At 64.1% G+C, this 57,510-nt stretch carries 53 protein-coding genes and 1 tRNA gene (2 of these 54 cut by a window edge); 38 read left to right on the forward strand and 16 right to left on the reverse strand.

Annotated elements, in window-relative coordinates:
* Together ACDC66_RS04225 and ACDC66_RS04230 are read left to right on the forward strand one after the other, a co-directional pair.
* Positions 1–1,151, forward strand: the 3' portion of a protein-coding gene (locus ACDC66_RS04225) for a sigma-54-dependent transcriptional regulator (RefSeq protein WP_376695423.1). It extends 223 nt beyond the left edge of the window; 1,151 of the gene's 1,374 nt are visible here — the last part of the coding sequence; its start codon lies off the left edge, out of view; it ends in the stop codon at positions 1,149–1,151.
* A 147-nt stretch (positions 1,152–1,298) separates the two neighbouring features.
* Positions 1,299–1,970: an OmpA family protein gene (locus ACDC66_RS04230; RefSeq protein WP_376695424.1), complete on the forward strand. Its 672-nt coding sequence runs from the start codon at positions 1,299–1,301 to the stop codon at positions 1,968–1,970.
* Positions 1,971–1,985: 15 nt separating this feature from the next.
* On the opposite strand, the gene rluB is transcribed toward ACDC66_RS04230, so the two are convergent.
* Genes rluB through ACDC66_RS04245 form a run of 3 tightly spaced genes read right to left on the reverse strand, consistent with a single transcriptional unit; the run spans position 1,986 to position 4,399 of the window.
* A complete protein-coding gene (gene rluB / locus ACDC66_RS04235) occupies positions 1,986–2,741 on the reverse strand; it encodes a 23S rRNA pseudouridine(2605) synthase RluB (RefSeq protein ID WP_376695509.1) in 756 nt (251 codons plus the stop codon).
* A 19-nt stretch (positions 2,742–2,760) separates the two neighbouring features.
* On the reverse strand, positions 2,761–3,570 hold the full coding sequence (gene scpB / locus ACDC66_RS04240) for an SMC-Scp complex subunit ScpB (protein WP_376695425.1): 810 nt from the start codon (positions 3,568–3,570) through the stop codon (positions 2,761–2,763).
* 16 nt (positions 3,571–3,586) lie between these two features.
* Positions 3,587–4,399 carry a segregation and condensation protein A gene (locus tag ACDC66_RS04245; protein WP_376695426.1) on the reverse strand — a complete coding sequence of 271 codons (813 nt, stop codon included), beginning with the start codon at positions 4,397–4,399 and terminating at the stop codon, positions 3,587–3,589.
* Between the two features lie 387 nt (positions 4,400–4,786).
* Here ACDC66_RS04245 and ACDC66_RS04250 point away from each other — a divergent pair, with 387 nt between their 5' ends.
* Genes ACDC66_RS04250 through ACDC66_RS04260 form a run of 3 tightly spaced genes read left to right on the forward strand, consistent with a single transcriptional unit; the run spans position 4,787 to position 6,178 of the window.
* Positions 4,787–5,086, forward strand: a complete 300-nt coding sequence (locus tag ACDC66_RS04250; protein ID WP_376695427.1) for a YciI family protein — start codon at positions 4,787–4,789, stop codon at positions 5,084–5,086.
* Positions 5,083–5,352 (forward strand): BolA family protein, encoded by a 270-nt coding sequence (locus ACDC66_RS04255; RefSeq protein WP_376695428.1) that lies wholly within the window; start codon positions 5,083–5,085, stop codon positions 5,350–5,352. Before ACDC66_RS04250 ends, ACDC66_RS04255 begins: the two co-directional genes overlap by 4 nt.
* Complete coding sequence (locus ACDC66_RS04260; RefSeq protein WP_376695429.1) at positions 5,342–6,178, forward strand: peptidylprolyl isomerase; 837 nt, start codon at positions 5,342–5,344, stop codon at positions 6,176–6,178. The genes ACDC66_RS04255 and ACDC66_RS04260 overlap by 11 nt, the downstream gene beginning before the upstream one ends.
* A gap of 48 nt (positions 6,179–6,226) precedes the next feature.
* Here the strand turns inward: ACDC66_RS04260 and queF are convergent, their stop codons facing one another.
* Complete coding sequence (queF, locus tag ACDC66_RS04265) at positions 6,227–6,616, reverse strand: preQ(1) synthase (RefSeq protein WP_376695430.1); 390 nt, start codon at positions 6,614–6,616, stop codon at positions 6,227–6,229.
* A 65-nt stretch (positions 6,617–6,681) separates the two neighbouring features.
* Here queF and smc point away from each other — a divergent pair, with 65 nt between their 5' ends.
* From smc to ACDC66_RS04285, 4 genes are all read left to right on the forward strand, one after another.
* Complete coding sequence (gene smc / locus ACDC66_RS04270; protein WP_376695431.1) at positions 6,682–10,167, forward strand: chromosome segregation protein SMC; 3,486 nt, start codon at positions 6,682–6,684, stop codon at positions 10,165–10,167.
* Positions 10,168–10,309: 142 nt separating this feature from the next.
* Positions 10,310–11,041, forward strand: coding sequence for a cell division protein ZipA (zipA, locus tag ACDC66_RS04275; protein WP_376695432.1), 732 nt, complete (start codon positions 10,310–10,312; stop codon positions 11,039–11,041).
* A gap of 11 nt (positions 11,042–11,052) precedes the next feature.
* Positions 11,053–13,077, forward strand: a complete 2,025-nt coding sequence (gene ligA, locus ACDC66_RS04280; protein ID WP_376695433.1) for an NAD-dependent DNA ligase LigA — start codon at positions 11,053–11,055, stop codon at positions 13,075–13,077.
* An 88-nt stretch (positions 13,078–13,165) separates the two neighbouring features.
* The gene (locus tag ACDC66_RS04285) at positions 13,166–13,606 is read left to right on the forward strand and encodes a universal stress protein (protein WP_376695434.1); all 441 of its coding nucleotides are present in this window, start codon (positions 13,166–13,168) and stop codon (positions 13,604–13,606) included.
* A 188-nt stretch (positions 13,607–13,794) separates the two neighbouring features.
* Here ACDC66_RS04285 and ACDC66_RS04290 read toward each other — a convergent pair whose 3' ends face one another.
* Complete coding sequence (locus tag ACDC66_RS04290) at positions 13,795–17,418, reverse strand: error-prone DNA polymerase (protein WP_376695435.1); 3,624 nt, start codon at positions 17,416–17,418, stop codon at positions 13,795–13,797.
* 86 nt (positions 17,419–17,504) lie between these two features.
* On the opposite strand from ACDC66_RS04290, the gene ACDC66_RS04295 reads away from it, so the two are divergent.
* Entirely contained in the window at positions 17,505–18,167 is a 663-nt protein-coding gene (locus ACDC66_RS04295) for an SOS cell division inhibitor SulA (protein ID WP_376695436.1), read from the forward strand.
* Positions 18,148–19,575, forward strand: a complete 1,428-nt coding sequence (locus ACDC66_RS04300) for a Y-family DNA polymerase (protein ID WP_376695437.1) — start codon at positions 18,148–18,150, stop codon at positions 19,573–19,575. Before ACDC66_RS04295 ends, ACDC66_RS04300 begins: the two co-directional genes overlap by 20 nt.
* Here ACDC66_RS04300 and ACDC66_RS04305 read toward each other — a convergent pair.
* From ACDC66_RS04305 to ACDC66_RS04320, 4 genes are all read right to left on the reverse strand, one after another.
* Complete coding sequence (locus ACDC66_RS04305) at positions 19,572–20,321, reverse strand: SOS response-associated peptidase (RefSeq protein ID WP_376695438.1); 750 nt, start codon at positions 20,319–20,321, stop codon at positions 19,572–19,574. The genes ACDC66_RS04300 and ACDC66_RS04305 overlap by 4 nt on opposite strands.
* Positions 20,322–20,385: 64 nt before the next feature.
* Positions 20,386–20,462 (reverse strand) — tRNA-Asn (locus tag ACDC66_RS04310).
* Positions 20,463–20,558: 96 nt separating this feature from the next.
* Complete coding sequence (locus ACDC66_RS04315) at positions 20,559–22,832, reverse strand: diguanylate cyclase (protein WP_376695439.1); 2,274 nt, start codon at positions 22,830–22,832, stop codon at positions 20,559–20,561.
* 182 nt (positions 22,833–23,014) lie between these two features.
* Complete coding sequence (locus ACDC66_RS04320; protein WP_376695440.1) at positions 23,015–25,891, reverse strand: ligand-binding sensor domain-containing protein; 2,877 nt, start codon at positions 25,889–25,891, stop codon at positions 23,015–23,017.
* Between the two features lie 340 nt (positions 25,892–26,231).
* Here ACDC66_RS04320 and ndk point away from each other — a divergent pair, with 340 nt between their 5' ends.
* The 8 genes from ndk to der all read left to right on the forward strand — a co-directional run bounded on the left by ndk (position 26,232) and on the right by der (position 34,158).
* Positions 26,232–26,651 (forward strand): nucleoside-diphosphate kinase, encoded by a 420-nt coding sequence (gene ndk, locus ACDC66_RS04325; protein WP_376695441.1) that lies wholly within the window; start codon positions 26,232–26,234, stop codon positions 26,649–26,651.
* Positions 26,652–26,671: 20 nt separating this feature from the next.
* On the forward strand, positions 26,672–27,790 hold the full coding sequence (gene rlmN, locus ACDC66_RS04330) for a dual-specificity RNA methyltransferase RlmN (protein ID WP_376695442.1): 1,119 nt from the start codon (positions 26,672–26,674) through the stop codon (positions 27,788–27,790).
* Positions 27,787–28,593, forward strand: coding sequence for a type IV pilus biogenesis/stability protein PilW (gene pilW, locus ACDC66_RS04335; protein WP_376695443.1), 807 nt, complete (start codon positions 27,787–27,789; stop codon positions 28,591–28,593). Before rlmN ends, pilW begins: the two co-directional genes overlap by 4 nt.
* On the forward strand, positions 28,568–29,530 hold the full coding sequence (locus tag ACDC66_RS04340) for a helix-turn-helix domain-containing protein (RefSeq protein ID WP_376695444.1): 963 nt from the start codon (positions 28,568–28,570) through the stop codon (positions 29,528–29,530). The genes pilW and ACDC66_RS04340 overlap by 26 nt, the downstream gene beginning before the upstream one ends.
* 68 nt (positions 29,531–29,598) lie before the next feature.
* On the forward strand, positions 29,599–30,876 hold the full coding sequence (hisS, locus tag ACDC66_RS04345; protein ID WP_376695445.1) for a histidine--tRNA ligase: 1,278 nt from the start codon (positions 29,599–29,601) through the stop codon (positions 30,874–30,876).
* Between the two features lie 53 nt (positions 30,877–30,929).
* Positions 30,930–31,577, forward strand: coding sequence for a YfgM family protein (locus ACDC66_RS04350; protein ID WP_376695446.1), 648 nt, complete (start codon positions 30,930–30,932; stop codon positions 31,575–31,577).
* On the forward strand, positions 31,574–32,743 hold the full coding sequence (gene bamB / locus ACDC66_RS04355; RefSeq protein WP_376695447.1) for an outer membrane protein assembly factor BamB: 1,170 nt from the start codon (positions 31,574–31,576) through the stop codon (positions 32,741–32,743). The genes ACDC66_RS04350 and bamB overlap by 4 nt, the downstream gene beginning before the upstream one ends.
* An 11-nt stretch (positions 32,744–32,754) precedes the next feature.
* Positions 32,755–34,158, forward strand: a complete 1,404-nt coding sequence (der, locus tag ACDC66_RS04360; protein WP_376695448.1) for a ribosome biogenesis GTPase Der — start codon at positions 32,755–32,757, stop codon at positions 34,156–34,158.
* A 19-nt stretch (positions 34,159–34,177) separates the two neighbouring features.
* On the opposite strand, the gene ACDC66_RS04365 is transcribed toward der, so the two are convergent.
* Complete coding sequence (locus ACDC66_RS04365) at positions 34,178–34,657, reverse strand: glutathione peroxidase (RefSeq protein ID WP_376695449.1); 480 nt, start codon at positions 34,655–34,657, stop codon at positions 34,178–34,180.
* Between the two features lie 55 nt (positions 34,658–34,712).
* On the opposite strand from ACDC66_RS04365, the gene folD reads away from it, so the two are divergent.
* From folD to ACDC66_RS04385, 4 genes are read left to right on the forward strand one after another with little or no spacing between them, the layout of a single operon-like run.
* Complete coding sequence (gene folD, locus ACDC66_RS04370; RefSeq protein WP_376695450.1) at positions 34,713–35,582, forward strand: bifunctional methylenetetrahydrofolate dehydrogenase/methenyltetrahydrofolate cyclohydrolase FolD; 870 nt, start codon at positions 34,713–34,715, stop codon at positions 35,580–35,582.
* 7 nt (positions 35,583–35,589) lie between these two features.
* On the forward strand, positions 35,590–36,117 hold the full coding sequence (locus ACDC66_RS04375; protein WP_376695451.1) for a TRAP transporter small permease: 528 nt from the start codon (positions 35,590–35,592) through the stop codon (positions 36,115–36,117).
* Positions 36,117–37,391 (forward strand): TRAP transporter large permease, encoded by a 1,275-nt coding sequence (locus ACDC66_RS04380; RefSeq protein ID WP_376695510.1) that lies wholly within the window; start codon positions 36,117–36,119, stop codon positions 37,389–37,391. Before ACDC66_RS04375 ends, ACDC66_RS04380 begins: the two co-directional genes overlap by 1 nt.
* Positions 37,392–37,448: 57 nt before the next feature.
* Positions 37,449–38,579: a LysM peptidoglycan-binding domain-containing protein gene (locus ACDC66_RS04385; RefSeq protein WP_376695452.1), complete on the forward strand. Its 1,131-nt coding sequence runs from the start codon at positions 37,449–37,451 to the stop codon at positions 38,577–38,579.
* A gap of 4 nt (positions 38,580–38,583) precedes the next feature.
* On the opposite strand, the gene ACDC66_RS04390 is transcribed toward ACDC66_RS04385, so the two are convergent.
* The 5 genes from ACDC66_RS04390 to ACDC66_RS04410 all read right to left on the reverse strand — a co-directional run bounded on the left by ACDC66_RS04390 (position 38,584) and on the right by ACDC66_RS04410 (position 44,999).
* A complete protein-coding gene (locus ACDC66_RS04390; RefSeq protein ID WP_376695453.1) occupies positions 38,584–40,281 on the reverse strand; it encodes a serine/threonine-protein kinase in 1,698 nt (565 codons plus the stop codon).
* A 59-nt stretch (positions 40,282–40,340) separates the two neighbouring features.
* Positions 40,341–40,877, reverse strand: a complete 537-nt coding sequence (locus tag ACDC66_RS04395; protein WP_376695454.1) for a CPBP family intramembrane glutamic endopeptidase — start codon at positions 40,875–40,877, stop codon at positions 40,341–40,343.
* A gap of 17 nt (positions 40,878–40,894) precedes the next feature.
* On the reverse strand, positions 40,895–42,337 hold the full coding sequence (locus ACDC66_RS04400; RefSeq protein ID WP_376695455.1) for an acetyl-CoA C-acetyltransferase: 1,443 nt from the start codon (positions 42,335–42,337) through the stop codon (positions 40,895–40,897).
* Positions 42,337–44,334: a 3-hydroxyacyl-CoA dehydrogenase NAD-binding domain-containing protein gene (locus ACDC66_RS04405; protein WP_376695456.1), complete on the reverse strand. Its 1,998-nt coding sequence runs from the start codon at positions 44,332–44,334 to the stop codon at positions 42,337–42,339. The genes ACDC66_RS04400 and ACDC66_RS04405 overlap by 1 nt, the downstream gene beginning before the upstream one ends.
* Positions 44,335–44,408: 74 nt before the next feature.
* Positions 44,409–44,999, reverse strand: coding sequence for a Maf family protein (locus ACDC66_RS04410; RefSeq protein ID WP_376695457.1), 591 nt, complete (start codon positions 44,997–44,999; stop codon positions 44,409–44,411).
* A gap of 47 nt (positions 45,000–45,046) precedes the next feature.
* On the opposite strand from ACDC66_RS04410, the gene ACDC66_RS04415 reads away from it, so the two are divergent.
* The 15 genes from ACDC66_RS04415 (at position 45,047) to ACDC66_RS04485 (ending at position 57,426) form a co-directional block, all read left to right on the forward strand.
* Entirely contained in the window at positions 45,047–45,559 is a 513-nt protein-coding gene (locus ACDC66_RS04415) for a YceD family protein (RefSeq protein ID WP_376695458.1), read from the forward strand.
* Between the two features lie 17 nt (positions 45,560–45,576).
* Entirely contained in the window at positions 45,577–45,789 is a 213-nt protein-coding gene (gene rpmF, locus ACDC66_RS04420; RefSeq protein WP_376695459.1) for a 50S ribosomal protein L32, read from the forward strand.
* A gap of 17 nt (positions 45,790–45,806) precedes the next feature.
* On the forward strand, positions 45,807–46,808 hold the full coding sequence (plsX, locus tag ACDC66_RS04425) for a phosphate acyltransferase PlsX (RefSeq protein ID WP_376695460.1): 1,002 nt from the start codon (positions 45,807–45,809) through the stop codon (positions 46,806–46,808).
* 26 nt (positions 46,809–46,834) lie between these two features.
* A complete protein-coding gene (locus ACDC66_RS04430; protein WP_376695461.1) occupies positions 46,835–47,800 on the forward strand; it encodes a beta-ketoacyl-ACP synthase III in 966 nt (321 codons plus the stop codon).
* 56 nt (positions 47,801–47,856) lie between these two features.
* Complete coding sequence (gene fabD / locus ACDC66_RS04435) at positions 47,857–48,801, forward strand: ACP S-malonyltransferase (RefSeq protein ID WP_376695462.1); 945 nt, start codon at positions 47,857–47,859, stop codon at positions 48,799–48,801.
* Positions 48,801–49,550, forward strand: a complete 750-nt coding sequence (gene fabG / locus ACDC66_RS04440) for a 3-oxoacyl-ACP reductase FabG (protein ID WP_376695463.1) — start codon at positions 48,801–48,803, stop codon at positions 49,548–49,550. The genes fabD and fabG overlap by 1 nt, the downstream gene beginning before the upstream one ends.
* Before the next feature lie 161 nt (positions 49,551–49,711).
* The gene (acpP, locus tag ACDC66_RS04445; RefSeq protein ID WP_376695464.1) at positions 49,712–49,951 is read left to right on the forward strand and encodes an acyl carrier protein; all 240 of its coding nucleotides are present in this window, start codon (positions 49,712–49,714) and stop codon (positions 49,949–49,951) included.
* 56 nt (positions 49,952–50,007) lie between these two features.
* A complete protein-coding gene (gene fabF, locus ACDC66_RS04450; RefSeq protein ID WP_376695465.1) occupies positions 50,008–51,255 on the forward strand; it encodes a beta-ketoacyl-ACP synthase II in 1,248 nt (415 codons plus the stop codon).
* Positions 51,252–52,589, forward strand: a complete 1,338-nt coding sequence (locus ACDC66_RS04455; protein WP_376695466.1) for an aminodeoxychorismate synthase component I — start codon at positions 51,252–51,254, stop codon at positions 52,587–52,589. Before fabF ends, ACDC66_RS04455 begins: the two co-directional genes overlap by 4 nt.
* On the forward strand, positions 52,582–53,400 hold the full coding sequence (gene pabC, locus ACDC66_RS04460; protein ID WP_376695467.1) for an aminodeoxychorismate lyase: 819 nt from the start codon (positions 52,582–52,584) through the stop codon (positions 53,398–53,400). Before ACDC66_RS04455 ends, pabC begins: the two co-directional genes overlap by 8 nt.
* On the forward strand, positions 53,388–54,383 hold the full coding sequence (gene mltG, locus ACDC66_RS04465; RefSeq protein ID WP_376695468.1) for an endolytic transglycosylase MltG: 996 nt from the start codon (positions 53,388–53,390) through the stop codon (positions 54,381–54,383). The genes pabC and mltG overlap by 13 nt, the downstream gene beginning before the upstream one ends.
* On the forward strand, positions 54,380–55,009 hold the full coding sequence (tmk, locus tag ACDC66_RS04470; RefSeq protein ID WP_376695469.1) for a dTMP kinase: 630 nt from the start codon (positions 54,380–54,382) through the stop codon (positions 55,007–55,009). The genes mltG and tmk overlap by 4 nt, the downstream gene beginning before the upstream one ends.
* Entirely contained in the window at positions 55,009–55,959 is a 951-nt protein-coding gene (holB, locus tag ACDC66_RS04475) for a DNA polymerase III subunit delta' (RefSeq protein WP_376695470.1), read from the forward strand. Before tmk ends, holB begins: the two co-directional genes overlap by 1 nt.
* Before the next feature lie 4 nt (positions 55,960–55,963).
* A complete protein-coding gene (locus ACDC66_RS04480; protein WP_376695471.1) occupies positions 55,964–56,302 on the forward strand; it encodes a PilZ domain-containing protein in 339 nt (112 codons plus the stop codon).
* Between the two features lie 56 nt (positions 56,303–56,358).
* Positions 56,359–57,426 (forward strand): DNA polymerase IV, encoded by a 1,068-nt coding sequence (locus tag ACDC66_RS04485; RefSeq protein ID WP_376695472.1) that lies wholly within the window; start codon positions 56,359–56,361, stop codon positions 57,424–57,426.
* A gap of 19 nt (positions 57,427–57,445) precedes the next feature.
* On the opposite strand, the gene ACDC66_RS04490 is transcribed toward ACDC66_RS04485, so the two are convergent.
* Positions 57,446–57,510, reverse strand: the 3' portion of a protein-coding gene (locus ACDC66_RS04490; protein ID WP_376695473.1) for an AMP-binding protein. Its footprint extends 1,624 nt past the window's final position; the window shows 65 of its 1,689 coding nt (coding positions 1,625–1,689); its start codon lies beyond the right edge, outside the window — the gene reads right to left on this strand; its stop codon occupies positions 57,446–57,448.

Here is a 57,510-nt window from a genome sequence, read left to right on the forward strand (position 1 = left end):
CGCCGCCTGCGGTGCTGATGATCAGCGCCTACGGTACGGTCGAACGCGCGGTCGCCGCGCTCCAGGCCGGGGCGGAGAACTTTCTGACCAAGCCCCTGGACATGGATCATTTCGTGCTCAGCGTGCAGCGCCTGGTCAATAACCGCCGGCTGTACGAGGAAGTGCAGCGTTTTCGCCAATTGCTCGATGGCCCATCCTTCCACGGCATGCAGGGATCGAGTCGCGTGATGCGCGTTCTTTTCGACCGCATTCGTCAGATTGCCCGGTCCGACGGCCCGGTATTGATCACCGGTGAATCCGGTACCGGCAAGGACCTGGTCGCCCGGGCGATTCATGCCGAGAGCCCGCGGGCAGAGAAACCCTTTCTGGCCGTCAACTGTGCGGGCATTCCGGCCGACCTGATGGAGTCGGAGTTCTTCGGTCATGCCGAAGGCGCCTTCTCCGGCGCCGACCGGGCGCGCAAGGGGCTGTTTCGGGAAGCCCAGGGCGGCACGCTGTTTCTCGACGAGATCGGCGAGATGCCGCTTTCGCTCCAGGCCAAGATGCTGCGTGCATTGCAGGACGGCCAGGTCCGGCCCGTGGGCGCCGAGCGCGAACACCAGGTGGACGTGCGCCTGGTTGCGGCGACCAACCAGGACCTGTACGAGCGCGTCAAGGGCGGTCAGTTCCGGGAGGATCTCTATTACCGGCTCGAGGCCTTCCAGCTCGAGGTGCCACCCCTCCGGGAGCGCGGCGAGGACGTGGAGATGCTGGCCATGCAGTTCGTCGGGCGGTTCGCCGCCGCGCGCCAGCGACCGGCGCGCTCGATCAGCAACGAGGCCCTCATGCTGATTCGCGATTACGCCTGGCCCGGCAACGTACGCGAGTTGAGCAACGCGATGGAGCGTGCGGTCACCTTTTGCGAAAGCCAGGAAATCGAGAGCGATCATCTGCCCGAGCGGGTTCGACGGGCCGCGGGCGCTGACAGCGCCGAGCAGGGAGATTCGCTTGCCACGATCCTCGGACAGGGCGAGATGCTGCCGACCCTCGACGAGCTGCGCCGCCGCTATGTACACCATGTTCTCGAAAAGGTCGACGGTAACAAGCGCCGCGCGGCCGCCTTGCTGGGTGTGGGACGACGAACGCTGTATCGTTGGCTCGATGAGGACTGACTTCATTCAGGCCAGGTTGAACTGTTTGTGTTCATATGGAGCCATGATCAACGCCGTGCCTCGCGCGACGTTGTTGGCAACGTCCTCAGCCATGAGGTCGCAAACAATCGTTTTCCCTTTCCCGTTGCACTAAGCCAAGGAGTTTGCATGAGGACCCTGACACAGAAAATTTCCGGACCGCTCGTTGTGGCAGTCATCCTGTTTGCGAGCGCCTGCGCCACCACCGACCCCTACACCGGCGAGGAACGGACCTCGCGCACCGGCCAGGGTGCGGCCATCGGGGCCGGGGTCGGCGCCGTCCTGGGTGCCATCACGGGCGGGGACCGTCTTGAGCGCGCGGCCATCGGTGCCGGGATCGGTGCGCTCAGCGGGGCGGCCATCGGCAACTACATGGATCGCCAGGAGGCGGAGCTGCGGCGGCAGCTTGAAGGAACCGGGGTGAGCGTGACCCGTCGCGGTGACGAGATCATTCTCAACATGCCGGGCAACGTTACTTTCGACTTCGACAGCGCGAGCCTGCGCTCGGAGTTCTTCGAAGTGCTCGACTCGGTCGCCCTGGTGCTCGAGGAATTCGAGAAGACCGTGCTGGTCATCGACGGCCATACCGACTCCACCGGATCGCGCAGCTACAACATGGAGCTGTCTCAGCGCAGGGCCGAAGCGGTGGGCGACTACCTCGTTTCCCGGGATATCAATCCCGTGCGGCTGGCCAGCTACGGCTACGGTCCGGATCACCCGATCGCGAGCAACGAAACTGAACAGGGCCGTCAGGCGAACCGACGTGTGGAGCTGACGCTCATGCCGGTCACCGAGGAGTGACCGGTAAGGAGTGACCTAAACTTTTTCGGCCATCAGTTCCGTATTCGTCGAGGACAGGCCCACATCCTCGCGCAGGATGCGGTGGTCGGCCGCTGAAAGCTCTTCGAATTGCCCGCTCTTGACACGGGCGGGCAGGAAGATGGGGCCGAACCGCACGCGCTTGAGCCTTGCGACCTGCGCGCCGACGGCTTCCCACAGGCGGCGGACTTCGCGGTAGCGGCCCTCCATGAGTGCGACGGTGTACCAGCTGTGTCCGCCGGTGACTTCACCGGCCACGATGTCGGTGAATCGCGCGGGACCGTCGTCGAGCTTCACGCCCTTCTTGAGCTGCTTGATCTGTTCGTCGCTGACCGAACCGCGGATTCGGCACAGGTATTCGCGATCGACCTGGCCGGAAGGATGCATCATGCGGTTTGCCAGCTCGCCGTCGGTGGTCAGTACCAGCAGGCCGGCGGTATTGATGTCGAGCCGGCCGATCGCGATCCAGCGCCCCTGCTTGAGCCTGGGCAGTCGATCGAAGACCGTGCGCCGGCCTTCCGGATCGCTGCGCGTGGTGACCTCGCCTTCGGGCTTGTGGTAGATCAGGGTCCGGTGTTCGGCCGGGCGGCCCGTGATGCGAAGCCGCTTGCCGTCCAGCTCGACCAGGCTGCCTTCGCCCACGGTCGCGCCGAGTTGCGCGACTTGTCCATCGACTCGAATCTCGCCGGCTTCGATTCTCGCTTCCAGCTTGCGCCGCGAGCCGAATCCCGCCTGGGCCAGGATCTTCTGCAGGCGCTCGCTTGCGCCGGATTCAGTCGGCTGTTCGCCGCTGGTCTTCGGTTTCGCCGTCCGGGTCTTCTTCCGGTTGCGCTGGTGTTTCGTCGTCTTCGCCGGCCGGTTCTCCGACGTCGTCTCGCCCGTCGGCTCGCGCCGGGGCGCTCGCTTCCCGCTCTTCGTCTTCATCTTCGTCGTCGTCGGCTTGCGGCTGCTGGTCGTCTTCTTTCTCGTCGACTTGCTCATGGGGGTCCTTCTCCGCGGTGGACGAGTCGGGTTCGGATTCCGGGCTCTGGAGTTCGAGTTCGGGCTCGAGGTTGTCGATGTCCTTGATCTCGGCCAGTGTCGGCAGTTCGTCGAGGGATTTCAGGTTGAAATAGTCGAGAAAGGCCTTCGTCGTGCCGATCAGTTCGGGGCGGCCGGGTACATCGCGGTGTCCGACCACGCGAATCCAGTCGCGTTCCTGCAGCGTGCGCAGGATGTTGGAGCTGACCGACACACCCCGGATCTGTTCGATCTCGCCGCGGGTGATCGGCTGGCGGTAGGCAATGATCGCCAGGGTCTCAAGCAGGGCGCGCGAGTAGCGGGGTGGCTTTTCGACCCACAACTGCGAAATGAAAGGCATCAGGTCGGTGCGGATCTGGATTCGGTAGCCGCTGCCGACCTGCCTCAGTTCTACCGCGCGCTTCTCAAGCTCGCCGTCGAGCGCGGCCAGTGCTTCGCGCAGCGGACCGTGCCCCGGTTGTTCGCCTTCGGGAAACAGGCTGTTGAGCTGGTTGAGGCTGAGCGGCTGGCCGGCAGCCAGCAGGGCGCCTTCGACAATGCGTTTGAGGTAGTCGATATCCATCGGGTCGTCTTCGAGTTCAGGCGTGGGACGGAGAGCGCACGTAAATGCTGCCGAACAGTTCCTGCTGGACCAGGTCGATCAGGTGCTCGCGCAGCAATTCCAGCATGGCCAGGAACGCCACCACGGCACCCTTGCGACCTTCCTCGAGGTCGAAGCAGGCGTCGAATTCGACGTACTGGTTGTTCGAGACCAGGTCGATGATGCGCGACATGCGTTCGCGCACCGAAAGTGGCTCGGCCTGCACATGGTGATGGGCGAATATTTCGGCCCGGGCCATGACGTCCTTGAGTGCCAGCAGGACTTCACGCAAGTCGACTTCCGGCGGCAGCTGGACATGACCCTGATCTTCCACTTCGGCTGTCGCGACGGCCAGGTCCCGTTCGAGCCGCGGCAACTCGTCGAGTTCTTCGGCCGCCTGCTTGAACCGCTCGTACTCCTGCAGGCGCCTTATGAGCTCGGCACGGGGATCTTCTTCCTCGTCTTCCTCGGCCTTCGGGCGGGGCAGGAGCATGCGCGACTTGATCTCGGCCAGGATAGCGGCCATCACCAGGTATTCCGCGGCCAGTTCGAGCCGCATCTCCGACATCATCTCGATATAGCCGGTGTACTGACGGGTGATCTCGGCGATCGGGATATCGAGGATATCCAGATTCTGGCGCCGGATCAGGTACAGCAGCAGATCGAGCGGGCCCTCGAACGCTTCGAGAAAAACCTCCAGCGCATCGGGCGGTATGTAGAGGTCGTCGGGCAGTTTCAGTACGGGAGCGCCCTGCACGATGGCAAAGGGCATCTCTTCCTGTCGGGCCCGGGATTCCGGAGTGTCGCTCATGGGGTGTCAGTTTAGCGGTTTATGCCGATGAAGGTGGCCCGGATATGATGAGATCGCACATGCCGATACAATGCCCCGTCGATCACTCGCCGGAGAGTTATTAACCCGGCAGCAAAGTAGATCGCATTCAGCCGCGCTGTGCATTTCGACAGCAAGGCAGCGAAACGCCGCTGTAGCACACTCCTACAGCAAGTTTCGATAACGCAGTCTGTCGGGATGCACAGCGCGGCCTGGCATACAATATGAACCCGCTAGGGGCTACAAGAATGGCCCGACTCGGCGTTGTCGCTCTTGTCAAGGGAATCACCCTTCGCGGCGAGCGACGCCTTGATTCGAGCCATTCTTGTAGCCCTGAATGCAATCTACTTTACTGCCGGGTTAATAGTGATGCTCTACATGATTGTCGGTCGCGATGCCGAAGACAGTCTTCAACGGCGCGGTAGCGCGCGTGAGGCGCATCTGTCGCGTATCAATGCCCTGCTGGACGAGGGCCGTCTCGTTCTGGCCGGGCCCTTGCCGAAGATCGATGCGGAAGATCCCGGTCCGGCCGGCTTCTCGGGATCGCTGATCGTGGCGGAGTTCGACAGCCTGGATAGGGCCCGTGATTGGGCGGACGCCGATCCCTATCTCAACTGCGGGGCCTGGACCGAAGCGGAAGTCCATCCGTTCAAGCAGGTGCTGCCGTGAGCGATCGGGTGGCCATGATTCGCGAGCGGCTGGAAGAAAAGCTGCATCCCGATGAACTGGACATTGTCGACGAGTCCCATCTGCATGTCGGTCATCCGGGCGCCCGCGACGGACGCGGTCACTTCCGGGTTCGCATCGTCAGCGACGTGTTTGCCGGCCTGCCGCGCCTGGCACGCCACCGCCGGGTCTATGCGGCGGTTGGCGATCTCATGCAGACCGACATCCACGCTCTCAATATAGAGGCTTTTTCGAAGAATGAACTTTAGACTACTGATTATATTAGCCATTGTTGTCCTGTCTGCCTGCGCACAGCAGGAGGAAGGTGCCATCGATTCCAACGAAAAGAGCACCGTGCTGGTCGAGGTCGACGGCCAGCCGATCACGCTGGCGATGCTCGAGCGCAGCATGGAAGCACGCGGCGTCGAGGCCTCCGAACACGAGCGCATGCGCGAACTACTCGATGAACTCATCCGGGTGCAGGCCGTCGCGAATGCCGCCCGATCCGAAGGGATGGTCGAGGACCCGGCGGTTCAGGCCGAACTGCGGCTGGTCGAGATCCAGACGCTTTATCGCCACTACATCGACCGCGCAGAGCGTGCCGAGCCGGTCAGCGACGAGGACATTCGTGATGTCTACCAGGCGCAACTGGCGCGCTCGGGCGACACGCAGTACCACATCGAGACCATTGCCTACGACGAGCAGGCGCGGGCGCTGCAGGCCATCAGGCGCCTCGAGGACGGCGAGGTGGACTACTCCGGACTGCGTGGCGAGGCGCAGGCCGACGGACTGGCCGTCGAAGAGCCGGGTTGGATCGACCGCAGCCAGGTGCCGGAGGATTTTGCCGCCCGACTGGTCGAGACCGAGAGCGGCGCCGTCGTGCCGCGGCCCCTGGAAACCGGTCGTGGCTGGCACCTGGTTCGCGTGCTCGAGACGCGCGATTTGCAGGTGCCGTCGCTGGAGCAGGTGCGGGAGGGCATTGCGCGCTCATTGCTGCAGCAGCGCCGCGAAGCCCTGACCGATTCACTCTACGACCAGGCCGAAATCACCCCGATGCTGCCGCTCGAAGAGGCCGACCCGGAAGCCGAAGAGTGAGTCTCCAGAGAACCGAGCTTTGAGGTTGTCGCTCGGGTTCGAGAGGCGTCAGGGCAGATCCACTCTCGGCGCCGCCTGCCAGCCTTCCGCTCGGTGTTCGGCCACGACCGTGGTGTAGATCCCGCCGCGCACGTTGAATTCGGCCGTCAGGCGCATGAAGCGGGGCTGGACGGCCTCGACCAGGTCGGCGAGAATCCGGTTGGTAACGGCCTCGTGGAAGGCGCCTTCGTCGCGAAAGCTCCAGACGTAGCCCTTGAGCGCCTTGAGTTCCACGCACTCGGCCTCGGGAACGTACTCGAGGAGCAGCTCAGCGAAGTCCGGCTGGCCGGTCTTCGGGCACAGGCAGGTAAATTCGGGAATGCGAATCCGAATGGTATAATCCCGCGCCGGCTGCGGGTTGGGAAAGGTTTCCAGATTTCTGCTGGGTTCGATGGCCATTTCAGTCGGCTTCCTGGCGTTGAAAGCGCGTACATTACAACAACTCCAAGCGATACTCTGTCTCGATGCGACTGACCGCAATGAAACTGTCCGGCTTCAAGTCATTTGTGGAGCCGACCACGATCAAATTTCCCTCGAACCTGATGGGCATCGTCGGGCCGAACGGCTGCGGCAAGTCCAACGTCATCGACGCCGTGCGCTGGGTGATGGGCGAGACTTCGGCCCGGCAGCTGCGCGGCGAGTCGATGAGCGACGTGATCTTCTCCGGTTCGAGCTCGCGCAAGCCGGTGGCCACCGCCACGGTGGAGTTGATCTTCGACAACAGCGACGGCCGGGCCGGTGGCGAGTACGCCGACTACAACGAAATTTCGGTCAAGCGCCAGGTCACGCGCGACGGCCAGTCGAGCTACTGGCTCAACGGCACCAAGTGCCGCAAGAAGGACATTACCAACCTTTTCCTCGGCACCGGCCTGGGGCCGCGCAGCTATGCCATCATCGAGCAGGGCATGATTTCCCAGATCGTCGAGGCCCGGCCCGAGGATCTGCGCGCCTTTCTCGAGGAAGCCGCCGGGATTTCAAGGTACAAGGAACGCCGGCGCGAAACCGAGAACCGCATCCGCCACACGCGCGAAAACCTCGAGCGCCTGAGCGACCTGCGCGAAGAGGTCACCAAGCATCTCGACAAGCTCAAGCGCCAGGCCAACGCGGCCGAGCGCTACAAGAAGCTCAAGGCGCGCTATCGCGACGACGAAGCGCGGCTCATGGCCCTGCGCTGGCGCGAGATGAAGGCGCGCTCGGAGGGCGAGGAGAAGGCCCTGCGTGAGGTCGAGAACCAGCTGCAGTCGGCGTTGTCGACCCAGCGCTCGGCGGAAAAGGAGCTCGAGGAACTTCGCCAGGGTCAGCACCAGTCCCGTGAGGCGGTCTCGAAAGTGCAGGGCGAGCTCTATGAAGTCGCCGGCGAGATCGCGCGCATCGAGCAGGCAATCGATCACCAGCGCGAGATCCGCAAGCGCCAGCAAGCCGAATACAGCGAGACGGAATCCCAGCTCAACGAACTCAAGCAGCACCTGGTGCTGGACAAGGCGCAGGTCGAGGAAAACTCCGAGCTCCTGGCGCGGCTCAATCCCGAGCTCGAGACCGCGCGCGAAGCCGAAAAGGAAGCGCAATCCGAGGTCGAACGCGTCGACGAGGCGCTGGAGTCCTGGCAGGAGCGCTGGCAGGCGCACCAGGAAGGGGCGGGCAATGCCTCCAGCGAGGCCGAATTGCTGCGCCAGCGTATCGAGCATCTCGACGACCGCATGAATCGCGCGGCCGAGCGGCTCAAGGTGCTCGATGAGCAAAGCGGTGATTCCGCGGCCGAACGGCTGGCCGAGGAGAAATCCAGGCTCGAGGAGCAGATTGCCGCCAGCGAAAAGCGCATCGGCGAGATGCGCGAGGCCATCGAGAGCAAGCGCGCCCGCGTGAGCGAACTGCGTTCTCGCATCGAGCAACTGCGCAATGATCTCGAGACGGCCCGGGCCGAGCGCCACGAGCGCGAGACGCGGGTGGAATCCCTGCGTTTGCTCAACCGCGGCGAGGACAATGACGAGGATATCGCCCGCTGGCTGGAGACGCAGGGCCTGGATGCCGAGGCCCGGATCCTGCACCGGATCGAGATTTCCGAGCCGGAATGGAATCGCGCGGTGGAAACGGTGCTCGAGGACTGGCTTCAGGCGGTTCGGGTCGACGGGGTCGATGCGCACCTCGGTGACGACCTCCCCGAAGCCGGCCTGCGCATGGCCGACGGCAGCGAAACGTCGGCCAGGCCGGGCACGCTGGCCGAAAAGGTGGGCGGCGCCGGGGCCCTCGGAGCCGTACTCTCCCGCGTCTACTGCGTGACCGATCTGGGCGCCGCGAAGAGCAAGCTGGCCGACCTCGACGATCATGAATCGGTCATCACGCCGGAGGGCGTGTGGCTGGGAGCGGGCTGGCTGCGGCAGCCGGCCGGTGCGGCGGACGACTCCGGGCTCCTGCAGCGGGAACAGGAAATCCGCGAGCTGGGCGAGCGGATCGAAACCGACGACGAGCGCATCGCGGAGATCGAATCACAGCTGACCGAAACGCGGGCCGAGCGCGAGCGCTTGGAAGCCGAACTCTCGGAGGAGGGTTCCGGGCTCGAATCCGGCCAGCGCGAACACGCTCGTCTGCAGGGCCAGCTCAGTAGCCTGGAATCCCGGCTGGAGAACCTGGAACGCCAGCGCAAGGCCGCCCTGGAGGAAGTCGAGACGCTAAAGGCGCGCCAGGCCGAAGACGGTGAGGCCGTGAGCGCCGCCCGACGGGACATGGAGGCGGCCCTCGAGCGCATGCAGGAGGCCGAGGCCGGGCGCGAGCCGCTGCAGCGCGAACGACGTGAACTCGACGAGACCCGCCAGCAGGCGAGGGCCCGCCTGGCCGAAGCGAGGAAGCGGCGCGAGGAGCTGTCGCTCAAGGTCGAATCCAGTCGGGCCGGCCTGGAGTCCCTGCGCCAGTCGATCGAGCGCATGGACAACCAGGTCGGACAGCTGCAGTCGCGTTACCTCGAGCTCAGCGAGGCCCTGGCGCAGGGCGACGAGCCCGTCGCCGCCCAGCAGAAAAAGCGCGATGAGTTCCTGGATGAGCGATTGAAGATCGAGGAACGTCTGCGCGAAGCCCGCTCGCAGCTCGAATCACTCGAGGCGCGCTGGCGCGAGCAGGATGAAATTCGCCAGAAGGCCGCCGGTGAAGTCGAACAGATCCGCGGCGACCAGTCCAGCCGCCAGCTCGCGCTCAAGGAAACCCAGCTCAAGGCCGAGACGATTGCCGGGCGCATCGCCGAACTCGATGCCGACCTGGACGGGCTGCTGGCGGAGCTGCCCGAGGGTGCGGCAGCCGAGAAGTATCAGAACGAGCTCGAATCGCTGGAACAGAAGATTCGCCGTCTCGAGCCGGTCAACCTGGCCGCCATCGACGAATACGAGGCGGAGTCGGAACGCAACGAATACCTCGAGCGCCAGCACAACGACCTGGTCGAGGCGCTCGAGACGCTCGAGAAAGCGATCAGCCGCATCGACCGCGACACGCGCACGCGCTTCCGCGAGACCTTCGAGCAGGTCAACAAGAACATGGAAGCCCTGTTCCCGCGCCTGTTCGGCGGCGGCCACGGGCATCTCGAAATGGTCGGTGAGGACTGGCTGTCGGCCGGGGTCGCCATCCTGGCGCGCCCGCCGGGCAAGCGTATCGCACGCATCCACCTGCTGTCGGGTGGCGAGAAGGCGCTCACCGCCGTGGCTTTCGTGTTCTCGATCTTCAATCTCAATCCGGCGCCGTTCTGCCTGCTCGACGAGGTCGATGCGCCGCTCGACGACGCCAACGTGGGCCGCTTCTCCGACATGGTTCGTGAAATGTCCGAGCAGGTGCAGTTCCTGGTCGTGACCCACAACAAGGTCACCATGGAGGTCGCTCACCAGATGCTGGGCGTGACCATGCGTGAACCGGGCGTGTCGCGAATGGTATCGGTCGATCTGGATCGTGCCGTGGCCCTCGCACAAGCCTGACGAGGTCCGCATTGTCGGGAGTCGGATAGGCGGCTTCGGTTACACTCTGGGCACCGCAACGCTCAAGGTTGATAGTGCACACCGTCATTGATCCTGCAATATTCAGAGCGCGCCTGAGCCGACAGTGCAAGGGGGTGCACTAGTGGACAATCTGCGCCTGATCCTGATTCTGATCGGTCTGGTGGTGCTGGCCCTGATCGTGCTGCTGCACAAGCCGGCCGGGGAATCCAAGCGCAACCACGCGCGCTGGCGCCCCGCCCGGCGTGAACCGACTCTGGGTGATTTCGAGGACGGACGCGCTGACCCCGACCGGGGTGATTCCTCCGAAGGAACGCACGGGCGCGAGAAGCCTGAAAATGCTTCGCTCTGGCCGGCCGTCGAGGAGGCCTCGGATGAGACGGCGGGGGAACACCTGGCGCGTGGAAAGTCCACGACGCACGAGTCGCCCGACAAGATCGTCTATCTCTATATCTCCCGGCGAGGGGAACAACGCATCAGCGGGTCGGAATTGCTCGACGCCGCGATCAAGGCCGGCCTGAATTTCGGCGAGATGAACATCTTCCACCGCCGACACGAAGGGGCGAAGAATCCCGTCTTCTCCATGGCCAATCTGACGCCGCCGGGACATTTCGATCCGTCGCAGTGGAACGTCTTCGATACCCCGGGTGTAACGCTTTTCCTGACCTTGCCGGCGCCGGTGAGCGCACTGGATGCCTGGGATGCCATGCTGGCTACTGCTGAACGCATCAGCCAGCTTCTGGAGGCGGATATTCTCGACGATGCCAAGTGCCTGCTCACGCGCCAGCGCATCGCCCAGATACGAGAAGAGATGCGCGAGTATGACCGCCAGTCGGGCATGATCAAGCCGGAGTAGGGCAGCCGGTCATGACAGACAGACAAGCCGAACCGGCGACGCGTATCGACGCCCTGCGCGAGCAACTGCAGGAGCACAACTATCGCTACTACGTACTCGACGATCCCATTATCTCGGATGCCGAGTACGATCGCCTGCTGCGCGAGCTCCAGCAGCTCGAATCCGACTACCCCGAACTGGTTTCCGACGACTCGCCGACCCAGCGCGTCGGTGCGCGGCCGGCCGAGGGGTTCGCGACGGTGGCGCATCGCATTCCGATGCTGTCGCTGGGTAATGCGTTCAGCGAGGAGGAGGTCGCGGAGTTCGACCGGCGTGTACGCGAGCAACTCGACCTCGACGAAGTCGTCTACAGTGCGGAGCCCAAACTCGACGGTGTGGCCATCGCACTGCGCTATGAACAGGGGAAGCTGAAACTTGCCGCCACCCGCGGCGACGGCCGCAGCGGCGAAGACGTGACGGCCAACGTTCGAACCATCCGTGCTGTTCCGTTGAAGCTGCGCGGTGACGATATTCCCGAGCTTCTGGAAGTGCGCGGCGAGATCTTCATGACGCGCTCGGGATTTTCCGAACTCAACGAAGGTCTGGCGGATGCCGGCGAGAAAACCTTCGTCAATCCGCGCAACGCCGCCTCCGGCAGCCTGCGCCAGCTCGACTCGAAAATAACGGCGCGGCGTCCGCTGCACTTCTTCTGCTACCAGGCCGCCACCACCGAGGAGTTGCCGGGGCGCCATTCCGAAATCCTGGGTCGGCTCAGAGGCATGGGCCTGCCGGTCAGTCCCGAGGCGCGCACCGTGCACGGCCTGAAAGGCCTGCTGGACTATTACGAAGACATCGGCGAACGGCGTGATCGGCTCGACTACGACATCGACGGGGTGGTCTACAAGCTCGATGACCTCGACCAGCAGCAAGAGCTGGGCTTCGTCTCGCGTGCACCGCGCTGGGCCATCGCCCACAAGTTTCCGGCCCAGGAAGAGGTCACGCGCCTGATCAGCATCGAAGTGCAGGTCGGGCGCACCGGCGCGCTCACGCCGGTGGCACGGCTCGAACCGGTATTTGTCGGCGGGGTGACGGTCACCAATGCCACGCTTCACAACGCCGACGAAGTGCGGCGCAAGGATGTGCGCCCGGGCGACTACGTCGTGGTCAGGCGCGCCGGCGACGTGATCCCCGAGGTCGTGCGCTCGATTCCCGAGCGGCGCGAGAGCGAGCTCGAGCCATGGCAGATGCCGGATCGCTGCCCCGAATGCGGCTCGGCGGTGGAGCAGGTCGAGGGCGAAGCCGCGGCCCGTTGTAGCGGCGGGCTGGTCTGTCCGGCCCAGCGCAAGCGCGCGCTGGAGCATTTCGCCAGCCGTGCAGCGATGGATATCGACGGTCTGGGTGAAAAGGTGATTGCCCAGCTGGTTGAACAGGACCTGGTGCACAGTCCGGCCGATCTCTATCGCCTCGATCGAGAGACGCTGGCGGGCCTGGAGCGAATGGGCGGGAAGTCGGCCGACAACTTGCTCGCGGCCCTGGAAAACAGCAAGAACGTGGCGCTGGGCCGGCTCCTGTTCGCGCTCGGAATACGCGAGGTCGGGGCGGTGACGGCCCAGGCGCTGGCGAGACATTTCGGCACGCTCGAAGCACTTTCCAGGGCTTCGGTGGAAGATCTCGAGTCCGTGCGCGATGTCGGCCCGGTCGTGGCCCGGCATGTGCACGCCTTCTTCGATGAGGCGCACAACCGCAAGGTGATCGAGGAACTGCTCGACGCGGGCGTGCGCTATGAGCCGGAAGAAGCGGCGGCCGACGCCGGTGACCTGCCGTTGGACGGCTGTACCTACGTGTTGACCGGCTCGCTGTCGGGGCTGACGCGTTCGCAGGCCAAGAAACGGCTGGAAGCGCTGGGCGCGCGGGTGACAAGCAGCGTATCCAGGAACACCACGGCAGTCATCGCCGGTGACAGTCCGGGGTCGAAGCTGGACAAGGCGAAGGAGCTCGGTATCGAGGTGTTCGACGAGGCGGGACTCGGGCAACTGCTCGAGACGCACGGCGGCTGAACTTGTTTCAGGTCAAGACCGGCTGTTGATTCGTCAATCAGAATCGAAGCCGGTTACGATAATGACAGTCAACGCAGGAGAGACAGACATGAACCATCCGGTCAAGGAAGTGCTGGTGCCGGTCGACGGCTCCGACAATGCCAACCGCGCGACTCGCTTCGCCGCAAGCATGGCTTCGGCGCTGGGCGTTCCGATGCGCCTGTTCTACGTGTTCCCGGCCGCTTCGGTCGAGGTCATCGGCATGGCCGGGATGTCGCGCGACGACATCGACCAGGCCGCCCAGGCCGCCGCCCAGCGCGCCTTCGACAAAACGCGCGAGGCTCTTGGCGACGATGCGCCCGGAGATCTGGAGGAAGAAACCTCGATCGGCGACCCGGCCGAGGAAATCGTGCGCTACACCGAGGACGATCCGGGCGTGATGGTCATCATGGGCCGCCGCGGCCTGTCGCGCATGAAAAGCCTGGTGCTCGGCAGCGTCAGCGACAAGGTCAGCCGCCATGCCAAGAGCCCGGTGACGATCATCACCTGATTGGCTTGCGAATAAGGTTCGGTGTGTCCGCCAGGGGAGGTGCCCCTGGCGGAGGGAATAAAATTCCAATTTCGAAGCACCAAATCTCAAACAAATTCGAAATTCGAATGTTCGAATGATCGAAACGGAAACCGCGGGCCTGTCCGTGCTTTCCGTGTATTCCGTGGTTCCATTGTTTTCATGCAGGTTCAGCAAAAATCCCGCGATCGGCTGTCGAGTTCGGTCAGCCAGGCATCCAGGCTGTCGATCCGTTCGGCCACCAGGTGGCATACGCCCTCGACGTTCTGCAGCTTGCCGTGCACGCGCAGGATGCGGCTGCCGAGGACCTCGCGGCGATAGCGCTCGAGCAGCTTCGGCCAGACCACCACGTTGACGATGCCGGTCTCGTCTTCCAGCGACAGGAAAACCACGCCCGAGGCCGTGCCCGGGCGCTGGCGATGCGTGACCAGGCCGGCCGCCGACACGCGACGCCCGTCGGCCTGTTGCGGCAGTTCATTCGCTCTGAGAGCCTGTCGCCCCAGTCGTGGACGCAGCAGCTTCAGCGGGTGCCGGTCCAGGCTGAGCCCCAGGCTGGCGTAGTCGTCGAGCAACTCGCTCCGGGCGTCCGGCAGGGACAGTTGCACCGATTGTTCGCGGATTTCGGTATCGGCCAGCAGGTCGCCCTGGCGCCGCGCCCCGAGCGCGGCCCAGCGGGCGCGGTGGCGATGCCCGGCCAGCCCCTTGAGTGCCCCGGCGTCGGCGAGTTTTCTCACAGCCGCGCGGTCCAGTCCGGCGCGTTCGGTCAGGTCATCGACGTCGCGGAACGGGCGTTGCGAGCGCGCAATCACGATCCGCTCGGCCACGTCTTCGCGCAAGCCCTTGATCATGCGAAGACCCAACCGGATCGCCGGTTGGCTCGTTCGCTCGTTCGCTCGTTCGCTCGTTCGCTTGTTGGTGCCCTTCGCGTAGATCGCCGTCGTATCCGCGATGGCAGATGTTTCGTTTTGGTCATTCGAACATTCGAATTTCGAATTTGTTTCGGATTTGGTGCTTGGTGCTTCGTGCTTGCTCTTTAGTTTGGTGCTTGGTTCTTGGTGCTTGCTTTTCACCGTTTGGTGCTTGCTTTCCAACGCGCAATCCCATTCGCTATAGCGCACATCCACCGGCAGTACCCGCACCCCATGGCGCTTCACATCATTGATGATCTGTGCCGGGGCATAGAAGCCCATCGGCTGGCTGTTGAGCAATGCGCAGGCGAAGGCGGCCGGGTGGTGGCATTTCAGCCAGGACGAGACGTAGGTCAGCAGGGCGAAGCTGGCCGCGTGCGACTCGGGAAAGCCGTATTCGCCGAAGCCGCAGATCTGCTTGTAGATGCGCTCGGCGAACTCGTCGGAGTAGCCGCGCTCGCGCATGCCCGTCAGCAGCCGTTCGCGGAACGGCTCCAGGCCACCGCGCCGGCGCCAGGCGGCCATGGCGCGTCTGAGCTGGTCGGCCTCGCCGGGGCTGAATCCGGCCGCGACCATGGCGATCTGCATGACCTGTTCCTGGAAGATCGGCACGCCCAGGGTGCGCTGGAGAACGCTTTTCAACTCCGGGCTGGGATAGCTGACTTGCTCGGGGCGGGCCCGACGTTCCAGGTAGGGATGGACCATGTCGCCCTGGATCGGGCCGGGACGCACGATCGCCACCTCGATGACCAGATCGTAGAAACAGCGCGGCTTCAGACGCGGCAGCATCGCCATCTGCGCCCGCGACTCGACCTGGAAAACCCCCACCGCATCGCCGCGGCAGAGCATGTCGTAGGTCTCGGCGTCTTCGCGGGGGATCATTGCCAGCGTCAGTTCTTGTGCCTTAGCTGGTTTTTTCGTTCGCTCGTTCGCTCGTTCGCTGGTTGGCTCGTTGGTGCCCTTGCTGTAGGTCGCGGTTACATCCGCGACGGACGAGGTTTTGTTTTGAACATTCGAATTTCGATCATTCGAATTTGTTTGTGATTTGGTATTTGGTGCTTGGTACTTGCTCTTCGCTTTGGTATTTGGTGCTTGGTGCTTGCTCTTCGAGTTCACCAGCTCCATCGCTTTCCGGATCACCGTCAACATCCCCAGTGCCAGGCAGTCCACCTTGAGCAGGCCCAGACTTTCCAGGTCGTCCTTGTCCCACTGGATGATGGTGCGATCGGCCATGGCGGCGTTTTCCACCGGCACCAGTTCGTGCAGGGGGGTATCGGAAATGACCATGCCGCCGACATGCTGGGAGAGATGGCGCGGGAAGCCGATCAGGCGATCGGTCAGTTCGAGCAAGCATTTCGTGATCGCCGCATCCGGATCGAGACCGCACTCGCGCAGGCGTTCGGGCCAGATCTCGGGCCGGTCCCACCAGGCCAGCGAGGCGGTCAGGCGGTTGATGCGCTCGGGCTCGAAACCCAGCGCGCGGCCGACATCCTGCATGGTGCTGCGCGGACGGTAGCAGATGACGGTGGCGGCCAGGGCGGCGCGCTCGCGGCCGTACTTTTCGTAGACATACTGCAGCACCTCCTCGCGCCGCTCGTGCTCGAAGTCGACGTCGATGTCCGGCGGCTCGTTGCGTTCCTTCGACAGGAAGCGCTCGAACAGCAGCTGCTGTTTCGACGGGTCGACCTCGGTCACCCCCAGGCAGTAGCACACCGCCGAGTTGGCCGCCGAACCGCGGCCCTGGCAGAGGATGCCGCGCGAGCGGGCGAACTCGACCAGGTCGTGCACGGTCAGGAAGAAGGCTTCCACGCCCATGTCCTCGATCAGGGCCAGCTCGCGCGAGAGCAGGGCGCTGACCTTTCCCGGAACGGGACCGCCGTAGCGCTTGCGGGCGCCGGCGAGGGTGAGCTGGCGCAGGTGCTGGATGGGACTGAGCGGTTGCGGCACCAGCTCGCGCGGATAGTGATAGTTCAGCTCGTCGAGCGAGAAACGGCAACGCGCACTCAGTCGCAGGGTTTCGGCCAGCCATTCGGCCGGATACAGCTTTTCCAGGACTTCGCGGGGGCGCAGGTGCTGCTCACCGCTGGCGGCCAGGGCCAGGCCGCAGTCGGCCACCGGCCGGCCCATGCGCAGCGCGGTGAATACGTCCAGCAGCGGTTTGTCGTCCCTCACCGCCAGGCGCACATCGCCGCAGGCCAGCCGCGGGATGCCGTGACGTTTACCCAGCTGTTCGAGCTCGCGAAACCATTCGCGCTCACCCGGGGTGAGCAGACGGCTCGCGCCCAGCCACAGGCGGTTGCCGAAGCGCTGCTTGAGCCAGGTGGCAAGAACTTCGTTGGCTGCTTGTGTCGTCCCGGAAACCGCGAAGCGGTTATCCGGGACCTCGCACCTGGCGGCATCTCTCATCCATGCCGTGCCGCCGCCGAACGTGCGAGGTCCCGGCTCTTCGGCCGGGACGACACGATCAAGTGGGTTCTTCTCCACTTGCCGTGTCGGTTTCCAGATCGCCAGCACGTTCTCGAGGCCCTCGTCCAGATCCGCGGCCTCAAGCCGATATTCCCCCTTGTCGGCGCGCCGGCGCGCGCGGGTGATTAGGCAGCAGATCTGCGCGTAGGCACCACGATCGGGGGCGAGCAGCACCAGGTGCAGCCCGCCGAGACGAAACTCGCTGCCGACGATGAGATGAACCCCGTGTTCCCGGGCCGCCTCGTGGGCGCGCACCACGCCGGCCATGGAGCATTCGTCGGTGACTGCCAGCGCCGAGTAGCCGCACTCGGCGGCGCGCCGGACCAGTGCTTCCGGATGTGCGGCCGAGCGCCGGAAACTGAAGGCGCTGAGCGCATGCAGTTCAGCGTATTCGGGCGGGGATGTGGATGGCTCGGGCACAGAAGCTCCGTTGGGTTCGGGAATTCGCGGATTTTGAGAAACTATAAATTTATATAGTATTCTGGTCCATCCACATGGAGTCCGCAATGTCCGCCCAGGCACGACTTGAACAACTGCTGGATCGCCGGCCCGACCTGTGGCGCGGGCGCGCCCGCAGGTCCTTTCCGGCCGCGCCCACCGGCCTGGACTGGCTCGATCACGGCCTGCCCGGTGGCGGCTGGCCGCTGGGCCGGCTGACCGAACTCCTGCCGCGCGTGAGCGGTTGCGGCGAGCTGGGCCTGTTACTGCCGCTGCTGGCCCGCTGTACGCAGCAGGGTCAGCCGGTGGTGCTGGCCGGGCCGATGCTGGTGCCGGGGCCGCAGGCCCTGATCAAGGCGGGCGTGGTGCTCGAGCATCTGATCGTGGTGCGCGAGGCCGGGGAAGTGCTGTGGGCGGCCGAGCAATGCCTGAAAAGCGGGCTGTGCGGCAGCATTGCGGTCTGGCCACCGGCGGGACGGGTCGGGGAACGGGCCGTACGCCGCCTGCAGTTGGCCGCCGAACAGAGTCCGGGGCCGACCTTCGTCGTCTATCGTCCGGAACAGCAGCCACCACCATCGGTCTCGGCTTTGCGTCTGGGGCTGAGTCCGGGCCCGGAAGTCGAACTGTTGCGCAGCCCGGCCGGCCTGGTCGAGTCGAAACACCTGAGCCCGGCTTCCGAATCCGTTATCGATCTGTCCTGTTATCGTCGTCATGCCCGCTCGGAGCAGTGAACTGTGGCTGGGCCTGTACTGCCCGCAGCTGCCCTTGCTGGCGGCCTGGGAATGCGATCCGGAGCGGCCCGAGCTGCATGCCGTGCACGGCTATCGGCGCGGTCGCCACGTAATCCTTCAGGCCGGCGCGGCCGCGCAACGGGCCGGGGTCTCGCCGGGCCAGCCCCTGAGCACGGCGCTGGCCGTCGCCCCGGCCCTGCACAGCCGGCCGCACCATTCGCAGGCCGAAGCAGCCCTGCTCGAGCAGCTGGCACTGGGCGCATGGCGGGCCAGCAGCAACGTGGTTCAGGCGCCCCCCGACAGTGTATTGCTCGAGATTGCCGGCAGCCGGCGCCTCTACGGTGGCCTGCGGCCGTTGGTCGAGACACTCTGCGCACAGCTCGAACGCGAGGGTCTGCCGGTGCGGACCGGTTCGGCGCCGGTGGCGGCCACGGCCCGCTTGTTCGCCCGCCACGGCCTGCATGCCGCCAGTCCGGGCGTCATGCACGAGAAGCTGCACGGCCTGCCCCTGGCCGCGCTGGCCCTGGATGAGAGACAGGCACATGACCTGGCCGGCTGCGGCCTGAAGTCCGTGGCCGAACTGCTGCGCCTGCCGAAGCCCGAGCGGGCCCGGCGCTTCGGGCCGGACCTGAACCGGCACCTGGCCTGCCTGGAAGGACGGTTGCCCATGCCGCTGGTCGCCTGGCAGCCGCCGGAGACGTTCCGGCTGCGCCTGGAACTACCGGCGGCCAGCAGCGACAGTTCGGCCCTGCTGTTCGTGTTGCGCCGCGCCGTCGCCCGTATGGCGCATTGGCTCGAAGTCCGTGACCGGGCGCTCACGCGCTTGCACGTGACACTCGAGCGCGAGGACGGCGGCGGCAGCGTGCCGATTCGGGTCGGGCTGTCGCGCCCCGGCATGGACGAGGAACGCTTGCTGGAACTGCTCGCGCTCAAGCTCGAGAGCCTTGAGTTGCCGGGGCCGGTGGAAGCCGTCGAACTCAACGCCGAAAGCACCGGCGAGCACCGCCCGCCACAAGCGGACTTATGGAGCGGCAACAACCGGGGTGATGCCTGGCCGGCGTTGCTGGACCGGTTGCGCGCCCGCCTGGGCGACGACGGTTTGTCCGGCCTGGCGCCGCAGCCGGACCATCGCCCGGAGAAGGCCTGGCGATGGGTCGAGCCGGGCACCTCGGTGCGCTGCGAGGACGAACGGCCGCGACCGACCTGGCTCTTGCCCGCACCAAGGCCCTGCCGACGCGAGAACCTGCACCTGGAAGAAGGGCCGGAGCGCATTGAAGCCGGCTGGTGGGACGAGGAAGACTGCCGCCGCGACTATTTCGTCGCCCGCGACCGCCATGGTCGTCGGCTGTGGGTCTTCCACGAACACCAGCCGAGGGAGGGATGGTTCATTCATGGATTGTTTGATTAAAGGTCCAGCCCGGCCTGGCCCTTCGGTAATTCGATGGGCTCGAGCAAATCCTCCCCCTGATATTCGGGATTGTTGACCTTCGTGGTTACGGGTTCGGCGCGCAGGCTGTCTTCCGGTGGCGGGGTGAGCAACTGCTCGGCCTCTTCGGGCGAGCCGCCCAGCCAGGTGGACCACTGGTTCGCGTTGAGCATGACCGGCGCGCGATGGTGGCCGATCTCGCGCAGCAGGCCGTTGGGTTCGGTGGTGATGAGGGTAAACGACTGGCGCGTCTCGCCGTCGCGTGTGGTCGATTCGTCCCACAGGCCGGCGAAGACCAGCATCGGTTCATCGGTCGGCATCACCCGCCAGGGTTGCTTGGGCTTGCTGCGCTGGTCCCATTCGTAGAACCAGGAGAAGGGCACCAGGCAGCGCCGACCGTGCTTCCAGGCGCTGCGGAAGGTGGGCTTCTTCGCCACGGTCCGCGAGAACGGCTGGTCCGGCTCGCTGCGGCAGTTGGCGGTCGAGAACTTGGGCAGATCACCCTTCATCCAGGCGGGAATCAGCGGCCAGATCATGTGGTGGAGAACACGGCGCCCCTGATCATCGGGCGTGACCACAGGCAGGACGGTCCAGCGCACTGAATTGCCACGGCGCGTGGAAGGCGCCACATTGAGCAAGCGCAGCCCGTCGTCGGGCGGGGTGCCGAACAGGTCGAGATACTCGTAGACCTGGCGCCAGGAGAATTCGTGACCGCCGCGTCCGCACATCGGACATACCCCGGAAATGAAAAAGGCCCTGAACGGATGATACCGCGCAGGGCCTTTTCGAATCTGGCTCCCCGGGTCGGATTCGAACCAACGACCTAGTGATTAACAGTCACCCGCTCTAACCAGCTGAGCTACCGGGGAATCGTGAAGCCGCATATTGTGCTTAATGCAGTCTGGTTCGTCAAGCGACTTGCCAGAAATTTTTGAAGCATCCGGGAGACAGTCGACACGCTCGCCTCAGGACCCGTCGACGATGCGGTTGCGGCCGCCGGACTTGGCCCGGAATACGGCGTCATCGGCGCCGCGCAATAGTCGGGCTGCGAGCTCGCCTGCGTCGTCATCGTTGGGTATTGCGGTAGCCGTACCGATCGAGATCGTCACGCCCACCGTGCCGCTTTCGTTGGGAACCTGGAACGTCATCTCGGCGACTGCACCGCGCAGTTCCTCGGCGAGCTTGTGCGCGCCTTCCTTGTCGGTGTCGGGAAGCACCAGCAGAAACTCTTCGCCGCCGTAGCGCCCCAGTGCATCGACGGCACGCACCCGTTCGCGCATCACGCCGGCGACGCGGGCGAGGATTCGGTCGCCGAAAAGATGGCCGTGGGTGTCGTTGACCGCCTTGAAGTGATCGAGATCGATCATGAACACGGACAGGGGGGTATTCTTTCGAACGGCGCGGGCAGCTTCGGTATCGAGCTGGCGCAAAACGACTTCGCGGCGCAACAGGCCGGTTAGTTCCTCGTAGGTGGCATCCTGGAACAGGCGCAGGTTCTCCAGGCTGGTGGCGATCTGGTGCGAGAACAGGTCGAGCAGCTCGATCTCTTCGCGGCGGAACAGCTCGCCGCTGAGCTTCCTGCCCAGGCAGAGAATGCCGATCATTCGGCGCTGGAAATAGAGGGGAAGCAGCACTTCTGCACCCGTCCCCCTCAGATCTTCGGCCGCTTGCTCGTTCTGTCGCTGAAGTCTGTTGACGGTGATCGGGCGACGCAGGCGGTCGAGGATCTCGAACGCTTCGGAATGTTCGTTCAGTAGCCAGGTCAGTCGATCCCGCTGTTCCGGCTCGATGCCCTCGCTGAATGCCGTGGTCAGGCCTTTCTGTGGTTCGTCCACGGCCACGACCGCCGACCAGCTCAGGTCCATCGCCTCCCGGGTGTCATTGGCAAGCTGCTGGATGAGGCTTTCGAGCCGATTCTGCGTGGACAGGCCGCGCGCGACCTGGATGAGGAGATAACGCAACGCCCGGCGCGAGGGAAAGAATCCTCGCTCGACCAGGCGTTCGATACCGTGCCGGAGGGGGCGAAACAGGACGCCGATCAGAAGCGCGCAGGCGGTGATGATCCACTGACCGGCCTGGGTGCCCAGCTCGCGTTCGAACAGAGGCAGGGCCGTGGTCAGTAACGTGTAAAGCACGATGATGACCAGAACGGCCACCGAGCCGTAGACCAGGCCTCGCCGGACAAGTGATTCGACGTCGAAGAGACCGTAGCGGAAAATCGCCAGGAAGACCGTGGCCGGGAAGATCAGCAGAACGATGTTTTCGATGTGTTCGGCAATGTTCTGGTCCAGCTCCATCCAGCCCGACCACAAGCTCGAGACAAGGACGTAGATGACCCAGGGCAGAAGTCCGGCGAGCACCATGAGCGCCTGGTTGGTTGCGCGTGCAGATGTCGCCCGCCAGGCCTGCCAGGAGAGGATGCCGGCGACCGATATGGCCCAGCCGAGAAATACCGTTGTTTCCGCCACGGCCAGCAGGTCGGGTCCGCCGGGAGCGGCAAAATACCACTGATGGACGGCCAGGGTCGCGAGGGCGAGGCCGGTTCCGGCCCCGATGGCGTAGAAGCCCCAGACCAGTCGAGGGTGTCGTTTCAGGACGGGCAGCCGCTCCGGGATAAGGCTGACGAGATGCAGTTCCAGGGCGATTTGCGCGCCGGTGGACAGAAGCCAGAAGAGCAGGCTGGCGATGATGGCCCAGGCGCCCAGGGTATGACCGAAGGGCATGGCCAGTTCGATCGCGACGAGGGCGACGAAGATGGTAAGAATCCGTGCCCTTTCATCCTGCTTTTGATAGCGGACTGCAAGTGCCGCGAGACCCAAGTAGGCCGCGACGAGCACGAACTTGGCGAGCAGGCCGGCAAGATCAAGGGCAATGCCGGGTGTGAGCTTGATATCGACCGTTCGGCCGTCACGCTCGACTTGGCCTCGAATCGGCTTGCCGGGTTCCTGGTGACGCTCGAATATCCCGTCGAGTTCGGCGAGGGTCGAAAAGGTGTCGCCTTCGAGACTGAGGAGCCGGTCGCCGCCCTGCAGCCCGGCTTCTGCCGCCGGTGTGTCGGGCTCGACATCGTCGATAACGATGCCCTGTTCGGTTTCGCTGATGAATACGCCGATCCTGTCTTGCGCGAATCGCCACTCGTCGACGACCGACCAGATCAGCAAGACGGTCACGAGCAAGCCGACGGTTGCCGATGCAATGGTCTTTCCGCTTCGGCGGGAATCAATCGGGAAACGACTCATGCGCAACTGTCCCTGAACAAGGAGGGTATGCAAGCAGGGAATGCGTGGCCAACGAGCCGGATGCATCCGAGCCGGTTCAAGTGTTTGTACCCCTTTGAAAACTTCAGCCCGTCAGTATAGCGAAGTCGTTTCAGGCCTGATTTGCGGTGAGGCTCAAAATCTTCGGGCATTCGAGCAGTGTTTCACGAATTTTTGGAAGAAGAGTGCATCGAAACCCGATTTCGGCCCTCTGTCTTGGCAAGCTTGAGTGCGTGATCGGCCTGTCGAAGTAGATCCTCATAGCTGTGCGTATGGCGGTTGTCGCTTACGCCAAAGCTGGCCGTGATGTGCAAGCCGGGCGCGAGCTGGCCGAAGTCGGTTGCTTCGATCGATTCCCGGATGCGCTCGCTGATCTGCGCGGCCCGATCGCCGTCGATGTCATGAAAGGTCAATGTGAACTCTTCTCCCCCCCAGCGCGCCGCCTGATCGCCGGCACGGACATGCTTGCGAAGCACGTCGGCCACGATGCACATGACTTCGTCGCCGACCAGGTGCGAGTATTCGTCGTTGACCCGCTTGAAATGATCCAGATCCATGATGACCAGGCTCAGTGGGCGGTCCTCGTCACGGCTACGCCGGAACTCTTCCGCCAGCCATTCATCGAAAGCGCGTCGGTTGGCCAGGCCGGTAAGCTGGTCGATGCGGGCCTGGCGCTCGAAGTTTTCAGCCTGCTGCTTGAGTTCACGCGTCTTTTCCTCGACCTGGACCCGCAAGTGATGGGCGCGCATCTCGAGCCGGCGCATTCGCCACTGCGTAGCGAGCGCCACCAGCCCGAGCAGGCCCAGGGCGACCAGCACCCAGAACCAGGCGCGCTGCCAGGGCAGGGGCGCAATGGTGAAACGAAGGGTGGATTTGGAGCCGGTCCAGTCGCCGTAAGGGTAGGCAGCCGATACGTGAAAGATGTACTCGCCGGGGCCGAGATTGGTGTACTCGGCGACGTTTTGCCCCCTGCGATCGACCCATTCGTCGTTGAAGCCTTCCAGCTTCGTCCGGTAACGAATTCGCTGGGGCATGATGAAACCGAGTCCGGCATACTGGACCACGACCCGTTCGGTGCCCGCATCAAGGTTGATGGATTCGCCGATCGGCCGGTTGTCGCCGTCGGCCTCGAAGTGCTCGATGCTGACCGGCAGCGCGGTGTTCTCATAGCGAGTGAGGTGCTCTGGATCGACCCGGGCCAGGCCGACTGCCGTGGCGACCCACACGCGACCCTTGTGCCAGGTGGCAGGCGGCCCGGCACCACCGTTGGCCTGCGCGCTCAGCAGGCCGTCGCCTTCGGTGTAGAGCTCGAAATCGATGGTGTCGCTTCGGCCATCGGCCACCGCTTTGGCCTCGCTCTTGATGACCCGGATGATGCCGCGATTGCTGGTCAGCCAGAAAGCACCGTGGCGATCGTCCACCACATGGAACAGCTTGTCGACGGGCATGCCCGCGTCTCGTCCGACGAGGTCGGCATGCCCCGTTTCCGGGTCGTAGCGGATCAGGCCGCGGTCAGTGGCCAGCCACAGCAAGTACCGCTCACGGTCTTCATGGATGCCGTAGACGTACATGGTTTCGTCGAGGTGGTGCAGGGAAATGGGCTCGAAGTCGTCACCCCTGAAACGCGCCATCCCGAAACCGGTGCCGATCCAGATTTCCCCCCGGCTGTCTTCCTTTATGGCGATGATGAAATCGCCGGGCAGCCCATCCTCGGGCATGAAGACCTGTGTGCCGTCCTGGTTGAGTCGCGCCAGGCCATTGGCCGTTGCCACCCATATCTCCTCGTCACTTTCGACGTGCAGGTACCGGATGTCGTTGGACGGTAATCCCGAGCTGCGATCGTGGCGCGCCACGATTCGGCCCTCGCGCCAATGCAGGATGCCGTCGGAATGACTGCCGATGAGCACATCGCCGTTCGGTAACTCAGCGAGACTGAGGATGGACAGGGGCAGGGCGCGGTCGCCGTCACGAATGGTCTGAACCTGGTCGCCGTCGATGCGGCTGACGCCTTCACTGGTTCCGACCCAGAGACTGCCGTCGGAATGCGGCATGACGGCACGTACGTAGTTGCCGGCCAGGCCCTGGTCGCGGGTTGTGGTCACAAACGGCGCCGAACGCAGCCGTAACAGGCCGCCGTTGGTGCCGACCCAGAGGCTTTGCTCGAAATCCTGAAACAGCGATACCACGCGGTTATTGGGCAGCCCCTCATCGGTACCGAGTCGCTGGACGCCCTGTTCGTTGAGACGAAACAGGCCCGAGTTGATGGTGCCGATCCAGAGTGCCCCGCTGTCGTCCTCGAGCAACGTGCTGACGGCCAGGTCTTCGAATGCTTCATGCAGGAGCTCGAACCGTTCATCGGGGGCGTTGCGCACGTATAGCCCCTGTTCGGTGCCCACCAGCAAGCGGCCGTCGGCGTCTTCAAGCAGCCCAAGCGCCGGAACCGGGGGCAGTTGGCCGGCCCCGACCAGACGGTGCTCTCCATCATGCGTGGCGCGCAACAGTCCCTCCGAGGTGGCGGCCCAGATACCCCGTTCGTCCGCCAGGATCTGGTAGGCCGACGCGCCCGGCAGAAGGATTTCCTGCGCGGTCATCGTGTTGTTCTCGTCCAGCTGGCGCCGGATGATGCCACCACCCTGGGTGGCAACCCAGAGCTGCTCTCGGCCATCGATAACGGCATGCGAAATCATGGTGGTCGCGGTCGACAACGGTTGCCATTGCCGGCCATCGGTCAGGGACAGGCCGCCGCGGGCACCGGCTGCCAGCAGTCTGCCCCGCTGGTCGACCGAGAGTGACAGGGAGCCCGCATCGGGCAGACCGGTGATCGGACCGCGTTCGAACAGGCGAAAGCGATGGCCGTTGTAGCGTGCGATTCCCTCCCAGGTCGCGAACCACAGGTAGCCGTCCGGGGTCTGGGCAATGTCGTTGATCGTGTTGTGCGGGAGACCCTGGCGCGTGGTCCAGGTCTGGCGATGCAGTTCATTGAACGGCAGTTGGCCGACCTGGGCCTGAGCCAGGTCGAATACGATGGAATACAACAGCAAGCAAGCTGCCGTCAGACAGAAGATTTGGCGCATTATCCCTTCCCGAAGAATGCCGCCGGACTCCGTCCGGGTCGCGCGCATTCGGGCTTTGTGATCCCCCCGGACCGCGCTGCGCCCGGTACCAGCGTTGCATTATGGGCACCCCCTGTTGTCCGATACAAGCCTTTTACAAATGTTTTCGTCACGGAAAACGGGGTGCCGGGGCATGAATCATCGGCCATTCGGGTATACAATTCGCGGTTTGCCCGGCGGTGCCGGACATGAAACCCGGGTCTGATCGCTTACGGCGCAACCAGTCTCGAGCTTCGCTAAATCAGTCATTAACTTCCAAGGAGCAGGAATGGAACGGACACTGTCCATCATCAAGCCCGATGCCGTGGCCAAGAACGTCATCGGCGAAATCTACACGCGCTTCGAGCGCGCCGGCCTGAAGGTCGTTGCCGCACGCATGAAGCATCTCTCCCGCGAAGAGGCCGAGGGTTTTTACGCCGTGCATCGTGAGCGCCCGTTCTTCAATGATCTGGTTGAATTCATGACGTCCGGCCCGGTCATGGTCCAGGTGCTCGAGGGCGAGGAAGCCATCGCCCGAAATCGCGAGCTGATGGGCGCAACTGACCCGCGCCAGGCCGCTCCCGGGACGATCAGGGCCGATTTTGCTTCCAGCATCGATGCCAATGCCGTGCACGGATCGGACGGCGCAGATACCGCAAAAGAGGAAATCGGCTTCTTTTTCGGCGCTGATGAGATATACTCACGGTAATTATCAGCGAAATCACGCACATGCCCGCAGGGCCTCAAGAAGTCACGAACCTGCTCGGTCTTGACCGGGCGGGGTTGGAACGGTTTTTCGTCGATCTCGGCGAAAAGCCCTTCCGTGCGCGTCAACTTCTGCAGTGGATTCACCAGCGCGGGGTGACCGAATTCGACCAGATGACCGATCTGTCGAGGACGCTGCGCGAGCGCCTGGCAACCACGGCTGGAGTCGCACCGCCGTCGGTCACCCGCGAGCAGCGCTCGGAAGACGGCACGATCAAGTGGCTGATGTCGATTGCCGGCGGAAACGCCGTTGAAACGGTCTATATCCCGGAAACAAGCCGGGGCACGCTTTGTATTTCCTCGCAGGTGGGCTGCATGCTCAACTGCACGTTCTGTTCGACCGCGACGCAGGGTTTCAGTCGCAACCTGGACTCGTCGGAAATCATCGGCCAGGTCTGGCAGGCTGCTCAGCGCCTGCGCGAGCTGCATGGCGACGAACAGCGCATCACCAATGTCGTGTTCATGGGCATGGGCGAGCCCATGCTCAACCTGAATGCGGTGCAGCCGACGCTGTCACTCTTGCGTGACGATCTGGCCTACGGCCTGGCCGCACGCCGTGTCACGATTTCCACCTCGGGCGTGATTCCCGGAATCGATGCCCTCTCGGACGGCGAGGATTTCGCGCTGGCGGTATCCCTGCACGCCGCAGACAATGACTTGCGCTGCCGGCTCGTCCCGCTCAACCGCAAGTATCCGGTCGAGGAGCTCATCGCGGCGTGCAAGCGCTTCATCAAGGCGCGCCCGCGGCGTTCGGTCACCTTTGAATACACCATGATCGATGGCGTCAATGATCGCCCGGAGCACGCACGCGCGCTCGTTCGCCTGCTCAGCGTGCTGCCGTCGAAAATCAACCTGATTCCCTTCAACCCGTTCCCCGGCACCCCCTTCCGTTGCTCATCGGACGAGTCGATCTACGAGTTCCAGAAGATCACCCGAGCGGCCGGCCTGATCACGACGGTGCGCAAGACCCGCGGCGAAGATATCGATGCGGCTTGCGGCCAGCTGGTGGGCAAGCTTCTCAGTCCGAATCAGCGACGCCAGGTCGTGCAGCAGCAGCTCGCTCGGCAGGCGGTGGCGTCATGATCGGATGGCGCCTGTTCGCGGTATTCGCTTGCATCGCGCTCGTGGGCGGGTGCGCGACGACCCAGTCCCAGCCGGGCGAAGGTGGACGAAAGGGCATGGAGCGTGTCAGCCCGGTGCAGGCGGCTGATGTCAACACACGTCTGGGTGTGGGCTATTTCGAGCGTGGCGACCTGGAGGTCGCCATCGACAAACTGGAACGGGCGATCGAGCTGGACCCGGCACACGTCCCGGCCTACGTAACACTGGCCCTGATCCAGGAGCGACTCGGTCGCGAATCACGAGCGCGTCGCTATTTCAGTGACGCGGTGCGCCTGGCGCCCGAGGACGGCGCAACGCTCAATAGCTATGCAACCTTTCTCTGCCGCCAGAGTGAGTACGAGGAAGCCGATGGGCTCTTTCGTCGCGCGGTCGACGACCCGTTTTACGATACGAAAGAGGTCGCATACTCGAACGCCGGCTCCTGCGCGATTCGCAGCGAGCGCTACGATGAGGCAGAGGATTATCTGCGGGAGGCTCTGGACATCAATTCGGAGTATCCCAACGCGCTTTACCATCTGGCGCGCCTTTTCCTGCAGCGCGACGAGGCCTTCAGGGCCAGGGCGTTTCTGCAGCGTTACGAGGCGGCCGCGGGGGTCGATCCGGAAGCATTGGTACTGGGATACCGGATCGAAGAGCGGCTTGGCAATGAGCGGGAGGCCGCCCGCTACTTCAGGCAACTCGAGGAACAGTTTCCCGAGTCGGATGAAGCTCAAAACATAAGACAACAGACCAGCCGAGATGACCGAACAAACCAGCGTCAGTAACGAAGAGATAGAACAAGAATCAGGGGAGCAGAAATACGAACGCATCGGCGCTGAACTCCGGCGCCGAAGAGAGAAGCGTGGCCTGGAGCAGGCCGACGTTGCTCGGCAGCTGCACCTGCCGGGCATGATTGTCAACGATATCGAGACCGGCCAGGTCGACCAGCTATCCAGCATTTATCGGCGGGGCTACATTCGCAATTATGCACGCTTTCTGGGAATCGACCCCGATACCTTGCTGGCGGATGCCGGCGAGGATGTGCTGCCGGAGCTGCAGGAGGTTCTTCCCGTATCAAAAGGCGAATGGCAGTTCGAGCGATACCTAAAGATTGCCACGTATCTTCTTGTAACGGTTGCCATTGTTCCGCCGCTTGTCTATTTTTTCGTATCCGGTGGGACGCGCATGCTCGAGCGTGATGTGGCCGCCGATACGCCGGCCAGCGTGTCGGAATCGCTTGCAGGATCAGGGCAGGGCGAAACCGCCGACAACGCAACCGCCGAAATCGGAGGCGAGAATGAGGCGCCTTCCGCAGAGCCTTCGGCGGCTCGCCACGTTTCGGCCTCCGCGATTCCGCTCAATCCGATTCGCCCTGCCAGGGATGCCCGTACTGAGTCGGCCGCGAATTCAGTGGAAACCGATATTGCTCCGGAGGATTTGCCGGCAGCAGGGGTGGGTCCATCATTGAGCGCGCTGAGCCTGGAGTTGCTCGAAGACAGTTGGGTCGAGATTCATGATGCCGACGGCAACCGCCTGGAGTACGATCTGTTGCGCAGTGGGCAGACTCGAAGCTACGAAGGTCAACCACCGTTCAGCCTGCTTGTCGGTCGCTCGAGTGCGGTCAAACTGCAGGTCAACGGTCAGCCGGTGACCTGGGAAGGTCATGAAAGCGGTGACGTGGCCGAGATCGCCATTTCCAGCGACGGCGAGGTCCAGCACTGAGCGTCGGCTGACGACGGCAGCCAGAGCCCGCCGTCGGCGGGCTTTTCATTTGTGACGGAAGCAGTTTGATGAGCAACATTCAGTCGATTCGCGGCATGCACGATATCCTGCCGGACCAGACGCCCATGTGGCGGTGGCTGGAAGGGCGCCTGTCGCGCGTTTTCGCCGCCTATGACTTCCACGAGATTCGCCTGCCGATCCTGGAAAAGGCAGAAGTCTTCTTCCGGGCCATCGGCCAGGCCACGGACGTGGTCGAGAAGGAAATGTACGCCTTCGAGGATCGCAACGGCGACATGCTGAGCTTGCGTCCGGAGGGGACGGCAGGCGTCGTCCGGTCGGCCATTCAGCACGGCCTGCTGCACACGCCGGGCCTGAAGGTCTGGTACCAGGGCCCCATGTTTCGCCACGAGCGCCCGCAGAAAGGACGCCAGCGCCAGTTCCACCAGTTCGGGGCCGAGGTATTCGGCCTTGAACAGGCCACTGCCGATGTCGAACTGATCGCGCTGGGCGAACGGCTGTGGCGAGAACTCGGCCTGGTCGGACGCATTCGCCTGGAAATCAACAGTCTCGGCGACCGCGAGGATCGCCGGCGCTACCGGCAAAAGCTCGTCGATTACCTCACACCGTTCCGGGATCGCCTGGATGCCGACAGCCAGCGGCGGATGGAAACCAATCCGCTGCGCATCTTCGACAGCAAGAACGAAGAGACCCGCGCCATCATGGCCGACGCACCCAGGCTGGCGGATGAACTCGGCGACGAGGCCCGCGAGCATTTCGGGCAAGTCTGCTCGCTGCTCGATCGGCTGGGAATCGAGTACACGATCAATCCGGGCCTGGTGCGGGGGCTGGACTACTATTGCCGAACCGTTTTCGAATGGGTCACGGATGAACTCGGCGCCCAGGGCACGGTATGCGCCGGCGGTCGCTACAACGACCTGGTGGCCATGCAAGGGGGTCGCGATACGCCCGGAATCGGTTTTGCGCTGGGTGTGGAGCGGCTTCTGGCCATGCTCGAGGCGGCGGGTGTGGAGCACACCCAGGACGCGGACATCTTCCTGGTCAGCCAGATCGATGCCGGTGACATGCTCTCGATCGCCGAGCGGTTGCGTGACAACTTGCCAGGGCTGTCGCTGGCCACCGCCCTGGCCGGTGGCAGCATGCGTTCGCAGTTCAAGCGCGCCGACCGCAGCGGTGCGCGCTGGTGTGTCATTCTGGGAGAAGCGGAATTCGCAAAGGGACAAGCGGCAATCAAGGACCTCCGCGGTGACGCCGAGCAGGAAGTGGTCGCTCTCGATCACTTGCCTCAGCGCTTGCAGTCATTGTTTGCCGCCGGCCGGGCTGACTGATTTATCATAGGCAGCTGGCTTTTTATCACGCCGAACGCAAGGATTAACTTGAAATGGCCGTAGAGCTTTACGACGAACACGAACAGGGCGAGCGCGTCCGACGCTGGATCAAGGAATACAGCTCGGCGATCATCGTAGCCTTGATACTGGCATTTGGCGGCATTTTCGGATTTCGCCAGTGGCAGGATTATCGCGCCGACCAGCAAGTGATGGGATCGGACTACTACCAGGTCGTGCGCCAGCAGGTCGCCGACGGCAATCTCGATTCCGCGGCTTCGGAGTACCAGGCCATGCAGGACGCGGTCGGCGAGACGGCCTACACCGGCCTCGCGGGCATGCATCTTGCCGCCGCGTGGATCGAGGACGGCCGACTGTCACCGGCTGCAGACGTCTATCGCGGCATCATCGACAATCGCCGGCTCGAATCGCTTTGGCCGGTAGCCACGGTTCGTCTGGCGCGGGTTCTCGAGGCCCAGGGACAGCACGAGGAGGCACTTGCTCTGCTCGACGGTTCCGCCCCCGAGGGGTTCGAAGCCACCTGGGCCGAACTGAAAGGTGACCTGTTGTTCGAGCGTGGACGCATTGCGGAAGCTCGATCGGCCTGGGAAGATGCGCTGGCGCGTCGCACAGCCGACGGCGGTAATGCGCAGCTGCTGCAAATCAAGATCGACGCCGCAACGGCAGACGGGGAGACTTCGTGATTTCTCAAGCACGTCCACTCGCCCTCGTTCCCGCACTTTTGCTCCTGGCCGGGTGCCAGACGATTGGTGGTTGGTTCAGCGGTGACGATGAACTCAAGCCGGCGGAACTCACCGAGATTCACCAGTCGGTACCCATCGATCGCGTCTGGTCGGTCAATACCGGAGACGGAATCAATCGCAGTCAGCCGCGCATTCGACCGGTGGCCGTCGGAGACCAGATCTGGGTGGCCGATCACGAAGGTCAAATCACCGCGGTCAATGCCAAGAGCGGTCGTATCGAACGCGAAATCGATATCGAGCTTCCGATCTCCGCCGGGCCCGCTGTAACCGATGATTTGATCATGGTCGGCACCTTCGACGGTGAACTGGTGGTTATCGATCGCGATTCCGGTCGTATCGACTGGCGGGCCCAGTTGTCATCAGAAATCCTGTCCCTCCCGGTGTTGCATGACGGCATCATCATCGCGCGCTCGATCGACGGCCGCGTCTTCGGCCTGGACCGCAGCGACGGGTCACGTATCTGGGTTCATGATCGCAGCGTCCCCCTGCTGACCCTGCGCGGCAATGGCGACCCGCTGACGCGTGCGGGTCAGGTCTACATTGGCTACGACGACGGTCATGTGACCGCCCTCAAAGTGTCGGATGGATCGGTCTTGTGGGAACAGCGCGTGACCGAACCCGAGGGCCGCACGGAGCTGGAACGCCTGGCGGATATCGATGGGCCGATGCTGGTTGTCGGAACCGAACTCTACGTGGCGAGCTACCACGGCCGCCTGGCCGGTCTTGCACTGGAATCCGGCCGCACGCTGTGGGTCAAGGAAATTTCGTCATCGAGCGGTCTGAGTCTGCGTCGCACGCAGCTGGCGCTGACCGACAGGGACGACAACGTCTGGATGGTCGATCGGCGCAATGGCGCCACGCTGTGGCGCGATGACCAGCTCCTGCGTCGTGAGTTGACTCGCCCGGTTTTCCTGGGCGGGTTGGTCGCGGTCGGCGATCTCGAAGGCTACCTGCACTTTTTCGATGTCGACAACGGCGAGATCGTCGCGCGTGAGAAGGCCAGCGGCAGTGCGCCGGCCTCGGCCCCGTTGGTCATCGGGGATACGCTTTACCTGCTGGACGAGGACGGAGATCTGAGCGCCTGGCGGGTCAGTCGCTCGAGCTAGGTCAGAAGGCCGTGTCCACGCTGCCGGTGGTCGCCATAGTCGGGCGGCCCAATGTCGGGAAATCAACGCTGTTCAATGCGTTGACGCACACCCGGGACGCGTTGGTGGCGGATACCCCCGGCGTCACCCGAGATCGAATCTACGGTCGTGCGTCGGTGGCCGAGCGCAGGGTGATTCTGGTTGACACGGGCGGCCTGGACCAGGCCGGGGACGAGATCGAGCTCGGCGCCCAGGCTCAGACGCGACTGGCGATCGACGAGGCTGACGCTGTCTTGTTTCTGACGGATGCCCGGGCCGGAATCCTTCCGGTCGAGCACGAGATCGCGACCGACCTGCGTACTCGCGGGAAGCCGGTCGTACATGTCGTCAACAAATCCGACGGGCTGGATCCCGACCTCGCAGTGGCCGAGGCCGCGGAACTCGGCCTGGGCGAAATCCACCCGATCTCGGCGAGCCACCGTCGCGGGCTCGATCAACTCGGCCAGGCGCTTGCCGAGCTGCTTCCGGAAATGGAAGAAAGCGGCGTTCCCGACGATGACGGCCTGCGCCTGGCGCTGATCGGCCGGCCCAATGCCGGCAAGTCAACGCTGATGAATCGTTTGCTCGGCGAAGAGCGTGCCCTTGCCACGCCGGTGGCCGGCACCACCCGTGACCCCATTCACGCCACCGTCGAACGCGACGGCGTTCGCTATCACCTCATCGATACAGCCGGCATTCGGCGCCGCAGGGGCAGTCACGAGGGTGTGGAGCGTTTCAGCACCATCAAGGCGCTGCAGTCGCTCGAGCAGGCTCGCATCGTCTGCCTGGTTTGTGACGCCGTCGAGGGGATCACCGAACAGGACGCCCGCCTCGTCGGCCATGTGATCGAGGCCGGACGGGGGCTGGTCATCGCCATCAACAAGTGGGACGCCGTCGACAACGATCGCCGTCGGGCGGTGCTCGTGGAGGTCGCCGAGCGGCTGGATTTCGCCCGCTTCGCGCCCGTAGTGACGATATCCGCGCTTCACGGCAGCGGTCTGGGTGAGCTGACCGATGCCATCGAGCATGTCCAGGAAGCAGGTGAACAGGAATTGTCCACCGGTGCGCTGACGCGCATTATGCGTGACGCCGTGGCCGCCCACCCGCCGCCGGCAGTGCAGCGCAGGACACCCAAGCTGCGCTATGCGCACAGCGGCGGGCATTTTCCGACCCGGATCGTGATCCACGGCAACCGGATTCGCGGCATTCCGGATCAATACCAGCGCTATCTGGTCAATACCTTCAGAAAGCACTTTCGACTGACCGGCATGCCGGTTCGCCTGGTGTTTCGTGAAGGCGACAATCCCTATGCCGGGCGGCGCAACAAACTGACGCCCAGGCAGGTCGAAAAGCGCCGGCGTCTCAAGCAGTTTGTCCGCAAGAACCGAAAGGGTTGATCGCTGGTTTACTTAGGCACTAGACACTGCCCAACTGCTGATTGACGCAGCGTATCAGCATCGGGTCGTCGGGCAGGGTTTCGGGCGGGAAATGCTCGGCGAGTTCGCCGCGGCGGTCAAACAGGTACTTGTTGAAGCTGGCGCGGGGCAGAGTTGAAGCCCCTCGTTCCTGCAGCATTTCGCGAAAGAGCGAATGAGCCTCTGCACCCGTGACCGAGTAGCGTTGCGTGATGATGAAGCTGAACGGATAGTTTTCGCGCAAAAACGCCTCGATTTCCGCCTCGTCGCGCGGTTCTTCCCCGAAATCGTTGGAGGGGATGGCAATCACCACCAGGCCGTGATGATTGAACTGCGTATGCAGCTGCTGAAGTTGTTTGATCTGCGGCAAAAAATGGCTCTCGGTCGCGATGTTGACGATGAACAAGGGCTGGTGGCGATAGCGCTCAAGGTAGATGTTTGCGCCCGAGAGATCCTTGAAGTGGTGATTGAACAGGTTCACGTCCGGTCTGACTCCGAGTCGGTTTTCCTCGGAATCCTACCTTACAATACCGGCCATGACGAAATCTCCCGCCCACAATCTTGATGGTCGAGCCGTCGCCGATCGGCTGATCGGCAATGTCGCTGACGCAGTGTCCCACCACGTGGATGAGGGCGGCCGGCCGCCCGGGCTTGCCGTGATCCTGGTCGGTGACGACCCGGCCTCCGAAATCTACGTCAATAACAAGATTCGGGCCTGTGAACGTGCCGGCATGGTCTCGAGCACGCATCGTCTGGCCCACGGTGTGGGTCGCAGCGAATTGCTGGCACTGATCGATGCCCTGAATCGTGATCAGTCGGTCGACGGCATTCTCGTACAGCTGCCATTGCCGGCGCACCTCGACGAGCGCGCGGTGACCCGCCGTATTGCGCCTGAGAAGGATGTCGATGGCTTCCACCCCGTGAACATGGGTCGTCTGGCCCTGCGTGATCCCGGGCTGCGGCCCTGCACACCACGCGGCGTGATGACGCTGCTCGCCGCGCATGACATCGATACCAAGGGCATGAACGCGCTGGTCGTCGGTGCGTCGAACATCGTCGGTCGGCCCCTCGCCCTGGAGTTGTTGCTCGCGGGCGCTACGGTTTCGATCGCGCATCGTTTCACCCGTGACCTGCAGGCACATGTCGAACGCGCGCAAGTGCTCTGCGTGGCGGTCGGCAAACCGGGCATCGTGGACCCGGCCTGGATCGCCGAGGGCGCCATTGTCGTGGATATCGGCATCAACCGTGGTGAGGATGGCAAGCTCCACGGCGACCTCGATTACCCGGCCGCGGCAAGTCGGGCTGGGTGGGTCACGCCGGTCCCCGGCGGCGTGGGACCGATGACGGTCGCAACCCTGATGCAGAACACGGCCGAGGCGGCCGGGCTGGTGGTTCGCGCCCCGTGACGGTCGAGTGACCGGTTCTGATCGGCACCGGACAGAGGATCCGGCAACGCGATCGATTCGATGGATCGAATCGGGCACGCTCAGCGTCCTCTTTCTCGTCCTGCTGGCACTCGGCCTGATCCAGATCGGATTCCGATACTGCACGGGCATGGCGCCGCAATGGGCCGAGGATGCCATGGGCGCCGTCTTGCTCTGGCTGACCATGCTCGGTGGCGTGGTCGCCAGCGGGCGTTTGCGTCATGCCCGCATCGACCTGGTCGAGCGCTGGCTGCCGACTCCGGCCGTGATCGGGTTGCGGCGTGTGGTCTTCGCGCTGACGGCGTTCGTCTGCCTGGCGCTGACGTGGACCAGTCTCGATATCGTTGCGCTGGAGTACGAGTTCCAGGCCGTCGCCTTTCTTGACGTGCCCAACTGGATGGTCCAGGCGATCGTTCCTATTGGTTTCGCCATGATGGGGGCGCGCTTCCTGGCCTGGGCCGTATTGCCCCCGTCCGGGATCCTGTCGCCGGTGCCCGATCAGAGTGAGTCGGAGTGATGGTGTTCGTGCTGGTCGTTCTCGCCCTGCTGGGTATGCCGCTGTTCGCCGTTCTCGCGCTGGCCGCCCTGGGCGGCTACTGGCGGGCGGGACTGGACCCGCTTCTGGCCGGCATGGACTTTGTACGTATCGGAGAGCCGCCGCTGCTGGTAGCGCTGCCACTATTCGCTTTTTCCGGGGTATTGATGGCGCGCAGCCGGGTACCGGTTCGCCTGCTCGAGTTGATGCAGTCCATACGCGGCCGGATGTCCGGTGGCTTGGTGGTACTGGTGCTTGTCCCGTATTCGCTGATAACGGCGTTCACGGGGTTCTCCGGCATTGCCATCCTCGCCATGGGCAGCCTGCTGTTTCCGGCCTTGATCCGGGACGGTCACCCGAGGCGGTCCAGCCTGGGAATCGTTACGGCCGGCTCCAGTCCGGGGGTCCTGCTCGCGCCTTCGCTGGCTCTGATTCTCTATGCGGTGGTCGCGGAGCAGCTCCTGCCACGCACCGGAGTGAGTCTCGATTCCCTGTTCCTTGCGGGCCTGTTGCCGGCGTGTCTGATTCTGGCAGTGATGGGGGGATACGCTGCGTGGCTGAATCGGGGACGGCCCCGCGCTGAATCCATGCGCAAGCCTTTCGGGCGGGCCTTGCGCGACAATGCGCTGGAGTTGCCGATGCCGCTGGTGGTGCTTGGCGGCATCTACTCGGGCTGGCTGCTCCTTGTCGAAGCGGCTGTCCTTGCGGCCGTATGGGTTCTGATTACGGTGGTGTTGATTCGCCGCGAGCTGCGCCTGTCGAAGCTGCCGGAGATCATCACCGAGGCGATGGTGTTGGTGGCTGCCATGCTCGTGTTGCTTGGCATTTCGATAGCGTCTGCCAACGTCATGGTCGACGCGGGGGTGCCCCAGCGCCTGCTGGACTGGTTCGAACCGCTCGTCAACAGCCGCCTGGTCTTTCTCCTTGTCCTGATGGTGCCCCTGCTAGCGGTCGGAATGCTGGTGGGGGTCAGTTCAGGGGCCGTGATCCTGGCGCCGCTGCTCATCCCGGTGGGTATGGGTTTCGGCGTCGATCCGGTTCATCTCGGTGTCGTGCTCGTGGTCAGCTTGCAGATTGGCTGTCTCACGCTCCCTGCGGGGATCAATGTGGTAGCCGCCAATCATGGCTCGGGTAAGGATCTTCACACGGTCTATCGTGCCGCGCTACCGTTTCTGGGCATCCTGCTTGCGGTCCTGCTGATCATCGCAGGGTGGCCGGCGCTGAGCATGACCCTGCCGTCGCTGCTTGCCGAGTGAGGTCAAGCCGCAGGACTGCGCTACACTGGATATTGGAATGAAAAACGGTCCTGGATCTTGACTGAGCGACGAGTCAAACTTCGGTTCTTCCCGGTGGCGGTTCTCTGTCTGGCGCTGGCGGGCTGCCAGACCTGGCCGCCCGGTCGTGACTCGGCAGAGTCTTCCTCTGAATCAGCAGGCGACGAGTCCCCCGCCGGCCAGCAGGAAGCCCCGGCCGACACGGTCGGCGAGGCCATCGGCCTGTTGCAGGAAGGTAAAGAGAGGCGGGCCGAGCGACTGCTTGAAAAACTGACCAATGAACGTCCGGACGACGTGACGGCCAAGCTATTGCTGGCCCAGATTCGGCAGCCGCCTGAAGAACTGCTCGGCACGGAATTCGAGGAAGTCGAAGTCAGGGCGGGCGAAAGCCTGTCGGTCATCGCCGAGCGCAGCATCGGTAACGGGCTTCTCTTTTACTCGCTGGCAAAACTCAATGATGTCGATATTCCCCGACTGCTGACGCCCGGGCAACGGCTCAAGATCCCGAAGAGCACGGTCAGTGATCGCGCGGGGCGTGCCGAGGCGTCTTCCGAGGCCGATGCCGCGGCGGAACCGGACAGCAGAGACGATCCCAACCAGGCCGCCCAGGAGCTCGCCGAGGAGCAGCGACATAGCCAGGCTTATTCCCTGCTGCTGGCTGCAGCCCGGGCGGGCGAGTTGACGGACTCGGGCAGAACGACGCTGGCACGCGCCGCGGTTGAACTGGCCCGGGAGGCATGCCGGGAGGACGATCCTGAAAGGGCCGGGAAGTATCTCAGGCAGGCCTCGCCCTGGTTGGGCGAGCGATCCGACCAGGGTGATTTCGCCCGACAGCGCGCCCATATCGATGCACGCGTCAGGCTCGGCGAGGCCGAGCAGTTTCTGGCCCGGGGCGATGAAACGGCCGCGTTCGACACGTTGATGGCGGTGCGCGAGCAGTCACTGGACCTGGCCAGCACGCACGGTTCCAGGCTGACCCGGCTCGAGACGGCCCTGGCCGAGCACTATCATGACCGGGCCCTGTCAGCCTGGCGCGATCAGAAAGTGGATCTATCGGTGGAGTTGTGGGAGCGTGTCGTCAGCATCAATCCGGATTTCGAAGCGGCGAATCGATATCTCGAGCGGGCCCGGCGGGCCCAGAGAAAGCTGGAATCCCTGGAAAACGATTAGCGCTTCAGCTCTTTCGCTCCGACAGCGGCAAGACGTTGTCACTCTCGTCCTTGGGCCGATCCATGACCACGGTTTCCCCGAGATCAGCGTCGGCGTGATCGCCGAGCTCGGGCAAGGGGCGACGGGCCGGCTTGTGTTGAAGGTACCCGTGGCGTTCCTCGAGTCGATTGGCCATATCGTTGAAGACCCGGAACAGCGGCGCGAAGACGTCTTGCCGTTCGCTATCGAGCCGGGCATCGTACTGGCCGCGAGCGATGCGCTGCAGGCCCCGGCTGACGCGTTGAATGGAGCGCTGCTGACGCCGCACCAGCAGGCTGAAACCGATGCCGACCACCACCAGGGTTACGGCGAACACGAGTGCGAGCATGGTCAGCGTTGTCTGCGCGGCCGATTCCAGTTGAGCGCCGTCGACACCCAGCTGGACCTCGCCGATGCGCCGGGCCTGGAAGCGGACCGGCGTCTGGAATTCCAGGTTGCCGTTCTCCCGGGTCAGAAGGCGAACGCCGCCCTGCTCACGCTCGATGGTGGCTCGTCCCGGCATCGGGCGCGGCTCACCCTGCAGAAACGGGTCGGTGGAAGCCTGGACTTTGCCGTCACGGTCGGCGATATGCAGGTAAGTGATCCGGGGATTGACCGAAAAATCGGAAACCAGGTTGGACAGGGCCGTGGTGTCGTCGAGCAGGAGCGCCTCGGCGGTTTCCCGTGCGACGACGCTTGCCAGCGCATCACCGTAGCCGTAGGTGGATTCCGTCATGGCCCGGGTCTGGCTCTGGTAAATCCAAGCCAGGCCGCCGCCGAGCACGACGACCAGCGCCAGCCATAACGCCGCCAGCCAGCGCCAGATGCCCGGCTGGCCGCGCACCATATTGAGCAGGCCACGGTCGAGGTCGGCGCGAATCTCCTGCAATTCTTCGAGGACCAGCAAGCCGCTGGCCGGCCTCGCCTCGGGGTCCTTGGCGAGCAGGCGATGGACCAGCTCGATCAGGTCGACAGGCGTGCGGTCGTCTTCGGGCTGCAGGCGCGCAGGGGCGCGATGGACGATCTGATGAATCAGGGCGCCGATCGAGTCGGCCTTGAATGGAACGCTTCCGGCGAGCAATCGATAGAGTACGACACCGAGTGCGTAGAGGTCGGCCCGACCGTCCAGGTCGCTGCCCTGTATCTGCTCCGGGGCCATGTACTTGGGTGTGCCGACGATGGCTTCGAATTTCTCTCCGTCAGCCTGTTTGGAGTCGCCGATAGCGGCGATGCCGAAGTCCACCAGCTTGACCAGGCCGGACTCCGCGTCGAAATAAATGTTGGACGGCTTGACGTCGCGGTGAATGACGCCGCAATTATGGGCGTAATCCAGGGCGCCGGCCAGCTGTATGCCAATGGCGAGGATCTCGCGGGTGTCCAGGCGGCCGCCGTCGTTCAGGTACTCCTCCAGGCTCTGGCCGCGGAGCCGTTCCATGACCAGGAAGGGCAGCCCTTCGTGCTGGCCGACATCGAAGACCGTGACGATATTGGCATGGCTCAGGCCGCCTGCCGAGCGGGCTTCACGCAGGAATCGCTGACGGCTTTTGAGATCGCGTGCATAGCGTTCGCGCAGGACCTTGACCGCAAGATGACGATTGATATGGGGGTCGAACGCCTCATAGACGATCGACATCGAGCCCCGACCGAGTTCGCGCTCGATTTTATAGCGGCCGATGCGTTCCACTGAATTCCCTTCCTTGACCCTTTGGAGGCCATGGTAACCCATTGCCACTCAAGTTCTATTCAAGATCGGCGCAGGTAGAAGTGGATGGCCACCCAGTCATACAGGGCGTGAACGATCATGGGAACCAGCAGATTGCCGGTCCAGTGATACAGCAGGCCGAGATACAGCCCCATCAGCGTGGCCAGCACGAAGTAGCTTAACGTTACGGTGTGCGCGACGCCGAACAGCAGCGAGGCGCACAGAATTCCGATAACCGGACTCCAGGCCTCGCTCAGGCCAGCCTGGATGACGCCGCGAAAAAGCAGCTCCTCGCCGATGCCGGCGAGGATCGAAACGAGGACAACCGCGCCCGGCCAGGCGTTGTGGAACAGGATTCGCAGAAAACGGCGAACCAGGGCGGTGAGTTCACTGGCCCATTGCCAGCGAGCCGCAGGAAGCGCGAGCAGGCTTGCAGCCAGTGGCAACGTGGCCGCCAGGCTGAATGCCAGCGCCGGCCCCGATAACTCCATATCGCGCCACCAGGCCAGGCCGAACAACCAGCCCAGCCCGACGGCCAGGATGACCACGCCGCCCTGGAAGAGCAGGGCGGTGGTCAAGGGACGTGAACGCGTACTCAGTTGTCCTGGTTCCCGGTCGATTCATCGCCCGGCGTCGCGGCCGCGCTTGTTTTTCCGGCAGTCTTTTTCTTGGCTGTTTTCCGAGCCGCCTTTTTCTTCGTGCTCTTCTTGCGACTGGCCTTTTTCGAAGCGCCGGCGCCTCCCGAGCCGTTGTTGTCGCGCTCGAGGATGGCCGCCACGCCCATGCCGCCGGCCGTGCAAATCGAGATCAGGCCCCGGCCGGAACCGGCCTTCTGGAGGATATGGGCCAGGGTGGAGACGATGCGCGCCCCGGTGGCGGCAAATGGATGGCCGATGGCGACCGAACCGCCGTGGACATTCATGCGGCTGCGATCGATGCTGCCCAGCGGGCCGTCCAGGCCCAGGCGCTCCTTGCAGTAGGTTTCACTCTCCCAGGCCTTGAGCGTGCAAAGCACCTGGGCGGCGAAGGCTTCGTGGATCTCGTAGAAATCGAAATCCTGGAGTTTGAGGTCGGCGCGCTGCAGCATTTCGGCGACGGCCACGGTCGGCGCCATGAGCAGCCCTTCGTCACCGTCGACGTAGTCGACCGCGGCCGTGCGTGAATGCGTCAGCCAGGCGAGGACCGGCAGGTCGTGTTCGCGCACCCATTCCTCGGAAGCCAGCAGGACTGCGGCCGCACCGTCGGACAGGGAGGTGGAATTGCCGGCGGTCAGCGTGCCGTGCTTCGAGCGGTCGAACGCCGGCTTGAGGCTGGACAGTTTCTCCATGGACGAGTCCGGGCGCACGATGTTGTCCCGAATGACACCGTTGTGCGGCTTGACCAGGTCGTCGAAGAAGCCCGAATCCCAGGCTTCGGCAGCCTTGTGGTGGGATTCCAGCGCCAGGTCGTCCTGTTCCTTGCGAGTGACATGCCACTCGCGCGCCATGCGCTCGCAGTGCTGGCCCATCGACAGGCCGGTGCGCGGTTCGGAATTGCGCGGCGGTTGCGGCGCCAGCTCGGAGAAGCTGAATCCCTTGAAGGCCTTCAGTTTCTGGCCGAAGGTTTTGGCCTTGTTGAGCTGCATCAAGCGCTGGGCGAAGCGGCGCTGGAAAACGATCGGCACGTCGGACGTCGTGTCGGTGCCCCCGACCAGGGCGCATTCGATCTCGCCCGAGGCGATCTGGCTGCCGGCCAGCATGGCGGCCTGCAGGCTGGTGCCGCAGGCCTGCTGCATGGTGACTGCCGGCGTCAGCGGCGAGAGGTCGGTCGAGAGCACGGCTTCGCGGGCCAGGTTCCAGTCCTTGGAGTGGGTGGTGACCGCACCCGCGATGACCTGGTCGAGCTTTTTGCCTGACAGATGGTAGCGATCGACCACGCCCTGGAAGACAGCGCTGAGCATGTCCAGGTTGCTCTGGTCGGCATACAGGCTGCCGGACCGGCAGAACGGAATGCGGCTGCCGCCGACAATGGCGATTCGGCGCAGGTTCTTGTCGGGCATCAGGACGCCTCCTTGTCGGCTTTCTTGTCGGCTTTGCGGGATTCGAGATAGTGCATCGGGCCGCCGCGGAAGGGCGCGAACCCGGTGCCGAAGATCATGCCGGCGTCGAGCAGGTCGGCATCCTCGACCACCTTGTCGGCCAGGCAGGACCGGCATTCATCGAAGTAGGGCTGCATGAGCTGTTCGGCCAGCTTGTCGAGATCGTGACCCTTGTGGGCGTCGTCTTCGCGCTGAGGCTTGCCATCCTTCCAGCGGTAGAAGCCCTCGCCGGATTTCTTGCCCAGCTTGCCGGCTTCGACCATTTCCTCGAGCACTTTGCGGTCTTCGCCGGCGTCGTCGCCCATCAGCGTCTTGATGACACCCAGCCCGACATCCAGGCCGACGGTGTCGGCCAATTCCACCGGCCCCATGGGCATGCCGAATCGCTCGGCGGCCTTGTCCAGCGCTTCCTTGGGTACGCCTTCGCGGTGCATCTTCATGGCATTGCGCATATAGGGGCCGAGTACGCGGTTGACCAGAAAGCCGGGCGTGGATGTGACCGGCAGGGCGTACTTGCCGATCTGGGTGGCGAAGCTTGAGCCGTCATTGACCCGGTCGGTATTGGATACTTTGTTGTCGTAGACAATCTCGACCAGTGGCATCTTGGCCACCGGGTTGAAAAAGTGCAGCCCGATCAGGCGCGACGGGTCGTTGAGTACGTCGGCGAGTTCGGATAGCGGGATGGCGGACGTGTTGGTGGCCAGGATCGCATCGCGCGAGGCTTCCTTGTCGACCTTGGCGAACAGTTCGCGCTTGGCCTCGCGGTCCTCGAAGATGGCCTCGATGATCACGTCGGCCTGGCTCAGGCCCTTGCCCTCGACATCGGCAATCAACCTCGATCTGGCCGCGGCCACGGCCGTCGGCGTCTTGAGCTTGCGCTTGAACAGCTTGCCGGCGCGCTTGAGGGCCGGTTCGATGTATTTCATCTCGCGGTCCTGGAGGGTGACCTCCAGCCCGCGCAAGGCGCACCAGGCCGCGATATCCCCGCCCATGACGCCGGCACCGATGACGTGGACGCGGCGTGCGGTGAATTCGCTGCGCTTGCCTTGTGCCTTGAGTGCTTCCATCAGGCGGAAGACGCGGCGCAGGTTGCGGGAGGTCTCGCCGGCGAGGAGCTTGGGCACTTCCTCGGCCTCGATGCGGATCATGCGCGCGCACGAGTCGCCGTTTGCCTCGAAGGCGTCGATCAGTTTGTAAGGCGCGGGGTAGTGTTCCTTGCGGGCCTTGCGTGCGGTCTGCTTGCGCATCTGTCCGGCCAGGAACTTCCGCACCGGCCCCCAGGTGGTGGCGCGCGCGGTCAGGCCCGGCTTGCGCGACTTGCGCTTCTTCAGCACCGCGTTGCGCGCCGCCCAGCGCAGCGAGCCGTGCCGATTGACGGTCTGGTCGATCAGGCCGAGCCCCTTGGCGGCTCTTGCCCTGAGCATCTTGGCGGTGAGCATGATCTGCATCGCCTGCAAGCCACCCATGGCGCGGATGCTTCGACCGGAGCCGCCGAAGCCGGGGTAGATGCCGAGATTGACTTCCGGGAAGCCGATGCGCGTGTGTTCGGCGTCGAGCGCGATGCGATAGTCGAAACACAGCGCCAGTTCGAGTCCGCCGCCCAGACAGTAGCCCTCGAAGGCCACGACTGTGGGAAAGGGCAGGTCGTCGATGCGCTGGAAAAGCTTGTGGACTTCGCGAACGTTGCTGCGCAGTTCGTCGACGTCGTCGGTGGCGTCGAATTCGCGCACATCCGCGCCGACGATGAAGGACTTGGGCTTGCCCGACATCAGGACCAGGCCGGTGGGATGGTCGGCTTCAAGCCGGCCGATGATCGAGTCGAGCTCTTCGAGGACCTGCGAGCCGAGGCTGTTCACTTTCTCGTCGTCGCGGTCGAGGTAGAGCCAGGCTATGCCGTCGAGATCGGATTCCAGCCGCCAGTGCCTTCCGGCGCTGGTTTGCGAGGCAGTCGATGCCATCCGGAACTACTCCATTCTGGTGCGTATGGTTAGCTTATCACCATGTATCGCTGCTTGTGTCGCTATGCGCGTGCTCAGGGCAGTTCGACGCCGAGGCGGGCCATGAGCGCGACGATCTGCGTGAGCGGCAGGCCGACCAGCGCGGTCGGGTCATCGCTGGTGATGCGCTCGACCAGGCAGATTCCCAGGGCTTCGCTCTTCATCGAGCCGGCACAGTCGAAAGGCCGATCGGCGTCGACGTAACGCTCGATCTGACGGCGGTCGAGTTTTCGCATGGCTACAACGGTGGGCACGTCGGCGGTGTGTTCTTCATGATCCCGACGAACGGTAACAGCCGTGTGGAACACGACCTCGGCGCCGCTGCAGAACGCCAGCTGATCGATGGCCCGATCACGGCCGCCGGGTTTGCCCATCAGGCGCCCGCGGCACTCGGCGACCTGATCGGATCCGATCACCACGGCCCCGGGCCTGATGCGGGCGACGGCGGCGGCCTTGGCGCGGGCAAGGCGCTCGGCCAGGGCCGCTCCGGATTCGCCCTCGGCGGGCGATTCGTCGACATCCGGGGAGAGTTTCTCGAAGTCCCATCCGAGCCGCGTCAGGAGTTCGGCCCGATAGGGCGAGCCGGAGGCGAGGACGATCTTGTGCGGGGGGCGGGATTCAGGCATCGCGCAAAGTGTTGTGAAAGCTGTTTGAGTGGTATAATGATCGGCTTATGTCGCGAGACTTTCCAGACTGGATCGACCCGCACAAGGCGGCAGCCGCCGGTCGGGAATTCAGCGGTACGGTTCCGCTGGCGCGCCTGACTCGCCTGGAGGGCATGATAGCCGATCCGGGCGAGTCCGAAATCGGCTTTCGGGTCGTTTTCGGGTACGACGAGCAGCGCCAGGTCCGGGCCGAAGTTTCTGTCAGTGGGCGGGTACCGCTTCGCTGCCAGAGGTCGCTGAAAGTTTTCGAGCATCCGATCGAGAGCCGGTCGGTCGTGGGCATCGTTCCCGACGATCGTACGGCCGATTCGTTGCCCGAGGACTACGAGCCGCTGCTGTGCCCGGACAACAAGGTCGAGCTGGTTCGCCTGATCGGCGAGGAGGTCCTGCTGGGATTGCCGCTGGTGCCGATCGATCCGGCATCGCCCAAGGTGGGCGAAGAAGCGCCGACTTCGGACACGTACCGGCCCTTCGCGGAGCTGGCCGACGAGCTGCGAAGGAATCGTGACAAGGACAAATGACACAGGAGTATTGAGCAATGGCTGTTCAGAAGAGTCGCAAGACCCCGTCGCGTCGCGGCATGCGTCGTTCGCACGATAGCCTCAGCGGTCCGACGCTGGCGGAAGAATCGACCACGGGCGAAATCCATCGTCGCCACCACGTATCCGCCGAGGGCTTCTACCGCGGTCGGCAGGTCGTGGAAGTAGCCCCCGAAATCGACGAAGAAGAGCTCGAAGAAACCCAGGGCTGACCGGCCCGACCTGAATCGTGGCTTTGCAGCAACGTGCCAGCGTTGCCGTCGACGCAATGAGCGGCGACGGCGGGCTCGATATCGCCATGGCTGCAGTGCGTCGTGCCCTGAAGGACGATGCGCAGCTGCGAGTGGATCTGGTGGGCGAGCCGGGGCAGCTGCGCGAGGCGCTGGATTCGGCCGGCTTGAAAGAGGGCGATCGAATCGCGCTGGTTGCCGCCGATCAGGTACTGCCCATGGATGCAGGCCCGGCGCAGGCGCTGCGGCACGGCGGTGGAAGCAGCATGCAGGTCGCGCTCGAGCGGGTCGCTGGCGGCCAGGGTTCTGCGATGGTCAGCGCCGGCAACACGGGCGCCCTGATGGCGCTGTCGCGGCAGGTGCTGGGCATGCTGCCGGGAATCGAGCGGCCGGCCTTGATGGCGGCCCTGCCGACGGCGAACGATGACGTCTGGGTGCTCGACCTGGGTGCCAACGTCGGCGTCAACGCACATCGTCTGCGCGAATTCGCCCAGTTGGGCAACACCACGGTCCGCGTGCTGCAAAGCCGTTCGCCGCGCATCGGCTTGCTCAATATCGGTCAGGAACCGAGTAAGGGGCCTGACGTGGTTCGCGAGGCCGCCCGGTTGATCGACGCGGAACCCGGGCTGGCGTTTCATGGGTTCGTCGAGGCCGATCAGGTGTTTGCCGGGGAGGTCGACCTCGTCGTCTGCGATGGCTTTGCGGGCAACGTGCTGCTCAAGAGCGCCGAGGGCATGGCGCGACTCCTGTTCGGGCAACTGCGCGGTGAGCTCAGAGGCTGGCGCGCGGCGCTGGTTCGCCGGTCGCTCTTGCGCGTGTATGACAAGCTCGATCCGGCCCGGCATAATGGGGCCCCGCTGCTGGGCGTGCGCGGAATCGTGATCAAGAGTCACGGCGGCGCATGTGAGCGCGGTTTCGCAACGGCCATCGGCCTGGCCGCACTCGAGGCGCGAAGGAACCTGATTCCGGAGCTCGAGGAAGCGCTCTGGGCCAGTTACTGACCGACACGCAGGGACAAACCAACACAATGTACGCTCGCATCATCGGCACCGGACGCTATCTACCCGAGAAAATCCTGACCAACAAGGACCTCGAGCAGATGGTCGATACCAGCGATCAGTGGATCCAGGATCGAACCGGAATCCGCCAGCGACATGTCGCGGCCGAGGACCAGACCACTTGCGATCTGGCTGAAATGGCGGCTCGCCAGGCGATGGAGGATGCCGGCCTCAAGCCGGGCGACATCGATCTGCTCCTGGTGGGTACGACCACCCCGGATGTGATCTTTCCGTCGACCGCCTGCCTGCTCCAGCACCGTATGGGCATGGCCGAATGCGGTGCTTTCGACATCAACGCGGCCTGCTCGGGTTTCATCTACGCGCTGTCGGTAGCCGACCAGTACATCCGCAACGGCACGGCCCGCAACGTGCTCGTGGTCGGTGCCGAGACGCTCACGCGGATGCTCGACTGGAACGATCGCTCGACCTGTGTCCTGTTCGGCGATGGTGCCGGCGCGGCGGTGCTGACCGCCGACGAGAACCCGGGCATCCTGTCGACGCACATCCACGCCAACGGCGGCTACAGCGACCTGCTCAAGGTCGATGTCGGGGTCTCGCGCGGTTTCAAGGCCGAGGCGCGCGGCGGCGTCTCGGTGTCGATGAAAGGCAACGAGGTCTTCAAGGTGGCGGTCAACACCCTCGGGCGGATCGTCGACGAAACCCTGGCGGCCAACAATCTCGACAAGGAAGACCTCGACTGGCTGATCCCGCACCAGGCCAATCTGCGCATCATCAAGGCAACGGCCAAGAAACTGAAGATGTCGATGGACCAGGTCGTGGTCACCGTGGATCGCCACGGCAACACCTCGGCTGCATCCGTGCCGATGGCCCTGGACGAAGCCCTGCGCAGTGGACGCATTCAGCGCGGCGACAAGCTGCTGCTCGAGGCCTTTGGCGGCGGTTTCACCTGGGGCGCGGCGCTCGTCGCCTACTGATCGCCTTTCCACGACCCGCACTCATTTCATCGCATTCCATTGTCAGGGGAGGACGCATGACGGATTTTGCATTGCTGTTTCCGGGACAGGGTTCGCAGTCGGTGGGCATGCTGCAAGCGCTGGCCGGCCGATACGACCGGGTTCGGCAAACTTTCGAAGAAGCCGGCGAGGTGCTGGATACCGACCTGTGGAAAGTTGTCAGCGAGGGGCCGCAAGAGGAACTCAACAGAACCGAGATCACGCAACCTGCGGTGCTGACCGGCACCACTGCGGTGTGGCGGATCTGGCAGGACCTGGGCGGGCCGACGCCGGCGCGTCTGGCCGGGCACAGCCTGGGCGAATATTCGGCGCTGGTCGTGGCCGGTGCACTGGATTTTCCGACCGCCGTCGCTCTCGTATCCGAGCGCGGCCGCCAGATGCAGGCTGCCGTTCCCGAAGGCGTGGGCGCGATGGCTGCCATACTCGGCCTGGAAGACGAAGTCGTCACCGCCATCTGCCGTGAAGTGGCCGAGGACCAGGTTGTCGTGCCGGCGAATCACAATTCGCCCGGCCAGATCGTGATTGCCGGCCACGCCGCCGCCGTGGAACGGGCGTTGCACAAATGCAGCGAAGCCGGTGCGCGGCGCGCGGTCAAGCTGCCGGTCAGCGTACCTTCGCATAGCCCGCTGATGCAGCCGGCGGCGGAGGCAATGCGCGATATTCTGGCCGACACCGAAATCGCTGTACCGAACATCCCGGTCGTTCACAATTGCGATGTCCTCGTGCACGAAAAAGCTGACGACATACGCGATGCGCTCGTGCAGCAATTGACCAGTCCCGTACGCTGGACCGAGTCGGTGCGGTCGATCTGTGACGCGGGTATCATGGACCTGGCCGAATGCGGGCCGGGAAAGGTGCTCTGCGGCCTGGGTCGCCGCATCGAGCGCCAGGCTCGCTGGGTCCCGCTCGAGGATCCCGAAACCCTGGAAAAGACGATCAGCAGCTACAAGGAGTCGCAGTGATGACGCCCGAAACGGCAAATCGTATCGACGGTCGTGTGGTCCTGGTCACCGGAGCCAGCCGCGGCATCGGGCGGGCGACGGCCGACTGGCTCAAGGCCATGGGCGGTGATGTGTTCGGAACCGCCACGTCACCGGACGGCGCCGAGCGAATTTCCGCGCGGATCGGCGAAGGCCGCGGCCTGGTTCTCGACATCACCGATCCCGAGGCCATCACCGAAACGGTCGCGACCATCAAGGAGCGCTCCGGCGCCGTGACCGTGCTGGTCAACAATGCCGCCATAACGCGCGATCAACTGCTGATGCGGCTCAAGGACGACGACTGGGACGCGGTACTCGATACCAATCTCAGAGGTGTGATGCGCATGACCCGAGCCTGCCTGAGGGGCATGCTCAAGGAAAAGTCCGGCCGCATCATCGGGATTTCGTCGGTGGTCGGCTACAGCGGTAATCCGGGTCAGAGCAACTATGCCGCTGCCAAGGCCGGCGTGGCGGGTTTCTCGCGGTCCATTGCGCATGAGCTCGGTAGCCGCGGCATCACGTCCAACGTCGTCGCACCCGGCTTTATCGAAACCGACATGACGGCCGAGCTCGACGAGAAACAGCGCGCGCGTCTGACCGAGTCGATTCCCCTCAATCGGCTCGGAGCGGTTGAAGACGTGGCCGCGGCTGTTGGCTTCCTCGCCAGCGACGCCGGGGGCTACCTGACGGGTCAAACGCTGCATGTCAACGGCGGCATGTATATGACCTGAAGCTTTAAGAGGCTTTTTTAAACTATTGATTTTTAATTTTAGTTATTCGTCAGGGCCGGGGGCGCAAGGCGTTATTTCGGTACCTGAAAACTGGCAGTGAGCGGATTTGTTCACTACAATGTGCCCGCTTTGGGCAACCCTTATCAACGAGGAAATCAGAAATGAGCAGCATTGAAGAACGCGTCAAGAAAATCGTGATCGAACAGCTGGGCGTCAAGGAAGAAGAAGTCACCCCCAGCGCTTCCTTTGTCGACGACCTGGGTGCCGACTCGCTGGACACGGTGGAGCTGGTCATGGCCCTGGAAGAAGAGTTCGAGTGCGAGATTCCCGACGAAGAGGCCGAAAAGATCACCAGCGTTCAGCAGGCGATCGATTACATCAAGGCCAACGTCGACAATTGATGTCGACTTTGAGGTCTGCTCTCACAGTCTTTCGTCATTGAATAACGGAGTCGCACATGCAGGGTGACCGCCGCATCGTCATTACCGGCATGGGTTGTATTTCGCCCGTGGGCAACGACGTGGCCAGTGCCTGGGATGCCATCTGCAATGGTCGCAGTGGTATCGGGCCCCTCGAGGCCTTCGATCCCGAGCGTTTTTCGGCCAGGATTGCCGGCGAAATCCATGGGTTCGACGTCGGTGAGTATCTGTCGCCCAAGGAAGCGCGCAAGTGCGATACGTTCATCCACTATGGCATGGCTGCCTCGATGCAGGCCATCGCCGATGCCGGGCTGAGCGACAGTGAAGAGGACGCCGAACGAATCGGGTTGGCGATCGGCTCGGGGATCGGCGGCATCTCGACCATCGAGCAGACCTACAACACGTACCTCGAAAGTGGGCCCCGCCGTATCTCGCCGTTTTTCATTCCCGGCGTGATCATCAACATGATCGCGGGCAACCTCTCGATCAAGTACGGTTACCAGGGTCCGAACATTTCGATCGTGACCGCCTGTACCACGGCCACCCACAATATCGGCGACGCCGCACGCATCATTGCCTACGGCGATGCCGACGTGATGGTTGCCGGCGGCGGTGAGTTCGGAACGACACCGACAGCCTACGGCGGCTTCACCTCGGCCAAGGCGCTGTCCACGCGCAACGACGAACCGGAGAAGGCCAGTCGGCCCTGGGACGTCGATCGCGACGGCTTCGTGCTTAGCAACGGGGCCGGCATCGTTGTGCTGGAAGAGCTCGAGCATGCGAAAAAACGCGGTGCGACCATCTACGCCGAAGTAGCCGGCTACGGAATGAGCGGCGATGCCTATCACATCACGTCACCCTCGGAAGGGGGCGAAGGCGCGGCACGCTGCATGACCAACGCCATGCGCGATGCCGGCGTCGATCCCTCGGAAGTGGGCTACATCAACGCGCACGGCACGTCCACCCAGCTTGGGGACCGGGCGGAGTGCGCCGCCGTCAGGACCTGCCTGGGGGATGATGTCGGTAGCGTGATGATGAGTTCGACCAAGTCGATGACCGGGCACCTGCTGGGTGCGGCCGGTGGCGTGGAGGCCATCTTTACCGCACTGGCATTGCGTGACGGGGTGATCCCGCCGACGATCAATCTCGACGAAGTCGATCCAGACTGCCGCGATATCGATCTCGTGCCCCACCAGGCGCGCGAAAAGCCGATCAGCGTTGCCATGAGCAATTCCTTCGGTTTCGGCGGCACCAACGGCACGCTGCTGCTGAAACGATTTGAATGACCTGTGCGGCGCGTGAGCTGACGGCGCCCGCGTCGTTGCTCGCCCTTCACCGGCAGTTTCCCGATCAATGGCCCTACCTGCTTGCCAGTTCGGCATCGGCCGGCAAGCTCGGTCGCTGGTCGCTGCTGCTGCGCGCAGCCGATGAGGCGCCCCTGATACTCGACCAGGCCGCCGTTGGCGCCGGCCCCGGTTTTCTGGATGAACTGGCCGATCGCCAGCGCGAGGCCGAATCGGAATCGTCCGATCGCCGGTTTCCCTTCTGCGGCGGATGGTTTGTCTATCTGGGTTACGAACTGGCCGGCGAAATCGAGCCCGGACTCAAACTTGCCCGTTCGCGCGACGGCTTGCCGGCGGCACTGGCCCGGCGCTGTCGTTCGGCGCTGTTGCACGATCACCTCGACGATCGTTACTGGCTCGTGGCAGAGGACCAGGCGGAACTGGCCAGGGCAGGGGACGATATCGAACGGCTCGATGACCGCAGCGACCCGGGCGGAGCGGCCCCGCCCGAACTCGATCTGAACGCCGACCCCGGTGAGCGATTCAAGTCCGGCGTCGAGCGCATCCGCGACTACATTCGAGACGGTGATGTCTTCCAGGTGAACCTCTCGCGTGGATGGGAAGCGACTGGCCGGGAAGCGATCGACCCGGCTTCGATTTACCGGGCCCTGGCCGGTTCCAATCCGGCACCCTTCGCCGCGCTGGCGCGTCTGCCCGGCGGCACCGTGGTTTCTTCCTCGCCCGAGCGGCTGGTGAGTGTCGACGGCGAGTTCGTGCAGACCCGCCCCATCGCCGGCACCCGGCCGCGGGGCCAGTCCGAGGAAGCGGATTCCCGGCTGACCAGCGAGTTGGTGTCCCACCCCAAGGAGCGCGCCGAACACATCATGCTGATCGACCTGGAGCGCAACGACCTGGGCCGTGTGTGCCGGATTGGCAGTATCGAAGTCGACGAACTGATGGTGATCGAGTCCTACGCCCACGTGCACCACATCGTCTCCAACGTGCGCGGACTGCTGCGCGAGGGGATGACCGCGGCCGACGTGATCCGGGCGGTGTTTCCCGGCGGCACGATTACCGGCTGCCCCAAAGTACGCTGCATGGAAATCATCGCGGAACTGGAGCAGCAGGGGCGCGGATGCTACACGGGTGCGTTGGGGTACCTGGGCCGGGACGGCCGCATGGATCTGAATATCCTGATTCGTTCCATGGTGGTCGGCGGCAACCGCATCACCTTCCGTACCGGGGCGGGTATCGTGGCCGATTCGGACCCCGCAGCGGAACTGGCCGAAACCGAAGACAAGGCCCGCGGGCTGCTGGCCGCGATCGGTCATGGTTGACGCGCTGGTCAACGGCGAACCCTGCAACGTCGTGCCACTCGACGACCGCGGGCTGCTCTACGGAGACCACCTCTTCGAAACGGTTGCTTTCGTATGCGGCCGGGCGCCGCTCTGGGATCGGCATATGGCTCGCCTGGCGCGCGACGCCCGGCGCTTGTTGATGCCGGAAGTCGATCCCGATTTGCTTGCGGCCGAGTGCGCCCGGCTGGTTGACGGTCAACGCCGTGCGGTCGTTCGCATCACCCTGACCCGTGGCAGCGGCGGTCGTGCCTACGAGCCACCGGATGCCCCCCGGCCACGCCGCATCCTGGCGCGTCGCCCCTGGTCGGCGACAATTGACCAGGTCCGCACGGAAGGCATTGTGCTGCACACCAGCCCCGTTCGCCTGTCGGTGGGGCGGGAACTGGCCGGCATCAAGCACGGCAATCGCCTCGAGCAGGTTCTGGCCGCCGAGCACGCCCGGCGGGCGGGCGTCGACGAGGCGGTTCTGTTCGATGTCGACGGTCGGCTGGTCGAGGCGATTGCGGGCAACCTGGTTCTCCTCATCGATGGCAAGGCGGTCACGCCCCGGCTTGCCGGTTCGGGCGTGGCCGGCGTTGGTCTCGAGTGGTTGGGTGAGCGCCTCGGAAGCGATCTGGCTACTCGCGAGCTTGATGCCGAAAACCTGCGGCGGGCGGAGAGTGCCATGGTGATAAACTCGGTCGCCGGTATCCGGCCGGTGCGGAAACTCGATGATCGTGCTCTGGAGATCAGCGAGACGTGCCGCCGCTGGCAGCGACTCTGGGACGAATTGTTCGAATGCGAAGATTGATCATCGGGATCCTGTTGATCGCCGTGCTCATCGCCGGCGCGGCGGCCTGGCTGTTTCAGGACTGGCAGCAGTTCCGTCAGCGCCCCTTGACCGAGGACGGCCCGGTCAACCTGTGGCTGGACAGCGGTACAAGCTTCCGGGGAATGGTCCGGAAGCTGGAGCTTCTGGGCGTATCCCGGTTCGACTGGCGCTGGCGCGTGCTCGGGCGAATCGACGCTCCCGTTCTGCGCGCCGGCGAGTATCGCATCGAGCCGGGGATGAGCGTTTCTGATGCCATCGCGATGATCGCGGCCGGTCGCGTACGCAAGCACCGCTTCACCATTGTCGAGGGCTGGACGGTGAGCGAACTGCGTGCCGAGCTGGCGGTCGATCCGAGGCTGCGCCGGGTCGCGGCCGGTTTCGCGGAAGGCGAACTGATGCAGCACCTCGACTGCGACGGTTGCCAGCCCGAAGGCCGATTTCTGCCGGAAACTTACTTCTTCGTCCGCGGTTCCAGCGACCTCGAACTGCTCGAGCGGGCTTATGAAGACATGGCCGACGCGCTGGAGCGGGCCTGGGCGAACCGTGACGAGGGCCTGCCCCTTGACGATCCCTACGAACTGCTCGTCCTGGCTTCGCTGATCGAGCGCGAAACCGGCCAGGCCGATGAGCGCGCCCGCATCGCCGGGGTTTTCGTGCGGCGACTGGAGCAAGGCATGCGGCTGCAGACCGACCCGACCGTCGTCTACGGCCTGGGCGAGGACTTCGAGGGCAGACTGCGCCGGGTGCACCTGACCACCGACCACCCCTGGAATACCTACACCCGGCACGGCCTGCCGCCGACGCCGATCGCGCTACCGGGGCGTGCCTCGCTGGAAGCGGCCGCCCGCCCGGCCGATGGGACGGCCCTGTATTTCGTGGCCCGCGGTGACGGCAGCCACAAGTTCTCGGACACCCTGGCGGAGCACAATGCCGCCGTCAACCGCTATATCCGGGGGCGATGATGCGTCGCGGTCGATTCATTACGCTCGAAGGCGGTGAGGGTGCCGGCAAGACGACCGCCATGCACACCGTGCGTTCCTGGCTGGCCGAGCGCGGCCGCGAGGTGATCGTCACGCGTGAGCCGGGCGGCACGGCGGCGGCGGAGCGCATCCGGGCGCTGCTGCTCGACCCGGATAACGGGCCGCTGACGCCCATGAGCGAACTGCTCTTGATGTTCGCCGCCCGCCAGGAAAACCTCGCCGGTGTCATCCGGCCTGCGCTGGCGCGGGGCACGGACATCATCTGTGATCGGTTCACCGACGCCAGCCGCGCCTATCAGGGTGCTGGCCGGCAATTGGGCTCCGAAGCGGTCGAGACCCTGGCCGGCCTGGTCCATCCCGACCTGCAGCCCGACCTGACGCTTCTACTGGATGTGCCGGTGGCCGTGGGCATGGAGCGCATACGCGGTCGCGAGGGCGGGCCCGATCGCATGGAACAGAGCCGTCCGGAATTTCTCGAGCGTGTACGCCAGGCCTATCTGGCCCAGGCGCGGCTGGAACCGGGACGGTTCGTGGTCATCGACGCGGCGCGCGGGCTCGAGGACGTCACCGCAGCCATCGAGAGCGCCTTGTCGGAGAGGCTGACTTGATGCTTCCCTGGCTGGATTCAACCTGTCGTTCCCTGAGGGAGCGGATCGAGGCAAAGCGCCTGGGGCATGCTCCCCTGATCCACGGCCCGCGAGGGATCGGCAAGCGCGTCCTCGGTGACTGGCTGGCGCAGCTGTTGCTGTGCAGCCGGCCCGGGGCGTCGGGCGGCTGTGGCGACTGCCAGAGCTGCCGCCTCTTCGACGGGGGTACGCACCCCGACCGGTTCGTCGTTGAGGTCCCCGAAGACAAGCAGGGGATTGGCGTCGACCAGGTGCGCGACCTGATCGAGCGCCTGCAGTTGACCGCTTCCCTGGGCGGCAACCGCGTCGGGCTGATCCCGCAGGCCGATGCAATGAACCGTAATGCCGTTAATGCCCTGCTCAAGACGCTGGAAGAGCCGCCGCAGGATGCCTGGTTGATCCTGCTCAGCGAGCAACCGGCACGGCTGCCGGCCACCGTGCGCTCTCGTTGCCAGCAGCTGGCGCTGAGGGCTCCCGCGCGCGATCTGGCCGAGCAGTGGCTGGCCGAATCCTGCCCGGATGCCGGTGAGGTGGAACGGGAAGCCGCACTCGAGCTCAGCGCGGACGCCCCCCTGGCGGCGCGCGAAATGCTCGATACGGGAGGCCTGGAGACGGGGCTGTCGCTGCTCGATGATCTGCTCGAATCGAAACCCCATGCCGAGGTTCTGGAGCGCTGGCAGGTCGACCCGGCGGCGAGTTGGACGTGGATCGCGCGCTGGATGTCGGTCATCATGGCGCGCGCCAGTGGAGCCGGTGGCAGGCATCCCCCCGGGAGGCGCCTGCCCGAGCGGGTTAACCGGCGCGAATTGGCCCGCCTCTGGCAGATGGCCCTGGACGGGCGCCGAGAGGCCACCAGGGGAGTGGTTCGGCAGGACCTGCTTCTGGGCCGTTGGCTGCTAGAATGGGAGGCGTGTCAAACGGCGCGGAAATGACTTCATGGCCCAGAAAGGCATTCTCTCCTACAACATCGAAAACAAGCAGGAGCTCTACGGCGCCTACATGCCGTTCTTGATCAACGGCGGCCTGTTCGTTCCCACACGCAAGGAATTCCGGCTCGGTGACGAGGTGTTGATCCTGCTTGGCCTGATGGGCGAAGAGCGCATCGCGATTCCCGGTAAAGTGGCATGGCTGACGCCGTCCGGCGGGGGGCGAGCGGCCAACAGCGGGGTGGGCGTGCAGTTTTCGGACAGTGCCGAGGGCCAGCAGGCGCAGAGCACGATCGTGTCGCTGCTGGCGGGCATGCTCGACAGCGACAAGCCGACCCGAACGATTTAATTTTCAATTATTTCAATACATCAATTTCCAAACAATGACCAATGAGTCATTGAAAATTGACTAATCGCTCCATCATCCATGTCGACATGGATGCTTTCTACGCCAGCGTTGAACAGCGCGATCATCCCGAACTGCGCGGTCGCCCGGTCATGGTCGGCGGCGGAAGCAGCCGTGGCGTCGTCGCTGCCGCCAGCTACGAAGCCAGACAATATGGTGTGCGCTCGGCCATGCCCGGAGCGAGGGCCAGGCGACTGTGCCCTTCCGGTGTCTTTGTCTCGGCGCGCTTCGACCGTTACCGGGAAGTCTCCCGGGAAGTGTTCGACCTGATGGGCGCATTCAGCGACCGTATTGAAGGTCTCAGCCTCGATGAAGCCTTTATCGATGTCAGCGATCAGGTAAATCTCGACGGTCAGTCTCTTTCCGGGATCGGCAGCCTTCTCAAGCGGCGCATTGCCGAGCAGACCGGCCTGACCGCCTCGGTCGGCATGGCGCACAACAAGTTGCTGGCCAAGATCGCTTCCGACTACGACAAGCCCGACGGCCTGGTTCATATTCCGGTCGACCGGGTCCAGCGCTTTCTCGATCCATTGCCGATTCGCCGTCTCTGGGGTATTGGTCCGAGAACGGCGGAGAAGCTGCACGATATCGGTGTGTTTACCGTCGGCCAGCTGCGGCGAACCGGCCTGGATGTGCTTTCCCGCCTGTTCGGCGACCATGCGCTGGAGCTGATCGAACGCGCCGCCGGCATCGATGAGCGGGAAGTCAATTCAGAGCGTGTGCGCCGTTCGATCAGCCAGGAAACCACTTTCCGGGAAGACCGCCACGATATCGACAAGTTGGTGAGTGTCATGGCCGGCCAGGCGGACAAGGTGGCCCGTCGTTTGGCGGAGCGAGGACTCTATGCGCGCACGGTGACCATCAAACTGCGCTCGAGCGGCTTTTCGACCATCACGCGCAGCCAGTCCCTGGGCGGGCACACGCGCAGCGCCGAGCGAATTCTCTCGGGTGCGCGTGAGTTGCTGGAAAGCTGGGCCGGATGGCGCAGCCAGTTTGCCGTGCGCCTGATCGGCGTCGGCGTGTCCGGGTTGTCCGAGCGGCCGGACGAATCCGACATGCTCCAATGAAGGCGCGTTTTTCGTTGTTTCAGTCTTCGGAACTGCGCGCCTCGCCGTAGAGATCGCGCAGTTCGCGTCGCAGGATCTTTCCGA

The organism is Wenzhouxiangella psychrophila, assembly GCF_042310375.1.
In the GTDB taxonomy this organism is placed as follows: Bacteria; Pseudomonadota; Gammaproteobacteria; order Xanthomonadales; family Wenzhouxiangellaceae; genus Wenzhouxiangella.

Coding starts and splice junctions, on each gene's coding strand:
- ACDC66_RS04230 (WP_376695424.1), top strand. CDS start 1,299: ATGAGGACCCTGACACAGAAAATTTCCGGACCGCTCGTTGTGGCAGTC.
- scpB (WP_376695425.1), bottom strand. CDS start 3,570: ATGGATATCGACTACCTCAAACGCATTGTCGAAGGCGCCCTGCTGGCT.
- ACDC66_RS04245 (WP_376695426.1), bottom strand. CDS start 4,399: ATGAGCGACACTCCGGAATCCCGGGCCCGACAGGAAGAGATGCCCTTT.
- ACDC66_RS04250 (WP_376695427.1), top strand. CDS start 4,787: ATGCTCTACATGATTGTCGGTCGCGATGCCGAAGACAGTCTTCAACGG.
- ACDC66_RS04260 (WP_376695429.1), top strand. CDS start 5,342: ATGAACTTTAGACTACTGATTATATTAGCCATTGTTGTCCTGTCTGCC.
- queF (WP_376695430.1), bottom strand. CDS start 6,616: ATGGCCATCGAACCCAGCAGAAATCTGGAAACCTTTCCCAACCCGCAG.
- smc (WP_376695431.1), top strand. CDS start 6,682: ATGCGACTGACCGCAATGAAACTGTCCGGCTTCAAGTCATTTGTGGAG.
- ligA (WP_376695433.1), top strand. CDS start 11,053: ATGACAGACAGACAAGCCGAACCGGCGACGCGTATCGACGCCCTGCGC.
- ACDC66_RS04285 (WP_376695434.1), top strand. CDS start 13,166: ATGAACCATCCGGTCAAGGAAGTGCTGGTGCCGGTCGACGGCTCCGAC.
- ACDC66_RS04295 (WP_376695436.1), top strand. CDS start 17,505: ATGTCCGCCCAGGCACGACTTGAACAACTGCTGGATCGCCGGCCCGAC.
- ACDC66_RS04300 (WP_376695437.1), top strand. CDS start 18,148: ATGCCCGCTCGGAGCAGTGAACTGTGGCTGGGCCTGTACTGCCCGCAG.
- ACDC66_RS04305 (WP_376695438.1), bottom strand. CDS start 20,321: ATGTGCGGACGCGGCGGTCACGAATTCTCCTGGCGCCAGGTCTACGAG.
- ACDC66_RS04315 (WP_376695439.1), bottom strand. CDS start 22,832: ATGAGTCGTTTCCCGATTGATTCCCGCCGAAGCGGAAAGACCATTGCA.
- ndk (WP_376695441.1), top strand. CDS start 26,232: ATGGAACGGACACTGTCCATCATCAAGCCCGATGCCGTGGCCAAGAAC.
- rlmN (WP_376695442.1), top strand. CDS start 26,672: ATGCCCGCAGGGCCTCAAGAAGTCACGAACCTGCTCGGTCTTGACCGG.
- pilW (WP_376695443.1), top strand. CDS start 27,787: ATGATCGGATGGCGCCTGTTCGCGGTATTCGCTTGCATCGCGCTCGTG.
- ACDC66_RS04340 (WP_376695444.1), top strand. CDS start 28,568: ATGACCGAACAAACCAGCGTCAGTAACGAAGAGATAGAACAAGAATCA.
- hisS (WP_376695445.1), top strand. CDS start 29,599: ATGAGCAACATTCAGTCGATTCGCGGCATGCACGATATCCTGCCGGAC.
- ACDC66_RS04350 (WP_376695446.1), top strand. CDS start 30,930: ATGGCCGTAGAGCTTTACGACGAACACGAACAGGGCGAGCGCGTCCGA.
- folD (WP_376695450.1), top strand. CDS start 34,713: ATGACGAAATCTCCCGCCCACAATCTTGATGGTCGAGCCGTCGCCGAT.
- ACDC66_RS04380 (WP_376695510.1), top strand. CDS start 36,117: ATGGTGTTCGTGCTGGTCGTTCTCGCCCTGCTGGGTATGCCGCTGTTC.
- ACDC66_RS04400 (WP_376695455.1), bottom strand. CDS start 42,337: ATGCCCGACAAGAACCTGCGCCGAATCGCCATTGTCGGCGGCAGCCGC.
- ACDC66_RS04405 (WP_376695456.1), bottom strand. CDS start 44,334: ATGGCATCGACTGCCTCGCAAACCAGCGCCGGAAGGCACTGGCGGCTG.
- ACDC66_RS04410 (WP_376695457.1), bottom strand. CDS start 44,999: ATGCCTGAATCCCGCCCCCCGCACAAGATCGTCCTCGCCTCCGGCTCG.
- ACDC66_RS04415 (WP_376695458.1), top strand. CDS start 45,047: ATGTCGCGAGACTTTCCAGACTGGATCGACCCGCACAAGGCGGCAGCC.
- rpmF (WP_376695459.1), top strand. CDS start 45,577: ATGGCTGTTCAGAAGAGTCGCAAGACCCCGTCGCGTCGCGGCATGCGT.
- ACDC66_RS04430 (WP_376695461.1), top strand. CDS start 46,835: ATGTACGCTCGCATCATCGGCACCGGACGCTATCTACCCGAGAAAATC.
- fabD (WP_376695462.1), top strand. CDS start 47,857: ATGACGGATTTTGCATTGCTGTTTCCGGGACAGGGTTCGCAGTCGGTG.
- fabG (WP_376695463.1), top strand. CDS start 48,801: ATGACGCCCGAAACGGCAAATCGTATCGACGGTCGTGTGGTCCTGGTC.
- acpP (WP_376695464.1), top strand. CDS start 49,712: ATGAGCAGCATTGAAGAACGCGTCAAGAAAATCGTGATCGAACAGCTG.
- fabF (WP_376695465.1), top strand. CDS start 50,008: ATGCAGGGTGACCGCCGCATCGTCATTACCGGCATGGGTTGTATTTCG.
- ACDC66_RS04455 (WP_376695466.1), top strand. CDS start 51,252: ATGACCTGTGCGGCGCGTGAGCTGACGGCGCCCGCGTCGTTGCTCGCC.
- pabC (WP_376695467.1), top strand. CDS start 52,582: ATGGTTGACGCGCTGGTCAACGGCGAACCCTGCAACGTCGTGCCACTC.
- mltG (WP_376695468.1), top strand. CDS start 53,388: ATGCGAAGATTGATCATCGGGATCCTGTTGATCGCCGTGCTCATCGCC.
- tmk (WP_376695469.1), top strand. CDS start 54,380: ATGATGCGTCGCGGTCGATTCATTACGCTCGAAGGCGGTGAGGGTGCC.
- holB (WP_376695470.1), top strand. CDS start 55,009: ATGCTTCCCTGGCTGGATTCAACCTGTCGTTCCCTGAGGGAGCGGATC.
- ACDC66_RS04480 (WP_376695471.1), top strand. CDS start 55,964: ATGGCCCAGAAAGGCATTCTCTCCTACAACATCGAAAACAAGCAGGAG.